We start from the raw sequence: 56,477 nt of genomic DNA, 5'->3' as shown, positions 1-56,477 counted from the left end.
CAATGGAGCGGTCAAATGCTTCCAGCTCGCGCCCGCGCACCGCTTCCATGATCTGGTCGCGGCTGAGCACCCGGCCGGCGCGCTCGGCCAGCGCCACCAGCAGGTCGAACTGGTAGGAGGTGAGCTCGCAGAGATTGCCGGAAATTGATACCGTGCGCGCGTCGCGATCGATTTCAAGGGAGCCGAAGCGCATCACCTTGTGGCCGCCGGCCGCAGCGGCGCCGGCGCCACTGGCCTCACCGCCGCGGCGCAGCACGGCGCGGATGCGTGCCAGCAGTTCGCGTGGCTCGAATGGCTTGGGCAGGTAATCGTCCGCGCCGATTTCCAGGCCGACGATACGGTCCATCGGGTCGCCCTTGGCCGTGAGCATCAGCACGGCGGTGTGCGCCGACTCGCCGCCCTGGCTCTTGATGCGGCGGCAGACTTCCAGGCCGTCCATGTCCGGCAGCATGAGATCCAGAATGACCAGGTCAGGGGGGCTGGCCTGCAGGGCGGCCAGGCCGCTGGCGCCATCGGCCGCATGGGTAAAGCCGTACCCGGACTGACGCAGGTATTCGCCCACCATGGCGGCCAGGCGGGAATCGTCTTCGATCATCAGGAGTTGCTGCGTCATGGTCGGGTCCTCGGTTGCGGGGGGGGTCCCTTCGGGTGGATCACGGTGAAGCTGATGCTGCGCGCGGCGCAACAAGCCTGCTTGTAGCCATCGTAAAGTTACGGTAAACCGCGACGGCGTTCTGGCAGCATACCCTTTTGCTTCCTTTTTGCGCGGGGCCGCCGGCCGCAGGAATTGCTAGGGAATCAGCAGCAATTTATGTGGATCTGGAGGTGGAAGTGGGAGTGGGAGTGGGAGTGGAGGAAGTGGGGGTGGAGCCGGAGGGGGCTGAGGGGGATTGCAGCCTTGAAGCCAGCGCGACCAGCAGCAGCACGGGCAAACCGAGCAAGGCGCTCGCCGTGAAAAAATGGCCATAGCCGAAGGCATCCACGTATTTGCCGGAGTAGCCCGCCAGGAACTTGGGCAACAGCAGCATCATCGAGCTGAACAGGGCGTATTGCGTGGCCGAATAGTTGACGTTGGTCAGGCTGGACAGGTAGGCGATGAAGGCGGCCGAGGCGATGCCGCTGGAGAGGTTGTCGGCAGAAATCACAAAAATGAGCGCATTGACGTCATGCCCGCGCGTGCCCAGCCAGGCAAACAGCAGGTTGCTGCCCGCACTCAGGATGGCGCCCAGCATCAGCACCCGCATCACGCCAAAGCGCATGGCCAGCGCGCCGCCGACAAAGGCGCCGACCAGCGTCATGATGACGCCATAGATCTTGGTGACGGCTGCTACTTCGTCCTTGGTGTAACCCATGTCCACATAAAACGGGTTGGCCATGATGCCCATGACGACGTCGCTGATGCGGTAGATGGCGATCAGCGCCAGGATGAGCACGGCATGCTTGCCATAGCGGCGCAGGAAATCGGCAAATGGCTCGATCAGCGCGCTTTTAAGCCATTCGGCAGCATTGCGCGAAGGTTTCAATACCTGCGCCACGGGTTCGGGTGACAGCAGCACGGTCGCCACGCCCAGCAGCATCGACGCGGCCATCGCCAGGTACGCGGCCTGCCAGGCGCCTTGCTGGTAAACCGCGCCACCCGTGACTTCTGCACGCGCGGCAATCCACAGCGCGCCGGCGCCGGCCCAGATCATCGCAACGCGGTAGCCGGTCTGGTAGGCGGCCGCCAGCGCGGCCTGGCGCGGCGTGTCGGCCGATTCAATGCGGTAGGCATCCAGCGCGATGTCCTGCGTGGCCGAGCCAAACGCCACGGCCAGCGCGCACCACACCACCGGCTCCAGCGCCAGCCGCGGGTCGGTCAGGGCCATGCCCACCAGCGCCGTGATGATGGTCGCCTGTGCCAGCAGCAGCCAGCTGCGCCGGCGCCCCAGCAGGCGGGTCAGCAGCGGAATAGGCAGGCGGTCAACCAGCGGCGCCCACACCCATTTGAAACCGTAAGCCAGACCGACCCAGCTCAGGTAGCCAATGGTGGTGCGGTCAATGCCGGCCTCGCGCAGCCAGAAGCTCAGCGTGCCAAACACCAGCAGCAGCGGCAGCCCCGCCGAAAAGCCCAGCAGCAGCATGCGCAGCGTGGCGGCCTCGGTGTACACCAGCCAGACATCGCGCCACGGGGTCTTTTTCGGCTCGCCGGCCGGGGGGGCCGCTGCCAGCACGGCGGGGGACAGCGGCAATTCGGAGGAGGCGGAGGAGGAGGGGGTTTTGTCTGACATGGGCATTTCAATTAGTGACTATTATTGACCCATGTGCTTTTTATGCGAGGCCCAACACGCCGCTTGGCCAGGCCGCCGGGCATTTCTGCTGGCCGCTGCGGGCGCGGCTGCTGCGGGGGTCGCGACCCCCTTGGTCGCCCAGGTTGATGTGGGAGCGTCGTCGGGCCTGCGCAAGCTGGTGCCGGCCGACGAACTCGAGGGTGCCGCCACGCAGGAATATGCCAAGCTGGTCGCCGATGCTCGCTCCAAAGGCGCCCTGGCGCCCGCCGATCATCCCCAGTTGCAACGGCTGCGCGCCATTGCCGCGCGCCTGGTGCCGCATACCGCGCAGTGGAACGACCGTGCCAGGCAATGGCGCTGGGAAGTCAACCTGATTGGCAGCAAGCAGATCAACGCGTTTTGCATGCCGAGCGGCAAGATCGCTTTCTACACCGGAATTCTCGACCAGCTCAAGCTCACCGATGATGAGGTGGCCATGGTCATGGGCCACGAAATGGCGCATGCCCTGCGCGAACATGCGCGCGCCCGCATCGCCAAAAGCCAGGGCACCGGCACCTTGCTGTCGCTGGGGGCGCAGCTGCTGGGTCTGGGTCAGCTCGGCGATGTGGCGGCCAGCATAGGCACGCAATTGCTCACGCTGCGCTTCGGCCGCGAAGACGAGACCGATGCCGACCTGGTGGGGCTGGAAATGGCTGCGCGTGGCGGCTACAACCCGCAGGCTGCGGTCAGCCTCTGGGAAAAAATGGGGCAGGCCGGCGGCGGTGCGAACGGGCCGAGCTTCCTGTCCACCCATCCTTCCGGCCCGGCGCGCATCCAGCAGCTTCAGGCCAATGTTCCCAAAGTCCAGGGCCTGTACCAGCGTGCCCGCAGTTAAGCCTGCAATCCGGGCGTTATTTGCCGGCCTGTGGCTGGCCGGCCCGTGCGGCGAAGACACCATGCCTGGTGTTCCGGGCGCGGCCTTTGCCGCCACTCACCCGCCTTTGTCATTTTCAGTGAATGTGGTGCGTTCCTCATGAGTTCACCTTCGCCCCTGCCGCTGCGCCCCGATGCGCGTCCCGCCCGTGGCGGTCTGCCGACCATTTTCAGCCGGGCCTGGCGTGATTTTCGGCCTCCCCGCCCCGGCATCAGCCTGCGCGAGTGCCTGCGACTGGTCATCGGCGCACTTGTCGGCATTTTCCTGACTGCACTGTTGTGCCGGCTGGCCGGCAATACGTCGGCGCTGCCGTGGCTGGTGGCGCCGCTCGGGGCCAGCGCGGTGCTGGTATTTGCGATGCCGGCCGGCCCGATGGCGCAGCCCTGGGCGGTGGTGGGGGGCAACACCCTGTCGGCGCTGGTGGGCATTGCCGGCGTGCATGGCGTACATCTGCTGGGCTCACCCGAGTTGGCCGCGGCGCTGGCGGTGGCGAGTGCCATTGCCGTGATGCTTGCCCTGCGTTGCCTGCATCCACCGGGTGGAGCGACCGCGCTGATGATGGTGCTGGGCGGCATTGGCGATCCGTCCTTTGCCCTGTACCCCGTCCTGCTCAACTCCGCGTTGCTGGTATTGGCGGGCATCGCCTACAACCATGCAACCGGCCGGCCCTATCCGCACAGGCAGCTTCCCGCCGCCGGGGCTTCCGGCGCGGTGGGGGCTGTGGACTCGGACCTGGATGCCGATCTGGACGCGGTGCTGGCACGCTACAACCAGGTGCTGGACGTCAGCCGGGACGATCTCAAGTCCTTGCTGGCCCAGACCCAGCTGCGCGCCTACGATCGCAAGCTGGCGGAATTGCGCTGTGCCGACATCATGTCGCGCGAGCTGGTGACCGTGCAGTTTGGCACCCCTTTGCAGGAGGCCTGGGCGCTGCTGAGGAGCCGTCGCATCAAGGCGCTGCCGGTGGTGGACCGCGCCTCTCGCATCGCCGGCATCATCACGGTGGCCGACTTCATGCGGGCCGCCGAACTCGACATCTATGAGGGGTTCGAGGACAAGTTGCGGACGCTGGTCCGCACCACCCGCAGCGTTTACGCCAGCAAGCCGGAGGTGGTGGGCCAGATCATGACGCGCAATGTCAGGGTGGCCGGTGAGCAGCGCCGTCTGCTGGACCTGATACCGCTCTTCGGCAGCACCGGCCATCACCATATCCCGATCATTGGGGAGGGCGAGCGGCTGGTGGGCATGATCACGCAGTCTGACGTGGTCGCCGCCCTGGGGCGGGCTGCCGACCCGACGGTCTGATGCCCATACCGCCATGCACAGCCGGCCTCACCGACGTCACCTGGTTCTCCGGGCGGCACCGTCGTGCAGTGCCGGACGGTGTGAGGAAAAGTGCGCCCGAGCTTCCTTTTTGGGGACGGCCGGGCTTGAGTTTTCAGTCGAGGCCCTAGAATCGCATGGCGAGGGCTGGTGACCCTTGCGGCGAAACAAAGCCACGGCCGATGGCGCTATGGCGCTGGAGCGCCTTTGCAACCTTTGCAACATTTGCCGCCTCGGACATGTTCGGGGTCCTTTTGGTGATGTGCCTCTTTTTTGGGAGTGTCCTCATGCCACTAGCGAGGTTCGCGACCCCGGTCGCCGTTCAGGACCAGCACACCACCGTGCGGGGCATGGCAGTCGCAGCCATGGTCCGGTTGCCATGACGATCCGTGAGCCGGTGTTTCCTGCGGTTTTGGCGCAGCCGCGCGCCGATGACCCCGGCCCGCCTGGGCGGGGTTGAGCCGTCCGCCCGGTTGCACAGCCATCGCGTTATCCCCAAGTTCAACTACCGGATTTCCCCATGCGCTCCACTTTCTTCGTCAAGATCAAGCTGGCCCTGGGCATCGGTCTCATTCTGGTGGCCGCGGTGGGCGCGGCCTCCTATGTCACGATCAACCGGTTGGTCGAGTCCGCCCAGGCGCGCGTCCGGACCGAAGACACCCTCGTCTTGCTGGAGCGTATCGCCTCCAGCCTCAAGTCCGCCGAATCGCTGGTGCGCCAGTATCTGCTGAGCGGCAGTGCGGCGGACCTGCAGAACCTTGAGGCAGCACGCGTTGCCTTGCGCGAAGCCATTGGCCGTGTGCGAAGCGCGAACCTGCTGCCGGATCAGCCGGCTTTGGACGAGCTGATCGCCCAGCGCAGGACAGCGGCAAACCAGGTGATTGCAGCCCGGCAAAGTGAGGGCCAGGCGGCCGCCGTGGCTATCCTCAACAGCGACGTCAACCTGCAACTCAGGCAGCGTACCGACAGCCTGCTGGACAAGGCCCGCAGCCGGGAGAACCTGGCCTGGCAGCGAGCGCAAGCCGATGCCGAGCGGAGCGCTGAGCGGGTCCAGCACTTCATCATTGCCGCGGGCCTGCTGTTTCTGGCCATGCTGGGCTGGATGGTGTACGTCGTCACCCATTACGAGGAAGTCCGCAAACGCGTGGAATCGAAACTTCGCGACAGCGAAACCATGACCCGCACCATCACCGAAGCCATGGCCGATGCGGTGATCACCACGACCGACCATGACATCGTGCTGCAGGCCAATGCAGCAGCGCTGCAGCTGTTTGGGTATGAAAAAAATGAGCTCATCGGGCGTGACGTTTCCGAACTGGTGCCCGAGCGCCTGCGTGCCCAGTACAAGAACTTCACTGCGGCGCTGCGCGCGCGACCCGAACCCTTCAGGATGGCCAACCAGGACGTACAGAGCATGCGCAAGGACGGCACTGAATTTCCGGCCAGTGTGTCGTTTGGCGACGTGCATGTGGGCGGGCAGCGTCTCTTCACGGCGCTGATCAGCGACAACACCGAGCGCAGGCGCATCACCGAGGCGTTGCACGCCAGCGAATCCCAGTTGCGCCAGATCACCAATACCGTTCCAGCCCTGATCGCCTACCTCGATCTGGGGCAGCGCTTTCGTTTTCACAACCAGACCTATGAGGAAGTCCTGGGCCTGGAATTTGAACGGATCGACGGCCATACCCTTGCCGAAGTCCTCGGCCCGCAGCTCTACGAAGGCGTGCGGGACAAGGTCGATGAGGTGCTGCGCGGTTATGCCGTGCAGTACGAGCGTGTGCATGTCACGCCGCAAGGCGCTCACAAAAACTACGCCATGCAGTATTTCCCCCGCTATGGGGAGGGGGCGGACGAAGGCAAGGTCGTTGGATTTTTCTCGCTGGGCACCGACATCACCGAACTCAAGCGCATCGACCGCATGAAGACCGAGTTCGTTTCGACGGTCAGCCATGAACTCCGTACGCCGCTGACCTCGATCCGTGGTTCATTGGGACTGATTTCCGGCGGTGTTGCCGGTGAGTTGCCTGCGGCCGTGAAGAGCCTGGTGGCCATCGCCACGAGCAACTGCGAGCGCCTGATCCGGCTGATCAGCGACATGCTGGACAGCGAAAAAATCGAGTCGGGCAAGCTGCGCCTGACTCTGCAGGCCGCGGAGCTCAAGCCACTGCTCCGGCAGGCGCTGGCAGCCAACGAGGGGTTTGCCGCCCAACACGGCGTCAGGCTGCGCTTGCGCGCCCCCGACGCGGCGCTGCAGGCACGCATTGACAGTGACCGGCTGATGCAGGTGATGACCAACCTGCTCTCCAACGCGGTCAAGTTTTCTCCGGCGGGCAGTACGGTGGAAGTGATGCTGTCACGTACCGCCCGGCAGGTGCGGGTAGAAGTCTCGGACCAGGGGCCCGGCATTCCGGAGGCGTTTCGCAGCCGCATTTTCCAGAAGTTTTCGCAGGCGGATTCGTCCGATACCCGGCAAAAGGGCGGCTCCGGCCTCGGCCTCAATATTTCCAGGGGCCTGATTGAAAGCATGGGCGGCTCCATCGGCTTCAACCGCAATGCCGGTGGTGCAGGGACCACTTTCTTTTTTGAACTGCCCGAATGGCAGGAGCCCGCCCAACCGCAGCAGTTGGTGAAGGCGCGATCTGCATCGTCCCGGCCGCGCATCCTGATTTGCGAAGACGACCCCGATGTAGCCCAACTTATCAGCATCATGCTGGGCAAGGCCGGTTTCGACGCCGACCTGGCGCACAGCGCCGAGCAGGCACTGGCCTGCCTGGCGCGCAAAGACTACGACGCCATGACGGTGGACCTGAAGCTGCCCGGCCAGAACGGCCTGGCCTTCATTGGTGAGCTGCGCCGCGAAGAAAGAACGCGCCACCTGCCTGTGGTGGTGATCTCCGCGATGGCGGGGGAGGGGGAGCTGCAGTTCAAGCGCAAACCGCTTGCGGTGTCGGACTGGCTGGAAAAACCGATCGATGAGAACCAGCTGACCCTCAGTGTCCGCCGCGCCGTGGCCGGTCTCCAGGCCCGCAAGCCGCGTATCCTGCATGTGGAAGACGATCCTGACATCCGGCATGTTACCGCTGCCATCGCCGAGAACTTTGCAAGTTTCGAATTTGCCGCCACGCTGGAGCAGGCCCGCGCCCGGCTGCGGGAGCAACGGTTTGATCTGGTGTTGCTGGACCTCACGCTCGGTTCGGACTCGGGCTGGGACCTGTTTGAGGACATCGATGCGCTCGATCCCCGGCCGCCGGTGATTCTGTTTTCGTCCAGCGACGTGGACCCGGAGGACAGCCAGATGGCCGAAGCCGTGCTGGTCAAGGCCCACACCTCCAACACCGAGCTGTTAAATACAATTCAGCGTATCCTTCAGATTCCCGGAGACCCCGGCCCCACCCGTCCCCAACCTCTGATCTGACCATGCCCACACCTCTCCAGCGCATTTTGTATGTTGAAGACGAGCCCGACATCCGTGTTGTGGCGCGGATGGCCCTGGAGGCTGTCGGAAAGTTCACGGTGATTCCCTGCGCCTCCGGGCAGGAGGCGCTGAGCGCCGCCCCCGGCGCCGCGGCCGACCTGCTGCTGCTTGACGTCATGATGCCGGGCATGGACGGCCCCAGCACGCTCAAGGCCTTGCGCGAAATGCCTGCCACGTCCAGGACGCCGGTGATCTTCATGACCGCCAAGGTGCAGGCCTCGGAAATTGCGGCGTACAAGGCGCTGGGCGCGCTCGATGTGATTCCCAAACCCTTTGATCCGATGGAGCTTTCCGCGCAGATTCAGCAGATCTGGGCCGCTCAGGGTTGAGCGCGGCGCTATTCCAATAACGCAGCCTCGAAACGCTCCAGCTCTTCATCCAGCGTCCCCCGGTTGCGGAAATTCCGGTTGGCCTTGCCGTACCAGTACTCGGCATCTTCCAGATCACCCTCCTGAATATGCAGGATGCCGTGCAGCCAGGCGCTCAGCAGCGAATCCTCATCGCCCTGGACAAGATGGTGTGCTTCGTACCAGCGACCCGCGCGCATATGAACCAGGACTTGGCGGAGCGTGTTCATCGAGAGCTTCTCCTGATGGGTTGGTTTGAACCGGCCATATGCGCTTGCTGTGGTCTCTTCAGGCCGCAGCAATGTGGCTGAACAGGCTATCAAAGCTGCCGTACAGCGCATTGCCGCGCAGCAGCCGGCTGCCATTGTCGTCCTTGACCACCAGGGCCGGTACTCCCTGCGCGCCTAAGGTTTGCATCAGGCCTTGTGCATTCTGGATACGCGCGGCGTTGGCGGCCAGTAGCTCAGCGTCGCCAGTGACCAGGCGGTCGGCGGCGGCACTCAGCCCCGTGTCACGCAACAGCTTCTCCACCACGGGCATAGCACTGGTGTCCATTGCATGCAAATATCGGGCTTCCTGCAAGACCTTCAACGTTTCCAGCTCACGTTGCGGTTCGCTCAAAGACACCGCTGTCAGGGCAAGCGTGGCGGGGGCCGAATCAAAGCGGCTGCCAGGCTTGCCCAGCACGTTCTTGCGGTAATCCTCGGTGAAACGCTGGCCGGTGAGCTTTTCAATACGCACGTCGTTGGACCACGCATAGTCTGCAAACGCCGCATCCATGGTGCGCCCGCCGCTGCCCGCAAACAGCCCGGTGGGGACCAGCTCCAGCCGGATGCCGCTTTGCCGTCCCAGGCGCTGGATCGCTGGCGACGCACCGTAGCACCAGCCACACAGGGGATCGAACAAATACGTAACAGCAATGTGTGCCCGGGTATCCATGGTGCTATTTCCTTGCCACTTTTTTACCACTTCATTTCGCCTTTGTTGACCTTGGCGCCGATGTCCAGCGACAAGGCACCATCGGTCACTTGCGGGTAGGCCTGCTTCATGGCATTGATCAGCTCGCCGCTGTTTTTGGTGGCAGCCAGGTTCTTCTCGAACGTATGCAAATAGTCCTTGGTGAAGGTAATGGCGCTGGCGTCCACCTTGGTGCCCGCCTTCATGTGGCCAGGAACCACCAGCTCGGGCTTCAAAGCCGACATTTCGTCCAGCTGAGCCACCCAGGCAGCACGTTCGGAGGCGGTTTGCGTATCCGCAGTCCACACGTGCATGTTGCCGAAGACGCCGATATTGCCCACGATGGCTTTGATCGAGGGAATCCAGGCATAGGGGCGGTGGGCCAGCACGCCCTGCGTGCCGCGGATTTCAATCTTTTGGCCTTCCAGTGTCAGGGTGTTGCCTTGCAGAACGCGGGGTACCACCGGTTTGCGCGGTGCATTGGCGCCCATCTTGGGGCTCCAGAATGCCACCTTGCCTGCCAGCTTGGGCGCCAGCTTTTCCAGCACGGCGGAGCTCGTCACCACATCGGCTTGCGGGAAGATCTCTTTCAGGAATTCCACGCCAAAGTAGTAGTCCGGGTCGGCCTGGCTCACATAGATGGTGGTGAGCTGTTTGCCGCTGTCGAGCACGTTGGCGGCAATGCGCAGCGCATCGGCGCGGGTAAAGCCGGCATCAATCACCATTGCTTCCTTTTCGCCATAGACCAGCGTGGAATTGACATTGAAGCTGTTGCCGTCCGCGTTGTAGACCTTGACGCCCAAGGGCTGGTCTGCGTGAGCGGCGCCGAAAGCGATGGCCAGGGACGCGGCGAGAACGGTAATACGGATCATGGTGAACTCCTGTGGTGTTTTAAAAAGACGCTCTGCAGCGTTGAAACGAACTGTAGTTTCAATATTCGCGCAGATAAACCCCATAATTCGCCCATTACTGTTTCGTAAATCGAGCAAATCATGGACCGTTTCACTGCCATGCAGGTGTTTGTGGAGGTGGCCGGCACGGGCAGTTTCAGCGCCGCTGCCGACAAGCTGGACATGTCGCGCGCCATGGTCACCCGCTATGTGCTTGCGCTGGAGCAGTGGCTGGGTGCGCGGCTGTTGCAGCGCACCACCCGCAGCGTCACGTTGACCGATGCGGGCGAGAGCTGCCTGCGCCGTAGCCAGCAAATGCTGGCGCTGATGGAAAACGTGGAGGAAGAAGCCAGCAGCCACGACGGTGCCCTGCGCGGGCAACTGCGCATTACCTGCAGCATGTCGTTTGCGTATGCGCAGATGGCGGCGGCAGTGGCCGACTTCCTGAAGCGCTACCCGCAGCTCAAAATTGACCTCAACGCCAGTGAGGGCGCGCTCAACCTGGTGGAGGCGCGCATCGACCTGGCTATTCGCATCAGCGCCGAGCCGGACCCCGCACTCATCGGCCGGGTGTTGGCCCCGTGCGATTCCGTGCTGGTGGCCTCACCCGGGTACCTGGCCACCTACGGGGTGCCGACCTTGCCCGCTGAGCTGGTGACCCACCGTTGCCTGAGCCATGCCAATTTCGGCAAAAGCGTGTGGAGGTTCACCCGTGGTGAAGAGCAAGCCCAAGTGAGCGTGAGCAGCCACTTCAGCGCCAACGAGGCCACGGCTTTACTCCGCGCTGCCTTGGTCGGTGGTGGCGTGGCGTTGCAACCCACGTATCTGGCCAGCCCGCACCTGGCAAATGGCAGCTTGCAGGTCGTACTTCCGGACTGGAAACTTCCCGGCATGGCGATCTATGCCCTCTATACCTCACGCAAGCATTTGCCGCCTGCGGTACGCGCGTTCCTGGACTTTTTAGCGGATCGGTTTGCCAAGGTGCCCTGGTAGCCGGCTCGTACCACGTCAGTTCCACCAAACCGGTGATCGTTTGGCCATGGAGCAATCGCACGTGGAGTCCGGGTTTAGACGACCGGTCAACGGCCTATCTCCGGGGCTGATCAAGAGGAGGACCGCCTCCGGCTCGCTCACAGGTTCAGTGCGTAGTCCACCGTGATGGGCGCGTGGTCTGAAAAGCGCTGGTCCTTGTAGATGTGCTCGGTCTTGGCCAGCACGGCCATGGCCGGCGTGGCCAGGTGGTAGTCGATACGACAAAAAACCTACAGAAACGCCAGCCAAGGCAAGACAAGCTTCACGAGAGGACCGAGTTCATGGGAGCGCCATGACTGTCGGCAGACGGCGCTGAAGCGGTCGTCCACGGTCGGGCTTCAAAGTGGTTTCCGGCCAAGCTGTCCGTCGCCGGCGTCGGCTTTCCGGCACGCTGACCGGCGTCCGGTCACGGGATGGGTTCTGTGTGTGCTAGTCAAAGCGGCTGTTCGTCTGCCCGCAGTGTAGGCAGCCCGCAGCCCGCAGCGTGCTCTCGCCGCTCGCTCAAGGGCCAGCGACAGCTTTGAGTTGGAAAGCCGTCATCAGTGATCTGCAATTTAGTGCGTCATGGAGCGGCATCAGGTTTTGCGTGCACGGCGTACTTGGCAGGAGCCCTTCTAGACTCGCGCCACAGCGGATTTTCTACGCAGGCGGACAAGTCGCCGACCGCGACCCCGTACGCCGATTTCTGACTGGCCAGGCGATTTGTTTACAAATTGTTACCTGCCAATCGGCAGGTAGTTGTTGACGCCGTGAGTGATGGCGGTTATTGTTAGTCTACCTGCCGAATGGTAGGTAAATATCTAAACCATCAATCAACCAGGAATACGACCATGACAAACAAGCTCCAACTCTTCACCTCGCCTTCGGCCTTCCCGAACCCCCAGCGTCTGCGCCTGTTCATGCACGAAAAGGGCATCGCTGACCAATTCCAGGAAACCGTCTACGACATGACGCCCGTCGGCGAACAACGCGGATGGCGGCACTTGAACATGAACCCGTGGGGCGAAACCCCCACCCTCCAACTGGCCGACGGCAGCTTCATCTCCGAGACCGCTGCCATCGTCCGGTATCTCGACCAGGCCTACCCGGGCCGGAAGATCATGGGCGAGAACGCTCTGGAGCAGGGTCTCGACAACATGTGGGACAACCGCATCTGGGTGCACATCCTGTACAGAATCGTCACGGCGTTCCATGTCCTGCACACCGGGCTCGGATTCAAGCTGGAGCTAACCAAGAACGAGGCCTGGGGCGAGCACTGCCGCAAGGAAGCGCTGGCGCACGCGGCCCTGGTCAATCGCCACCTGTCGGACGGCCGCCAATGGCTGCTGGGCGGGGATGCGCCCACCTTCGCGGACATGACGCTGGCAACAGCAATCGCGTTCTCGAAGTTCCCGGTCAACGCCACCCCGCTGGACGAGCGTTTCGAGCATCTGGATGCGTACTGGAAGCGCTGGCAGCTTCGCCCCAGCTTCCAAGCCGCCTATGCCGACGGCAACAGCGGCGTGCCGGAGCTGGATTCCCTGGCCAAGAAGTAAGCGCGGCTTCAGCCGCCTAGCCTCGGCTACATCGAACTCTTCACTGGCATTGTGATGCTTCGATGGCCGAGCCTCCTGAGCGTTGTAGGCAGTCGCAGACGCTCTGACACCCCAGGAGCGTAGCGTCATGAGACCCTTTACAGATATCAGGCGTGATGCGCATCGCCTTTGCAGCGATTTCTCCGCAGGCCGTGTGAGTCTGGATGCGCTGGAAGTCGGCGTAGCCGAACTGCTACGGCAGAGGGCTGGATGCGACTCCGTCGCTTTGTGGAGACGAGCCGGACACGGCATTGACGAGGAACTACGCAGTAAGGGCCCGTCGCATCGGGGCGTCATCGACGACGCCTCCGGTCGGCCGGCTCCCGTTCCGTCCATCGCTTTGTCGATTTATCTCGCGTGGAAGATCCGCGGGCTATCTGACCCACGACTCGCGCGACGTCGGCGAGGGCGTGATTATTCAGGCGTGGCACCTCCACTGCAGCTCCGCTGTCGCGTTTCTCCACGTTCCGACCTTCTACAACGGCGAGCTTTGCGGAGTAGTCTGCTTCTCGGATCACTCCAAACATCTCGCCTGGCCTGGCCCGCTACGTCAGAACACTCAGGAACTCATCTCGTTGGTGATGATCTACCTTTCCCCCCAAAAGCCGTAACCCGAAGAACCGACATCCTGCCCCGTCAGACTGGATGTGAGCGTCATGGGAGCGGAACCATGTAGTTCGCTGCGAAGGACTTGGCGAAACGATTGTGAGGCCCTGTCTCGAATATCAGGCGTCGCGGACGAAGTCCTTTCGAAGAGGCGTGCCTCGAGACATGTTGCATCGTCCAGCGCTCCAGCGCGAGCCTGTGCGAGCCTGTGCGAATGTTCAGGCCTACGGCTCAAGCTGGCAAAAGGCCTGCCGAACGATAAGTCGTGATCAGTGCGTCGAAAAGCGAGATATTCGAGCGACTTCTTGCAATGAGCTGAGCACCGGCGATGGCCGCAAAAATGGCACGCGCCCGAGGTTCACTTTCGTCGAGGCTCACTAAGCCCGCAGCAACTAGCATCTTGCTCAACCACGTCACGTTGACGTCGGCAAAGGCCTGCATTTCCTTGTTCACCAAGTCAGGCAGGTCTGCGGTTTCGGCGCCCATGAAACTGCCAAGGCACAGCCGGTTGTCGCTCGCGAGCGACCTTCGGAAAATGTCGGGAAACTGACGCAAGCACTCAAGTGGGTCCGAGTTCTCGGCCGAAATTGCGTCCAGGGCAACTGCCCCGTCTTCCCAATATCGCCTAGCGACCGCTGCGCCGAGCTCGGCCTTGCTCGGAAAATGATAGTAAATGCTTGCGGCCTTGATGCCCACGTCTTGTGCCAGATCGCGGAAGTTCAAGCCGGCGTAGCCGTGCGTCTGCGCGGTCTTCTTGGCGGCAGCCAAAATGGCTTCCCGGGCGTTCGAGCTCACTTCAATGCCTTTCGTGTCAACAGACAGCTTCGACTACAAACAAACTGTTTTTAGGGTCTACGCACATTATATCGCCACGTCTACCTTTTGGCAGGTAGTCAATCATGCTGTGCAGCCGCTGAAGCTAGTTGCGTCGTTCTTAACGGAAGCGCTCCCACTCCTCGATGCTTGGAGCGAGTGCAGCTTTGGGCACCTTGCTGTCACTCAGGCCGGATGCGCCGATGGCGGCAATGGGTCGATTTCTGCCATCTGCGCGCCCGCAGTTGAACGCCAGCGCCGACTGACAGCGGGCGTTCACGCGCTTAGCGTAACGTCAGAGCTCAAAGTCGTAGTCGATGGTCAGCGGCGCGTGGTCGGAAAAGCGCTGGTCCAAATAGATGTGCTCTCGTCTGGCGAACGCGGCAAGGCTCGGAGTCGCCAAGTGGTAGTCGAGCCGCCAGCCCACGTTCTTGGCATAGGCCTGGCCGCGGTTGCTCCACCAGGTGTAGGCCGCGTCGGTGGTGGTGGGCTGCAGCTTGCGGTAGACATCGACCATGCCGCCGCCTCGAAGCGATGGCCCGGTGCGCTCGATCAGTTCTTCCGCCGCTTCGTTGGCCAGCTCGGCGTCCTTCAGCAGCTCCGTCATCCAGGCGCGTTCTTCGGGCAGGAAGCCGCTGTTCTTGCGGTTGCCCTTGAAGTTTTTCAAATCGATTTCCTGGTGCGCGATGTTGACGTCGCCGCACAGCACAAAGTCGCGCGTTTCCTTCAGCGCCAGCAGGCGCGGGTAAAACTCGGCCAGAAAGCGGAATTTAGCGGCTTGCCGTTCCTCGCCCGATGAGCCACTGGGGAAATAGCAACTGATGATGGACAGTTTGGGCGCATGCTTGCGGCCCGGCTGATCAAAGCGCAGCTCCACATAGCGGCCTTCGGCGTCGAATTCGGACGAGCCATAGCCCACAATCACATCGCTGGGCTCGTGGCGCGTATACACCGCCACCCCCGAATAGCCTTTCTTTTCGGCAAAATGAAAATGTCCCTTCAAGTCGGCCAGTGCTTCGAAGCGACCGCTCACATCCGCAGCTTGCGCCTTCAACTCCTGCACGCAAATACAATCCGGTAGGGACTGTGCAATCCAGTCCTCCAGTCCTTTGCTGGTGGCGGAACGGATACCGTTGAGGTTGAGGCTGGTTAATTTGAACAAGGACATCTCCAATGAGTACGGCAGGGCAAACAGACAAGGCGCAGGCAACTTCCGCAGACACCACACTGGCACAGGAATTCGTGCAGTTTGCGCTGGAATCGGGGGTGCTGCGGTTCGGCGAATTCAAAACCAAGGCCGGGCGCCTGAGCCCCTATTTTTTCAACGCGGGCCTGTTTGACGACGGCGCCAAGCTGGGCCGCCTGGCGCAATTTTATGCGCGCCACCTGCTGGCCGAGGCCGAGCGCAGCGGGCTGGAGTTTGACATGATTTTCGGTCCCGCGTACAAGGGCATTCCGCTGGCCGCCGCCGTTGCCGTCGAGCTGGCGCGGCAGGGCCGCAATGTGCCGTTTGCCTACAACCGCAAGGAGGCCAAGGACCACGGCGAAGGCGGCACGCTGGTCGGGGCCCCCGTCAAGGGGCGCGTGCTGATCATTGATGACGTGATGTCGGCCGGCACGGCGGCGCGCGAATCGATTGCCATCATCCAGGCCGCCGGCGCCACGCCCCATGCGATGGTCCTCGCGCTGGACCGGCAGGAAAAAGCCACCGAGAATGGCGTGGATGTCAACCACAGCGCAGTGCAATATGTAACGAATCAGCTGGGTTTGCAGGTTTGCGCGATTGCGCGCCTGACCGACTTGCTGCAGTATCTCTCCAGGCAAGGCGACGTGTCGACGCCAGGGGTCTCTGGCGCGTTGTCCTTAAAAGCCCACTATCAGGCTGTGCTGGCTTATCGGGAGCGCTATGGCGTGGAATGAGGAGTCGAATTGCTTTTGCAAACAGCGTTGACGGCGGGGCTGGTGCTGGCCACCTGCCTGTGCGGTGAGGCCGCGGCCCAGAGCATCTACACCTGTGTCGATGCAAAAGGCCGCAAGATCACGGCGGACCGTCCGATTGCCGAGTGCATGGACCGCACGCAGCAGGAGTTGACGCGTTCCGGCCGGCTTAGGCGCGAGGTCGGGCCGTCGCTCACGGCACAGGAGCGGGCAGCGCAGGAAGAAAAAGAGAAGCTGGCGGCAGAGGCGCGTGCGCGCGAAGTCGAAGAAAAGCGCCGGGACCGGGCATTGCTGCTGCGTTACCCGGCCCGCCCGGTGCACGACCAGGAGCGCACGATGGCGCTGGCCCAGATCGACGAAGTCATCAAGGCCGCCAGCAAAAGAACGGTGGAACTTGCCGAGCAGCGCAAGGCCATCAACGACGAATTCGAGTTTTACGCGAAAGACCCGTCCAGGGCACCTGGTTCACTGAAGCGCCGGCTTGAAGAAAACGACAGCAGCGCCGCCGTGCAAAAGAGATTCATTGCTGACCAGGAGCAGGAGAAAAAACGCGTCAACCTGCGTTTTGACGAAGAACTGGTCAAGCTCAAACAGCTCTGGGCATTGGCAGGCGTGGCACCTGCCAACGCGGCTTCAGGCGCCGCCGGCACTGCGGGCCACCCCAAGGCCGCCGCCAAAAACTGACTTTCTGACGTTCAATGGCAGGCTGACGATGCGCAGGCCGCATGGCGGCCCCGCCGGCGTCACGCCAGTTTTTTCCGCAGCAGCTCGTTGACCTGTGCCGGGTTGGCCTTGCCCTTGGTGGCCTTCATGGCCTGGCCGACCAGGGCATTGAAGGCCTTGGCATTGCCGGCTTTGACCTCTTCGACGTTTTTGGCGTTGGCCGCCAGCACGTCGTCAATGATTTTTTCCAGCTCGCCGGTGTCGCTCATTGGCTTGAGGCCTTCTAATTCGATGAAGCCCCTCGTTTGTCTATCCATCTCTTCAAAGGAGCCGGCTATTAGCGTGCGCTTGCCGGTCCAAAACAAATCAAACAAGTGCTTAGCACTGCTAGCGAGGAGCGTTCCGCTTTCAATATGTTTGATCAGAACCGCCAATTGCAAAGCAGTGACAGGCGCTGAGGCAATATCAATACCTTCGGCATTTAACCGGCGCGAAACTTCACCCATGATCCAGTTGCTCACCAACTTGGGTTGGTCGCACGCTTTGGTGGCGATCTCGAAATAGGCCGCCGTTGCCTTGCTTTGCGTCAGAGCTGTGGCGTCGTATTCAGGCAGGCCGTAATCCTTGACGAAGCGTGCAGCCATCACGCGCGGCAATTCGCTCATCTCGGCGCGCGTGCGCTCCACCCAGTCCCGGCCAATCACCAGCGGCGGCAAATCCGGGTCGGGGAAGTAGCGGTAGTCGGCCGCATCTTCCTTGGTGCGCATGGCCCGTGTCTCGCCGGTGTCCGGGTCAAACAGCACGGTGGCTTGCTGGATCGCGTGGCCGTCTTCCAGCTGCCCGATCTGCCAGCGCACTTCGTAGTCAATCGCCTGCTGCATGAACTTGAAGCTGTTCAGGTTCTTGATCTCGCGGCGCGTGCCCAGCTCGGCGCCGGGCTTGCGCACCGACACATTGGCATCGCAGCGGAAGCTGCCTTCCTGCATGTTGCCGTCGCAAATGCCGATCCAGGTCACAATCTTGTGCAGCTCTTTGGCATACGCCACGGCTTCGGCCGACGAGCGCATGTCGGGTTCGGTCACGATCTCCAGCAGCGGCGTGCCGGCGCGGTTCAGATCAATGCCGCTCATGCCGATGAAGTCTTCGTGCAGTGACTTGCCGGCGTCTTCTTCCAGATGGGCGCGCACCAGTCGCACCGATTTCTTTTCACCGTCCAGGAAGAACTCGACGACACCTCCCTGCACCACGGGAATCTCGAACTGGCTGATTTGGTAGCCCTTGGGCAGGTCGGGGTAGAAGTAGTTTTTGCGTGCGAACACGCTCTGCTCGGCAATGTGCGCATTGACGGCCAGACCGAACTCGATGGCGCGCTGCACTGCGCCCTTGTTCATCACCGGCAGCGCGCCGGGCAGCGCGAAGTCCACGGCCGAGGCCTGCGTATTGGGCTCAGCGCCAAACGCGGTGGAGGCGCGGCTGAAGATTTTCGACTGCGTGGTCAGCTGGGTGTGGGTTTCAAAGCCGATCACGACTTCGTAGCCCTGCACCAGCGAGGATGCGGGGGTGCTTGCGATGTTGCTCATGCCGACAATCCTGCCTTGTCTTCCGGTTTCATTTGATGCCAGTCGGTGGCCAGCTGGAAATGGTGGGCGGCGCCCAGCAGCTGGGTTTCCTGGAAATAATTGCCGATCAGCTGCAGGCCCACCGGCATGCCGTGTGCGCCCAGACCCGCCGGAATGCTCATGCCGGGCAGGCCGGCCAGGCTGGACGACAGCGTGTAGATGTCGGCCAGGTAATTGGCCACCGGGTCGTCGGATTTTTCACCGATCTTCCAGGCCACGGTGGGCGACACCGGGCCGGCGATCACGTCGCATTGCGTGAAGGCTTTCTGGAAATCCTGCGCAATCAGGCGGCGGATTTTTTGCGCCTTCAGGTAATAGGCATCGTAGTAGCCGTGCGACAGCACATAGGTGCCGATCATGATGCGGCGCGTCACCTCGTCGCCAAAGCCTTCGGAGCGCGACTTTTTGTACATGTCGGTGAGGTCGCTGTAGCTGGCCGCCCGGTGCCCGTACCGCACGCCGTCATAGCGGCTCAGGTTGCTGCTGGCTTCCGCCGGCGCGATCACGTAGTACACCGGAATGGACAACTCGGTGAGCGGCAGGCTGACGTCGACCAGCGTGGCCCCCAGTTTTTCAAATTCCGCCAGCGCAGCACGAACTGCCTTCAGCACATCGGCGGAGCAGCCCGCGCCGAAAAACTGGACGGGCAGGCCGATTCTCAGGCCCTTTAATGGCTCAGGCACTGTCTCCCGGTTGCCTGTAGCTATTAATTCGGTAGCGTAGTTGGTGACGGGGAGGTCCAGCGAGGTCGAATCGCGGTCGGGGTCGGGGCCGGCCATGGCCGAGAGCAGCAGGGCGCAATCGAGTGCGCTGCGCGCCATCGGGCCGGCCTGGTCCAGGCTGGAGGCAAAAGCCACCATGCCATAGCGTGAGCAGCGGCCATAGGTGGGCTTGATGCCGGTGATGCCGGTGAGCGAGGCGGGCTGGCGGATGGAGCCACCGGTGTCGGTGCCGGTGGCCGCCGGTACCAGCCGCGCCGCCACGGCGGCGGCTGAGCCGCCCGAGGAGCCGCCGGGCACGCGCGCCGTGTCCCAGGGGTTATGCACCGGTTGATAGGCGCTGTTGTCGTTGCCCGAGCCCATGGCGAACTCGTCGCAGTTGAGCTTGCCCAGCGTGACCATGCCCGCGCCGCCGGAGGCGACGCCGAGCCGGCTGACCACGGTGGCATCAAACGGGCTGCGGTAGCCGGCCAGCATCTTTGAGCCGGCCGTTGTCGGGAAATCACGGGTGACGAACACGTCCTTGTGCGCCAGCGGAACGCCCAGCAAGGGCGTGCGCTCACCGGCGGCCAGCCGTGCGTCGGCGGCCCGGGCCTGCGCCAGCGACACGTCCGGGTTGGTGGCGAGGAAGGTACCCAGGCTCTCATGCTGCTGGATGCGGGCAAGGAAATGTTGTGCCACCTCGACGCTGGAGACCTCGCGGGCGGCCAGTTTGGCGGCGAGTTCGGCGACGCCGAGGTCGTGCAAATCGGGGTTGCGGTCGCTGGCGCTCATTCGATCACCTTGGGCACGAGGAACAGGCCGCGTTCCACGGCGGGGGCGCTGGCCTGGCTGGCCTCGCGCTGGTTGGGCTCGCTGGCGATGTCGTCGCGCAGGCGCAGCGCCACCTCACCGATCACCGCCGCAGGGTGGGCCAGTGGTGCCACGCCGTGGGTATTGACGGCGGCCATTTGCTCCACCAGCGCGAAAAAGCCGTTGAGCTGGCTCAGGGTGTGTTCGGTTTCTTCGGGACGCAACTCCAGGCGCGCCAGGTTGGCGACGCGTGCGATGTCTTGGGATGTCAGTGCCATGAGGTGGTGGGTAGGTGCAGGGAAAGGAACAAAAAGACGCAGGTGGAAACGAGGTGTAAAGCTGAAAAAACGCCGCAGCGGCGCCATTGATTCACAGGGGATGCGTTATTATCCCGCCTTTGGTGTGAAATCATGGCTGGATGCACTCCGTAGGCGCTTTTTGAGTGCTGGAGACAAGCTTTCGGACAGCTTTGGCCCCACTTCTCATACTTGGTTCATCATAAAAAAGCGATCGGGCAACCCAGTTTGCTCATGCACCAACCGGATTCCTGCATATGTTTGAAGCATTCCGTCGGTATTTTTCTACCGACCTGGCGATTGACCTCGGTACCGCCAACACCCTGATTTTTGTACGCGACCGCGGCATTGTGCTTGATGAGCCTTCCGTGGTGGCGATTCGCCATGAAGGCGGCCCCCAGGGCAAAAAAACCATCCAGGCTGTCGGCCACGAGGCCAAGGCCATGCTGGGCAAGGTGCCCGGCAACATCGAAGCCATCCGCCCGATGAAGGACGGCGTGATTGCCGACTTCACGGTGACCGAGCAGATGCTCAAGCAGTTCATCAAGATGGTGCACCCACGCAGCCTGCTCAAGCCCAGCCCGCGCATCATCATCTGCGTGCCCTGCGGTTCGACCCAGGTCGAGCGCCGCGCCATTCGTGAAAGCGCCCTGGGCGCCGGCGCCAGCGACGTCTACCTGATTGAGGAACCCATGGCCGCCGCGATTGGCGCGGGCCTGCCGGTTTCCGAGGCCAGCGGCTCCATGGTGGTCGACATCGGCGGCGGCACCACCGAAGTCGGCGTGATCTCGCTGGGCGGCATGGTCTACAAGGGCAGCGTGCGCGTCGGCGGCGACCGTTTCGACGAGGCCATCATCAACTACATCCGCCGCAACTACGGCATGCTGATTGGCGAGCCCACCGCCGAGGCCATCAAGAAAAGCATCGGCTCGGCCTTTCCTGGCTCCGAGGTCAAGGAGATGGAAGTCAAGGGCCGCAACCTGTCCGAAGGCGTGCCGCGCAGCTTCACCATTTCGAGCAACGAAATCCTGGAAGCCCTGACCGATCCGCTCAACAACATCGTCAGCGCTGTCAAAAACGCGCTGGAACAGACACCGCCCGAACTGGGCGCGGACATCGCCGAGCGCGGCATGATGCTGACCGGCGGTGGCGCCCTGCTGCGCGACCTGGACCGCCTGCTGGCCGAAGAAACCGGTCTGCCGGTGCTGGTGGCGGAAGATCCGCTCACTTGCGTGGTGCGTGGTTGCGGCATTGCGCTGGAGCGCATGGATCGCCTGGGTTCCATCTTCACCTCGGAATAAAGCCCGACCCGACCGCCGTCCTTCACCAGCCCGCCTTCGCCCATACGCACATCGCATGAAGCAGGGCCAGCCTGACAGCGCACCATGCCCTTAGGAACCCTAGACAGATCCCCGCCGCCCTTTTTCAAGCAGGGGCCATCGGCGCTGTCCAAGCTGATGTTCTTCAGCGCGTTGTCGCTGTTCCTGATGGTGGCGGACACGCGCTTTCGCATCACCCAGCCGGTGCGCGCGGCGCTCGCTACCGCACTCTACCCGGTGCAGTGGCTGGCACTGCAGCCGGTGCGCGCGGTCAAGAGCGGCAGCGACTATTTCACCAGCCTGAACCAGGCCCAGTCCAGCAGCGAGGACGCCCGCAAAAAACTTGCCCTGCAATCGCTGCGTGCCGGCCAGGTGGAGCAGCTGACGCAGGAGAACAGCCGGTTGCGCAAACTGCTGGGCCTGCGTGAGCAGCTCGCCACCCAGGTTGTGGCCGCCGAGGTGCTGTACGACGCGGCGGATCCTTACACCCGCAAGGTCATCATCGACAAGGGCATGGCGCAGGGCGTAGACCTCGGTTCGCCCGTGGTCGATGAGTCCGGCGTGCTGGGTCAGGTCACCCGCGTGCACCCGCTGGTGAGCGAAGTCACACTCGTGGTGGACCGCGACCTGGCCATTCCCGTGCTCAATGTGCGGACGGGCGCGCGCAGCGTGGCCTATGGCGACCCTGTCCTGGGGGGCAGCGGTCTGGAACTGCGCTTCATGGGCAGCAACTCCGACGTGCAACAGGGCGACATGCTGACCACCAGCGGGGTCGACGGCGTCTACCCGCCGGGCCTGCCGGTAGCGACCATCACCCGGATTGAGCGGCGCGCCGAATCGGCTTTCGCCAAGATTTACTGCACGCCGCAGGCGCTGGTGGCCGGTGCGCGGCATGTCATGGTGGTCAAGCCCGTCTCGGGCCAGATAGTGCCGCGGCCCGAGGCCGATGCAGCGCAAGTCGCCGGCAAAAAGAAGGGAGCCGCCAAATGATCATGCGCTCCGGCCAGCAGCTGCTGCTGCCCGCCAACCCGGTATTCATCTGGTTCAGCCTGATCGCGGCCTTGCTGCTGGACATGCTGCCGCTGGGGCGCGTGCCCTGGATGCCCGACTTCATGGCGCTGGTGCTGGTCTTCTGGAACGTGCACCAGCCGCTGCGCGTGGGCATCGGCCTGGCATTCATGTTTGGCCTGGCCATGGACGTGCACCAGTCTTCCCTGCTGGGGCAGCATGCGCTGTCCTACACCGCGCTGAGCTTTTTTGCGGCCATGATTCACCGCCGCCTGCTGTGGTTCTCCGTGCCGTCGCAGGCCGTGCAGGTGTTGCCGCTGTTTGCGGTGGCCCACGGCGTGGAACTGATCATCCGCATGATCGGCGGCGGCATTTTCCCGGGCTGGATCATGCTGCTGGCACCGCTCGCCGAAGCCCTGCTCTGGCCCGTCGTCAGCATCTTGCTGCTGGTGCCGCAACGCCGCGCCCCGAACCCGGACGAGAACCGGCCGTTGTGATGCCCCCACGGTCGCTCACTTCGTGTAGCTCCCTGCCCCCCGAGGGGGCCGCCCCGCCTGCGGCCCGGCAAAGCCGGTTCCGCGGCTCGGACTGGCTTTGGGTCGGCTTGCTTCGCATTGCCTTTTGGGCGGGCCGGGGGCGAGCATTCCGCGTGCGCCATAGGGGGAATCGTTCGGCTTGCGGGCACTCTGCCGCGGTCGTAGAGTTGCGTTGCCATGACTGAACTGCGCAACGTCGAAGCCGACCTGTTCCGCTTTCGCGCGCGCGTGCTGATTGCGAGCCTGGCCGTGCTTTGCGCCTTTGCGCTGCTGGCGGCGCGGCTGGTTTACCTGCAGGTGTTCCGCCACACCGACCTGAGCGAGCAGGCCGAAAGCAACCGCACGGCCATCGTGCCCATCGTGCCCAACCGTGGGCTGATCCTGGACCGCAACGGCGTCGTGCTGGCCAGCAACTACTCGGCCTATACGCTGGAGATCACGCCTTCCAAGGTGGAGAACCTGGAGGAAACCATTGCGGCGCTGGAAAAGGTGGTGGACATCCAGCTGCGCGACAAGCGGCGCTTCAAGCGCCTGCGCGAAGAGGCCAAAAATTTTGAGTCGCTGCCCATTCGCACCCGCCTGACCGATGTGGAAGTGGCCCGGTTTGCCGCCCAGCGTTTTCGCTTTCCGGGCGTCGACATCAAGGCGCGGCTGTTCCGCAGCTACCCGTACGGCGAGCTCGGCAGCCATGTGGTGGGCTACATCGGCCGCATCAACCAGAGCGAAAAAGAGCGCATCGACGAAGGCGATGACCAGGGCAACTACCGCGGCACCGACTACATCGGCAAGCTTGGTGTGGAACAGAGTTTTGAAAAGCAGCTGCACGGCATCACGGGGGTCGAGCAGGTGGAGACCTCCGCAGGTGGGCGGGCCGTGCGCCGGCTGGCCAGCAATCCGGCCATCCCCGGCGACACGGTCATGCTGTCCATCGACATCAAGCTGCAGAAACTGGTGGAAGACATGTTCGGGGACCGGCGCGGCGCGCTGGTGGCGCTGGACCCGAAAACCGGTGACGTGCTGGCGTTTGTGAGCAAGCCGACCTTCGACCCCAACCTTTTTGTCGACGGTATCGACGCCGAGAGCTGGGAGGCCCTCAACGAATCGATTGACAAGCCGCTGCTCAACCGGGCATTGCGTGGCACCTACCCGCCGGGCTCCACGTATAAACCGTTCATGGCCTTGGCCGCTCTGCAGCTCGGCGCGCGGGCCCCCGGAACCCTGATCAACGACCCCGGTTTCTACATGTTCGGCGGCCGCCGGTTTGGCAGCCCCGAGAATGAGAAGGGCGGCATCATGGACATGCACCGGGCGATTGTGGAGTCAAGCAACGTTTACTTCTACTCGCTGGCCAACGAAATCGGCGTGGATGCGATGCACGACTTCATGAAGCCGCTGGGCTTTGGCCAGATCACCGGCATCGACATCAATGGCGAAGTGCGTGGCGTGCTGCCCAGCCAGGCCTGGAAGCGCAGCTACTTCAAAAGGCCGGAACAGCAGAAATGGTTTGCCGGCGAAACCATTTCGCTGGGCATTGGACAGGGCTACAACAGTTTCACCATGCTGCAACTGGCGCAGGCCACGGCGGTGCTGGCCAATAACGGCATCAAATACAAGCCGCGCCTGGTCATCGGCACGCAGGACCCGGTGACGCGCGTGATGCACCCGCTGCCGGTTGCGCCGCCTGAAGACCTGGGTTACAAGCCCGAGAACGTGGCGGTGATCCGCAAGGGGCTGGCCGGCGTGGTGCAGGGCGGGACTTCGGCCAGGGTATTTGCCGGCGCCGGCTACCAGAGCGGCGGCAAAACCGGCACGGCCCAGGCCGTGGGGGCCCCGAAAGGCAAGTACAACAGCGCCAAGATGGAAGAGCACCAGCGCGACCATGCGCTGTATATCGCCGTGGCCCCCGCCGAAGCTCCCCAAATCGCACTGGCGGTGATCGTGGAAAACGCCGGCTGGGGTGCCGGTGCGGCCGCGCCCATTGCACGCCGGGCCTTTGACTACCTGCTGCTGGGCCAGTACCCGAGCGAGGAGGACATGGCTGCCGTGCAAAAAGGGCTGGCCGCAGCCCCCATTGGCAAGCCGCGCCGCGCGGCCGACATCGCGGCCTTGCCGGTAGCCGGTGTGCCGGCGATGCCGGACGCACCCGGCGCGGAGGCGCCGGCGGCGGCTGCTGTCGCCAAGACCGAGGGCGTGGTGCCGGTGGCTGGCAAGCCCGCGGCGAGGCCTGCGTCGGCCCCGGGCATCCCGCCGCGCTAGTATCCGGCGGGGCTGACCGGCCCTGTTCGGCCCTGTTGCGCTCGCGAGTATGTGGGTGCTTACATGGGTGCTATTTCAGAAAAGCATCAAACGCTGTCTTCAGAATCAGCGCGCTGACCACCACAATAAAAATGCTGCGCACAAAGCCGGCGCCATGCCGGAGTGCCAGCCGGGTGCCCAGCAAACTGCCCACCACGTTGGCCACGGCCATGGTCAGGGCGAAATGCCACCAGACATGGCCTTTCCAGGCAAACAGCGCCAGCGCGGCCAGATTGGTGGCGATATTGAGCAACTTGGCGGAGGCCGCCGCATTCAGGAAGTCGTAGCCCAGCCAGCGCACAAATAAAAATACCAGGAAGCTGCCGGTGCCGGGGCCAAAAAACCCGTCGTAAAAGCCCAGCACCAGCCCGATGCAGCAGGTCGCTGCCGTTTCGGCGCGGCCGGTAAAGCGCGGTGTATGGTGGCGCCCCAGATCCTTGCGGGCCAGCGTGTAGATCAGCACCCCTACCAGCACGAGGGGCAGGGCCTTGCGCAAAAAGCCCGCCGAAATGAGGGTCACCAGCCAGGCGCCGGCCAAAGAGGCGGCAAAACCGGCCGCTGCAGCCGGCAGCAGGGCCGCCCAGCGCATATCGACCCGGCGCGCGAACTGGACGGTGGCCACCGCCGTGCCCCAGACGGAGGCCCCCTTGTTGACGCCAAACAGCGTGGCCGGCTGGGCGGTGGGAAAGATGGCGAACAGGGCGGGCACCAGAATCAGGCCGCCGCCTCCGACGATGGCATCCACAAAACCGGCCAGCAGGGATGCGCAGGTAACAATCAGCAATTCCATGACTGCCGATTGTCTCATCGCACCGAAATGGTTCGTTGCTATTTAATTGATAGCTGACGACTACAGTGGATCATGGGTCACAGGGGCTTTTGGGTAAAGCGAGTGGCAGGCGAACGGGCATAAAAAAAGCGCTGGGGTTGCCAGCGCTTTGTCAAAAAAACACCTTGTGGAATGTTTGTTTGCTTTGTAATTGCTCTTCGTGTCTCCTCGGCTCCTCGCGTTGCGAGCAGCAGGGCTCGTCAGCAAGACCCTTAATATAGCCTGCGCACTGAGACAGTGCATTAGGAGTTTCCCGAACCTTTTCGGGCGACATCGGTCTTTTCACGCCAAGACGCTTTCGCTTTAGCTGCCCAGCGTGAAGTAAAAGCGCGCACCCTGCTCGGGCGCCGATTCGGCCCAGATCCGTCCGCCGTGCCGCGTGACGATGCGGTGCGCCATCGCCAGGCCAATGCCGGCGCCTGAAAACTCCGAAGGGGAATGCAACCGCTGGAAGGCACCAAACAGCTTGTCGACATAGGCCATTTCAAAACCGGCGCCGTTGTCCGCGATGCAGTAAACCGTCTTCCCGTCGGAGTCGGGCTGGCTGCTGACGCGGATGAGGGCGCTGGCCTGCCGGGACGTGAACTTCCAGGCGTTACCGAGCAAATGCCCGAGCAGGTGCTGGAGCAGGCTGGCATCGCCGTCGGCTTCCAGCGGCGCCTCGACCTCGGTTTGAACGTGGCGCCCCGGCTCCTTGGCCTGAAGCGTGGCCAGCACGGTGGTGCAGATTGCCGCCAGGTCCACCTTTTCGGGTCGGGTCGTCGCCTGCGACAGCTGGGCCAGCGACAGCAGGCTGTCGGTGCGGTCGTTCATCTGGCTGACGCCGGCGCGTATGCGGCTCAGGTAATCCTTGCCGCGCGCTGTCAGGTGGGCCGCCATTTCCCGCTCCAGCAGGCTCGCCAGGCCATTGATGGCAATATAGGGTTGCCGCAGGTCGTGGGCCAGCGAATGCGAAAAAGCCTGCAGTTCCTGGTTGGCCGCTGTCAGCGCAGCGGTTCGCCGTTCCACCCGTTGTTCGAGTTCGGTGTTGAGCCGCATGATGTTGTCTTCGGCGACCTTTCGCTCGGTGATGTCGCGCAAGATGATGCTGCCCTGGATATCGCCGTGGCTGCTGACGTGCTGCGATGCTGAAATTTCGACCGGAAATTTCACGCCGTTGCGACGCACGCACATGAGCTCGCCCCGGTATTTTCCGGGACTGCTCCGCATGTCCTGCAGCTGCGGGCCGGCGTCGTCCACGAGGCCGGCGAGCCCGGCATGGCGCAAGTCCTGCTCGGTCATGCCAAACATGTTGCAGGCGGCCTGGTTGGCCGAGACAATGGTGCCATCGGCCTGCGTCTGGATGAAACCGTCCAGGCTGGTTTCAAAGACCAGGCGAAAACGCTCTTCGCTGATGCGCAGCGTGTCTTCCGCGGCCAGCAGGCTGCGGTAGCGACGCGCCCGGCTTTGCGCCGCCGCGATCAGGTTGGCGGGCTCGACGGGCTTGATGATGAAGTCGTCGCCGCCCTGCTTGAGCGCCTGCGACTGCTTGTCCAGGCTGGTCTCCGTGGAAAGAAAGACGATGGGGATGCGGACAAACTCCTCCTGCTGGCGAATCAGCGCGGCCAGTTCCATGCCGTTGCAGTCGGGCATGTAGATGTCGCAGGTGATGAGGTCGGGACGAAACGCCGTGAGCGGGCCCGTCACGGTGGTGGGATCGGTCACGATGGCGGTTTCCATGCCGGCCGATTGCAGCACCTCGGCATAAAAACCGGCCAGACGTTCATCGTCCTCGATGATCAGCACGCGGTAAGGCCTGGACGGCTCGTCGGAGGTGATGCGGTCCAGGAAACCGAGCAGCGAACGCACATCCAGTGGGTGGGGCAAATAGCCGACACCGCCCGCCCTTACGGCACGCAGCCGGGCCTGGAAATCCGTATTTCCCGCCATGAAGATCAACGGCACCCCCGCCGAAGCGCCGGGGCCGGGCCGGGCCAGCGCGCGCAGCACGAGTTCCTCCTCTTCGGGCAGGCTCACGTTGGCCAGGATGGCCGCTGCCGCGCTGCCGGCCGGGCTGGCGGCCAGCTTTGAGGGACTGTCAAAGACCCGGCCGCGATAGCCCGATTGACCCAGCTGGCGCACCAGGTCGTCGGCCACGTCCGGATCGGGTTCGATGATGTCGATCAGGCGGGCAGGGGGCTGCGCGTCTGGCGCGGGTTTTGATGCCTGCGAAGCCGCCGCTGGGGGCCCGGCTTGCGCCAGCGCCAGCGCGGCCAGCAGCGCTTGCAGGCCGGTGTCCAGCAGGCCGGCGTCCTCGGGTCCGGGTGCCAGCCCCGTGTCCTGGCAGCGCACCAGCGCCTGCTCCAGCGCGCCGGCGGCCGCGCTGATCTGCGGAAAACCAAAGGTGCCGCCAGAGCCGGTGAGCTTGTGCGCCCGCGCCAGCGCGTCGGTGCGTGCGTCGGTGTCGTCGTGCTGTCTGAACTGGCTGAGCGCGCCCTGCAGCTGCTGCACCTCCTGCGGCAACCTGGACAGGTAAAGCTGCCGCAGTTTCTCCAGTTCCAGCGAAAGTTGACGGTGGGGCATGGGGCATCGAGGTGTTGCGGGGGCTCAATGGGGGCTGGCGTCCATTATTGCCCGCCAACGCGGCTTATGGAACAAACCAGCGACAAACCAGCCATGCCCCCGGCCGCCCGCCCGGCGGATTCACACCCCTTCGCGTATCCATTGCGCCGCCTTCTCCGCGATCATCAGCGTGGGCGAGTTGGTATTTCCGCTGGTGATCAGCGGCATCACCCCGGCATCGACGACGCGCAGGCCACGAACGCCGCGTACCCGCAGGTGCGAGTCCACCACCGCGAGGGGGTCGTCGCTGCGGCCCATTTTGGTGGTGCCGACCGGGTGGAAGATGGTGGTGGCAATGTCGCCGGCCAGCCGCGCAAGTTCTTCGTCGGTCTGGAACTGCACGCCCGGCTTGAATTCTTCAGGCCGGTATTTGGCCAGCGCGCTCTGGCTGACAATGCGGCGCGTCACGCGCAGCGAGTCCGCTGCCACCTGGCGGTCCTCCGCCGTGCTCAGGTAATTGGGGGCGATGGCCGGGGCGTCCTCAAAATGGCCGCTCTTGATGTGCACGGTGCCGCGGCTGGTCGGGTTGAGGTTGCACACGCTCGCCGTGAAGGCATTGAAATTGTGCAACGGTTCGCCAAAGGCATCGAGCGACAGCGGCTGCACGTGGTACTCGATGTTCGGGTAGGGATGCTCGGGCGAGCTACGCGTGAAGGCGCCCAGTTGCGACGGCGCCATGCTCATCGGACCGGTCTGGCGAAACGCATATTCGAGCCCGATGCGGGCCTTGCCCCACAGCGAGTTGGCCATGGTGTTGAGCGACAGGCCCCAGCGTTTGCCGCCTTCCAGGGCCTGCACCTTGTAGACCGAGCGGATCTGCAGGTGGTCCTGCAGGTTGGCGCCGACACCGGGCAGGTCCTGCACCACGGGAATGCCGTGCTGCTGCAGCAGGGCGGCCGGGCCGATGCCCGAGAGCTGCAGAATTTGCGGCGAGCCGATGCTGCCGGCGCACAGGATGACTTCGCCCATGTGTTCCGAGTCCCGGGTGGCCAGCGCGGTGATGCGCCCCTGCCCGGTCCACACCTCGACTCCGGTACAGCGCTGGCTGCCATCGGGCTGCGGCTCGATCACCAGCTTGCACACCTGGGCGCTGGTCCAGAGTTCAAAATTGGGCCGGCCATAGCAGGCCGGCCGCAAGAAGGCCTTGGCGGTGTTCCAGCGCCAGCCGTTTTTCTGGTTGACCTCGAAGTAGCCCACGCCTTCGTTGTCGCCCCGGTTGAAGTCCGGGGTGGCCGGAATGCCGGCTTGGGTAGCAGCCTCGGCAAACGCATCCAGGATGTCCCAGCGCAGCCGCTGTTTTTCGATGCGCCATTCGCCGCCCGCATTGCGGTGGCGCAGCAGCTTCTGGTAGGGGTTGAGCTTGTCCTGCATCAGCTCGGGGGCGGTGCCGCGTGCGCCGTGCATGGCGTCCGCGCCCTTGTAGTAGTCTTCATGCAGCTTGAAATGAGGCAGGGCGTTGTCCCAGCGCCAGGCGCTGTCGCCGGTCAGTTCCGCCCACTGGTCATAGTCGCGTGCCTGGCCGCGCATGTAAATCATGCCGTTGATGCTCGAGCAGCCGCCCAGCGTCTTTCCGCGCGGGTAGCGTAGCGCCCGGCCATTCAGGCCGGCGTCCGGCTCGGTGTTGTACAGCCAGTCGGTACGCGGGTTGCCAATGCAGTGCAGATAACCCACGGGAATGTGGATCCAGTGGTAATCGTCCTTGCGGCCGGCCTCGATCAGCAGCACGCGTTTGGAGGCGTCGGCGCTCAGGCGGTTGGCCAGCAGGCAACCGGCCGTGCCGGCGCCAATGATGATGTAGTCAAAAACCTGGTTCTCGTCTTGCATGGGTGTGCTTCTGGTCTTGCGGCCCCGGTGGGGGCTGTGGGGTGACTTGTTTTGGGCGGGGTAGCGGGGGATACTGCCTGCCTTGCCTAACGCAGAACTGACCAGCTTCAGATTGTGGCAAAAGCTGGCCGGCCCCGCGGCGGGGATTACCCGCTGGCCCCGGTGGCGGCAACCCTGCTGTAGGACCAGAGCGACAGACCGTGCGCATCTGCCCGAATGGGTATTGGCAGCAGTTACCATGACAATTTTGCGCTGGACGCATATGCAAAGGTCGCCGGCCCGCGTCCCGGCTCATTCATGCTTATGGAAGAATCCACTCCCCGCATTGAACAGCAGGACACGCCCGAAGGCCGGCTGTTTGTCGTGCGCGGGGCGTGGACGGCGTCGGGCCTCACGGGCCAGCCGGTGTGGGACGCCCTGACAGCACAGTTCGACACCCTGCGTCGCCATACCGCGCCCTCTGGCGAGGCGTCAGCCGTCCGCTGGGATTTGAGCCTGGTCGACAAGCTCGACCACCTCGGTGCGCAGGTGCTGTGGAATCACTGGGGCCGCGACTGGCCGGCACAGCTGCAGGTCGAACCCAGCCAGCGCGCGGTGCTGGAGACCGTGGCCAAATTCGCGGTCGACCCGCCAAAACCACGCGGGTCCGACTGGAAGGACCTCCTGGTGGTGCTTGGCAACCGGGCGCTGGGCCTGGTCGACCACAGCAAGGGCCTGGTGCGCCTGGTGGGCCAGTTGCTGCTCGACATCATCCGGCTTGTCCGGCACCCGAGGGAGGGCCCCTGGCGTGACCTCTCGGGTCACCTGTACCACATTGGCGCCACGGCGCTGCCCATTACCGCGCTGGTGGGATTTCTGATCGGCGTCGTGCTGGCCTACCTGATTTCGCAGCAGCTGCGCCAGTTCGGAGCAGATGCCTACATCGTGAACATTCTTGGCATCTCGCTGATCCGGGAACTCGGGCCGGTATTGGCGGCCATTCTTATTGCGGGGCGCTCCGGCTCCGCCATCACCGCCCAGATTGGCGTGATGCGCGTGACCGAAGAACTCGATGCCATGCGGGTCATGGGCATCGCCCGGGGCTTCCGGCTGGTGATGCCGCGGGCGCTGGCATTGGCGGTGGTGATGCCGCTGATCAGCGTCTGGACCACGATTGCCGCCCTGCTCGGCGGCATGCTGGCCGCCGACATTTCCATGGGCGTGACGCCCTCGTACTTCATCAACTCGCTGCCGCGGGCAGTGGATGCCGCCAACCTGACGCTGGCCACTGGCAAGTCGGTCGTGTTCGGCGTGCTGATCGCCATGGTGGGATGCCATTACGGCCTGCGTGTCAAACCCAATACCGAGAGCCTGGGGCAGGGCACCACCGCCTCGGTGGTCACGTCGATCACTGTGGTGATTCTGGTGGACGCGCTGTTTGCGGTCGTGTTTAAAAGCGTGGGCATATGAAGTATTGCCCCCACGTTCGCTCACTGCGTGTAGCTCTCTGCCCCCCGAGGGGGCCGCTGCGCCTGCGGTCTGGCAAAGCCAGTCCCGCGGCCCCTGCTGGGGTGGAGAGCCCCCACGCTTGTCACTGCGTGTACTGCGCTGCCCCCCGAGGGGGCCGCTGCGCCTGCGGTCTGGCGAAGCCAGTCCCGCGGCCCCGGCTGGGGTGGAGAGCCCCCACGCTTGTCGCCCGGATGCGAGCCGCCATCACTTTTCAGGTACGGGTTTCGATATGACTGACGCTGTCGTTGAAATCAAAAAGCTGTGGACCGTTTTTGAGAACGGCGACCGCAAAGCTGTGGTGCACAAGGACCTCGATTTGACGGTCGTGCGTGGCGAGGTGCTGTCGCTGGTGGGTGGCTCCGGCACCGGCAAGACGGTGTTGCTGCGGCAGATGCTGGGACTCGAAACGCCGACGCGTGGCGAGATCACCGTGCTGGGCAAACCGGCCGCCGAACTGGGCAAGCGCGGCGCGGCGCGGCGTGTCGGCATGCTGTTCCAGCAGGGGGCGCTGTTTTCGGCCTTCACCGTGCTCGAAAACATCGCTTTCCCATTGCGCGAACTCAAAACCCTGCCGCTGGCACTGATCCGTGAAGCGGCCATGGTCAAGCTGCAGATGGTGGGCCTGAGCCCGGATACGGCCGACAAGATGCCCAGCGACCTGTCGGGCGGCATGGTCAAGCGGGTGGCGCTGGCCCGCGCCCTCATCATGGATCCACCGCTGCTGCTGCTGGACGAACCCACGGCGGGGCTGGACCCCGACAGCTCGGACAGTTTCTGCTCCTTGCTGCGCGCGCTGCACCGGGACATGGAGCTGACCGTGGTGATGGTCACGCACGACCTCGATACGCTGTTTGAACTCAGCAGCCGCATTGCCGTGCTGGCCGAGCAGCGTGTCATCGTGAACGATGTGCCGCGGGAAGTGGTGGCTTTCCCGCATCCTTTCATTCACGAATTTTTTCTTGGCGAAAGGGGCCAGCGCGCGATGGAACTGCTGCGCGAATACCCCTTCACGGTCTAGCGCAAACCAGAAAGGTCTTCAAGATGGAAAACAAAGCCCATGCCATGGCCGCCGGCGCCTTTGTGCTGGTGGTTACTGCCCTGCTGGTGTTGCTGGCAATCTGGCTCACGCGCGACAACACCCAGCGTGACCTGTATGAAATGAGTACCGGCGAAAGCGTCTCGGGCCTGCAGCCCCAGGCCGCGGTGCGTTTTCGCGGCGTACCGGTCGGCAAGGTCGAGTTGATCGGCTTTGACGACAAGGTCAAGGGCAATGTGCTGCTCCGTGTGTCCATAGACCGCAGCGCGCCCGTGACGAAATCGACGTTTGCCACGGTGGCCTCCCAAGGCGTGACGGGACTGGGGTTTATTCAGCTCGACGACGATGACTCTTCGCCGGAACGCCTGGTGCCCAACGACGAAGACCCGCCACGCATACCGCTCAAGCCGGGCGGCCTGGACAAGCTGCTCAAGCAAAGCGATGTGATCTTTGACCAGGTGGAGCAGGCCAGCACACGCCTGAACAAGCTGCTGTCCGACGAGAACCAGGCCGCCGCGACCTCTGCCATCACGCAACTCGGCGAGGCGGCCGGCAGCCTCAACCGCGTGGCCAAGGGTCTTGAGCCCACGGTGGCGACCTTGTTGGGCCTGTCACGCGACGCCACCGTCACGCTGAAATCCGTCAAGACGGCCGCAGACGACGTCAGCACGACAGCCACCCGCTTGAGCGAAAAAGGCGGAGCGCTCGACAAGCTCTCTGAAGGCGGGACGGCCCTGGCCGCGGGCGTGGAAACCTTCGGTGCCGCCACGCTGCCCAAGCTGGGTGAAGTGGCTGATGAGGCCGCGCGTGCCATGCGCCAGTTGCGCCGCACCGTGAACGCGGTGGACGACAACCCGCAGTCCCTGATTTTCGGCAATGGCCCGCAGGTGCCCGGTCCCGGCGAGGCAGGATTTTCCGTCAACGGAGAAAAAAAATGAGGCTGATTTTTTTCAAATCCCATCACAAACCCCGTCAAGATGCTATGAATTCAATAGCTGATGCCGGGCGGTTTTACTGGATGAAATATCTTTTTTGTTCGGTGGCTGTGGCCTTGGCGCTGGGCGGCTGCTCGGCCCTGCCGGACAAGCCAACGCGCGCCACCATGTATGACTTTGGGCCCGGTGCGCTGTCAACGAATCCCGGCACACGCGAGGCGCCCTTGCCGCCGCTGGCGATCGACGACATCGGAACCAGTGGCGGCGCGCTGGACAACATGGCGCTGCTCTACCGCCTGGCCTATGCGGACGCGCAACAGCTGCGCCCCTATTCCCAGGCGCGCTGGAGCATGCCGCCCGCACAATTGATACGCCAGCGCCTGCGCGAGCGGCTGAGCCAGCGCCGCGCGGTGTTCAACGCCGGCGAGAGCGCGGCCCTTAACCGTACCCAGAACGCGGTGCTTCCGCGGCTACTGCGGCTGGACCTGGAGGAGTTCAGCCACCTCTTCACCGCACCCGATGCCAGTGTCGGCCTGATTCGCCTGCGCGCCACGCTGGTGGACGTCACGCCCGCCGGCGAAAAGCTGGTGGCGCAGCGCCATGTGATCGTGCAGCGTCCCGCGCCCAGTGCGGATGCCCCCGGCGGCGTGCGGGCGCTGACGGCGGCCACCGATGCGGCGATCGAGGAGCTGGAGCAGTGGTTGCAGCAGGCGCCCGCGCGCTAAATCAGCGGCATCCATGAAGACACTTCAAGAGCAACTCGACACTGCCGGCCTGCACGTGTTTGGCTGCTGCGAGCGGCTGAGCGCCTATGGCCCCGGCCTGTTGCAGAATTCTCCGCTGCTGCAGGACTTCACCCCTGCGGAGGCCGACATCCTGGGCGCCTCCATGCTGCTGGTGCGTGCCGAGCCTGGCCAGGTGATGATCCGGGAGGGCGAGTCGGGTGACTGGATGATGCTGATCCTCAAAGGTACCGTCGACGTGACCAAGCGCGTCGAGCCGCAGGGCGATGCGGCGGACGCAGGTGCGCCGGCCTCGGTCTCGCGGGTGGCCGTGGTGCGCAGCGGCGCGGCCGTGGGTGACATGTCCATGCTCGACAACGAGCCGCGCTACGCCAGCTGCACCGCAATCGAAGCCGTAGAGGCCGGCGTGTGGGGGCGCCATGAAATTGCCCGGTTGATCCGCGACCACCCCGGCGTGGGCGCCAAGCTGCTGGTGAAAATCACCCAGCTGATGGCGCAACGCTTGCGCAACACCAGCAACCAGCTGGTCAAGCTGCTGAGAAAAAAATGACCACCCCCGTCCGGGCTCACTTCGTGTAGCCCGTTCCCCCCTCAAGGGGGCGGCGCCTGGGGCCGGCGAAGCCGGACCCGCGGCCCCCACTGGTGAAATACCCCCACTGGTCGCGCCCACAGAACTCTTCAACCCAGCATGAGCCGCGGAACCGGCTTTGCCGGGCCGCAGGCGGGCGGCCCCCTCGGGGGGCAGCGACCCACACGAAGTGGGGGAGCGTGGGGGCTTCACATTGACTTCACGCAGGCGGGCGGCACCTCATCTGGACTTCACACGCGGTTTGCACACTTCCTTTCGTTGTCAATACGAAAGGACGTCATGAAACAAAAATTCGCAGCACTGGCCCTGGTGCTGATACTGCTGGTCCTCGCGTTGCTGAAAATCAGCGACGTGGTGCAGGACCGCCAGAACCACCGGCAGATCGCCATCCAGAGCGTGGCCCAAAGCCTGGCCGGCCCGCAGACGTTGACGGGTCCGCTCATCCACATGGCCTGCACCGAGGAATGGGAGGTCAGGAATTCCGACAGGCAGGTGCACAGCGAGCGGCGCGAATTCCTGCTGGTTGCTGCGCCGGCTTCGCTCACCCTCAAGGGCAGCAGCAAGCTGGAGCCGCGCGCCCGCGGGCTGCATGCGACGCAGGTGTTCAGCCTGAAGGCCGACCTGGTGGCCGAATGGACCGACACGGAGGCGCTCAAACCTGTCGCTGAACATGCAGGCTCGCGCATGAATTGCGGCCAACCACTGCTGATGCTGGCGGTGTCCGATGCGCGCGGCATTCGCCATGCCAGCGTGAAGGTTGGCGACCAGGTGCTGGCGCTTAAGCCGGGCACGTTCTACGGCAGCTACCCGCGCGGCGTGCATGCGTCGCTGCTGCCCGCCATGGTGCGCGCCCTGCCACTGCAGGTACAGCTCGAACTGGAACTGGTGGGTACCGAAAGCATTTCGGTGGTGCCACTGGGCGGCGATACCCGGATGCAGCTCGCGTCCAACTGGCCGCACCCGAGTTTTGGCGGCCAATTTTTGCCGGTGGACCGCAAGATCACACCGGAAGGGTTCGAGGCCAACTGGCGTGTGAGCTCGCTGGCCAGCACGGCGCAGCAGGACGTCACGCAAAGGGATGCGGCCAAGCGCAAGGGTGCCTGCCCGTCTTATGGCGATGGCTCGGCCCACGGCTCCTGCGTGGAGGCCTTTAGCGTGACTTTTGTCGATCCATCCAATACCTACGCGCTCAGTGACCGGGCCACCAAATACGGTCTGCTCTTCATTGGCCTGACTTTTCTAGCGGTGGGGCTGTTCGAGTTCATGAAGTCACTGCGCGTGCATCCCATCCAGTATTTGCTGGTCGGTGCGGCGATGAGCATGTTTTTCCTGCTGCTCGTGAGCCTGTCCGAGCACATGCCGTTTGAGAGCGCCTACGCGATTGCCTCGGCCGCCTGCGTACTCCTGCTGACCTACTACGCCAGCCACATGCTGGGCCGCTGGTCGCGCGGCCTGCCCTTTGGCTTGGGCATTGCCACCCTGTACGGCATGCTGTTTGTGCTGCTACGGATGGAGCAGACGGCCCTGTTGCTGGGCGCTGTAGCCTTGTTCGCCGTGCTGGCCGCCGTCATGATGCTGACGCGCCGGGTAGATTGGTATGCGCGCTTCAAGCAGATGGAGCCCGCCAAGCCCGAACCCGCGAAGGTGGCAGGCTGATGGGCGCCGCCCGGCTAGAAATGCAGCTCGACCCGCAAGCCGGGTTGGGTGTTGCGCACCACCATGCGGCCGCCATGCAGCAGCATGATTTGCCGCACGATGGCCAGCCCGAGACCCGAGCCCTTGGTGTGGCCGTCGGGGCGCACTGTCGAGAAAAAACGTTCGCCCAGGCGGGGCAGGGCGTAGTCCGCCACGCCGGGGCCGCTGTCCTGCACGGCAATGCGGTCCGGCCCGGCCTCCAGCGTGATGGTCGAGCCTTGGGGCGCGAACGAGCGCGCGTTTTCGAGCAGGTTGCTCAGCGCCAGGCCCAGCAGGCCGGGCTCCGCATGCACGCCGGCATGTTCCGGGCTGACTACGACTTTGACGGCATGCTGGGCCCGGCCGCCGGCCGCCACCTCAAAGGGCTTGAGGACGCCGGCCCAAAGAAGGCGCTCGCGCTCTACCTGTGCATGGCGCTGCTCCAGCTTCGTCAGCTCGAGCATGCGGTCCACCAGCGCCTGCATGCGGCTGGACTGGGCCAGTACCTGCCCCGAAAACTCGCGGCGCGCGTGTTCGGGCAGATCGTCCTGCAGCAGCTCGCCTGCGCTGCGGATCGCGGCGAGCGGGCTTTTGAGCTCGTGCGTCAGGGCGCGCACGTAATCTTCTATGTACTCGTGGCCCTCGAGCTTCAGGCGCATGGCATCGATTGCCATGGCCAGCTCGCCAAGCTCACCCGGTATTTGCGGCACCGCGGGCTTGGCACCCTGTCCGACGGCGTTGGCATAGTGGCGCAGCTTGCGAATGCTCCACACCACCCACAGCGTCACCGCCACACCGATGGCCAGCGACAACACCAATAGCAGCAGGCCGCTCAGAAAAATCTTCCGCTCGGCCCGGTCGATGAAGGCCTGGATGGTGGACATCGGCTTGGCGACGGTCAGCACGCCTATGATTTTTCCGTCGCTCTGCACAGGTGCTGCCACATACATCACCGACGTGCGGTCGTCCTGCTGCACCTCGCGGGTGGCGCGCGCGCCGTATTCGCCGCGCAGGGTGCGGGCCACGTCGCGCCAGCGTGAATAGTCCTGGCCCGTCGCCACGTTTTCGGAATCAAACACCACCTTGCCGTCCGCGTCGGTGACGTACACGCGGAAATCCAGCGACTGCTTGGCCAGGCCCCAGATCTGCGCATCAATCGGTCGCCTGGCATAGCTGCGCACATGGCCGGCAAAGCGGCCGTCCGCGATGGCGCCGGCCGCCAGGTCGTCGCCGGCCAGCTCGGCCAGGATATTGGCCGTGTCCACCATCATGTCTTCCATGACTTCGCGCACGCTGGGTTTGACTTCGGCCATGAAGACGCGCAGCGTGAAGAACGCCGCCAGGCCGGTGACCAGGAAAAAACCGAACAGCAGGCGTATGCCCAGGCGCATGTCAGCTGCCTTTGGCGCGGTTGATATCCAGGCTGTAGCCCATGCCTCGGTGGGTCACGATGTAGTCGTGCTCCGGCGCCACTTCCTGCAGCTTGGCGCGCAGGGTTTTGATGTGCGTATCCACCGTGCGGTCCGTGCTGTCCGAATCCGTGCCCCAGACCGCATTGAGTAGCTCATCGCGCGAGCGAATGCGTTCGCGGTGACGCAGCAAATCGGCTAGCAGGCCGAACTCGCGGCGCGTCAGGTTGAGCGGGCGGCCGTTCAGGCTCACGCGCTGGCCCGCGGTGTCGATCTCGAAAGGATTGCCAGCCAGCGCTGGCGCGGGGGCCGGCATGCGCGCGCGCCGCAGCAGGCTGCGCACGCGCGCCAGCAGCTCGCGCGGGCTGAAGGGCTTGCTCACGTAATCGTCGGCGCCCAGCTCCAGCCCCAGCACGCGGTCGATTTCCTCACCCTGGGCGCTGAGCATCAGCACCGGCAGGTTGCCGGCGGCCCGCAGCTCGCGGCACAAATCCAGGCCGCTGCCGTCGGGCAGGCCGACGTCAAGGATCACCGCATCGGGCGGACTCCGGCTGATCTGGGTGCGTGCGTCGCCCAGCAGCAGGCTGTGGGTCACGGTGAGGCCGTCGCGTTCCAGGGTGTAAATGATGGAGCGGGCGATCGCGGGGTCGTCTTCGACCAGCAGGATACGTGCGCTGGTCATCCGCAGCAAAGCGGGATCGCCCCCGCAAAGAATGTTTTTCCGCCGGGCCGCCTCATCCGTCGATACAGGGCGACCGGAAGGTTGCGCAGGGCTCTGCTCCAGCAGGGGCCGCGGAACCGGCTTTGCCGGGCCGCAGGCGCAGCGGCCCCCTCGGGGGGCAGCGCATTACACGCAGTGAAAAGCGTGGGGGCCATTTAACTGCGCAGCACAGGGAACAACTTGCCCAGGCCGTCGGCCATGACTTCCACGGCCAGCGCGGCCAGTATCAGTCCCATCAGGCGTGTCATGACATTGATGCCGGTTTTCCCCAGCACGCGGGCAATCGGTTCGGCCAGCGAAAAGCACAACGCCGTCGCCAGGCCGATCACCACGCCGTAGCCCACCAGGGTGCCGAGCTGGAAAAACGTCTTGGCCTTTTCCGCATAGATCACCACGGTGGACATGGTGGCCGGGCCGGTGAGCAGCGGGATGGTCAGCGGCACCACGGCGATGCTGGCACCCCTGGCCGCCTTTTCCGCTCCGTCCTCCATCTCGTGGGTGTTGGGTTTGGCTTCGGCTGGCTGGGCATTGAGCATGTTCATGGAACTGATCAGCAGCAGCATGCCGCCGCCCACCTGGAAGCTTGCCAGCGAGATGCTGAAGAACTCGAGAATCTGCAGCCCCGCGAGGGCGCTGATGGCAATCACGACAAAGGCGCTGAACGATGCCGTGGCGATGGTGCGCTGCCGCTGCGACTTTGAAAAATCCTGGGTGTAGTGAATGAAAAACGGCACGATGGCCAGCGGGTTGACGATGGCCAGCAGGGTCACCAAAGGTTTGAAGTCCATCATTGCTCTTTCAAAGAGTCCATGCAATTTCCCGACGGGCCGCCCCTAGGAAAATTAGCCCCCTCGGGGGGCAGCGAAGTACGCGAAGCGACAAGCGTGGGGGCCAAATTTCCCGACGGGCCGCCCCTAGGGAAATTAGCCCCCGAGGGGCTGGAGCCTGCGGCTCCAAGCCTGCTTGAGCAGGTTTGGACAGGCGACAGAGGCGAAGCGTCTGGCGAGCCGCGGCCTGCAAGGCCTCGCGCCTTACGCAAAGCGAAATCGTGGGGGCCATGCCATCCATCAGCGGCCGCCGGCGACGTCAAGCAAGGCGCCCGTGGTGTAGCTGGCCTGGTCGCCCAGCAGCCAGACGATCGATTCAGCCACTTCCCGGGCAGTGCCGGCGCGCTGCATCGGCACCTGGGGCGCCACGTCGCGCGCGCGGTTGGGCAGCCCGCCCGAGGCGTGGATGTCGGTCTCGATGACGCCCGGGCGAACCGCGTTAACCCGGATGCCTTCAGCGGCGACTTCCTTGGCCAGCCCAAGGGTGAAGGTATCGATGGCGCCCTTGGCCGATGCATAGTCCACATACTGGCCCGGCGAGCCGAGCCGGGCGGCGGCACTGGACACATTGACGATGCTGCCACCGCTGCCGCCATAACGCGTGCTCATGCGTTTGACCGCTTCGCGGGCACAGAGAAAAGAGCCGAACACATTGATTTCAAACATGCGCTGAAGGCGTTCCAGCGTGATGCCGTCGACCCGCGTGGTCTGGTCCACGACGCCCGCGTTGTTGACCAGTGCGTTCAGGCGGCCGAGTTTGGCATCGACCGTTTCGAACATGGCCAGCACCTCGCGCTCCTTCGCCACGTCGGCCTGCACGCTGAGGGCCTGGCCCCCGGCTTCGCGGATCTGCCGGACCACCGCCTCAGCCGCCATCGAATTGCTGGCGTAGTTGACGGCAACCGCAAAACCCTGCCGGGCTGCCAGCAGGGCCGCTGCCGCGCCAATGCCGCGCGAGCCCCCGGTAATCAGAACAACTTTGGACAAGGCCTGTCTCCTGCAAAAAAGGGCAATCCCGTGTACAAACCGGGCTTGAATCAGGTCAATGTACTTTAATTGGTGCCGGATGGCGCGCACTTTCAACCGGAGACTGTTTTGAGCTCATCAGTGGACTATTACTTCTCGGCGCAGAGCCCATGGACCTACCTGGGGCATGAGCGCTTTGCGCAGATGGCCCGTGCCAGCGGCGCGGCGGTACGCGTGATGCCGGTGGACCTGGGCGGCAAGGTTTTTCCCGTTTCAGGCGGGCTGCCGCTGGGCGAGCGCGCTCCGCAGCGGCAGGCCTACCGGCTGCTGGAGCTGCGGCGCTTCTCGGACCACCTGCGCATGCCGCTGAACCTCAAGCCCCGGTACTTCCCGGTGGCCGGGGACGATGCCTCGCGCCTTATCATCGCGGTGGACCTGCACGACGGCAGCGATGCGGCCATGACAATAGGCGGCGCGATCTTCACCGCGGTGTGGGTGCGCGAGCGCAACATCGCCGATGCGCAAGTGCTGGCCGAGCTGCTCGCCGAATGCGGTTTGAATGCCGGGCGCCTGGAGCAGTCCCGCGACCCGGCCGTGCAGGCGCATTACGAGGCCAATACGCGGCGGGCCATTGACGCCGGCGTGTTCGGCGCGCCCAGCTATGTGGTTGACGGAGAGCTGTTCTGGGGTCAGGATAGGCTCGATTTTGTGGAGCGCAAGCTCAAGGCCGGCTAGGGCCACCTGGCAGCACCTGGCCCCTTGCCGTTCAACTTGCCGTTCCATTGCCTGATTTCGATTTTCAATCCCGGCATCGCCGGTTTCCAACAGAGGAGTAAGCATTTCATGGGCCAATTCATTGAACTCAAGTCTGCCGATGGTTTCGCCGTTCCGGCGTACGTGGCACAGCCCGAGGGCACACCCCGCGCCGCGGTCGTGGTGCTGCAGGAAATCTTCGGCGTCAACTCGCACATCCGGGCCGTTGCCGACCGCTTCGCGGCGCAGGGCTACCTGGCGGTGGCGCCGGCCACCTTTGCGCGCGTCAAACCCGACGTGGATCTGGGCTACACCGAGGCCGACATGACGGCCGGCTTCGAGTTGAAAACCGCCGTGGCCGCGCTGCCGGGCGCCGGGGTGCTGCCAGACATTCAGGCGGCGATTGACCATGCGGCCCAGGCCAGCGGCGGCAAGGTGGGCATCATCGGGTTTTGCTGGGGCGGGCTGCTGACCTGGCATGCCGCCTGCATGCTCAAGGGCCTGAGCGCGGCCGTCGCCTATTACGGCGGCGGCATCACGGCCGAGGACGAAATTGCGCGCCAGCCGCAGTGCCCGGTCATGGCGCACTTCGGCGACCAGGACCACTGGATCCCGATGGAAGGCATTGCCGCGTTCACCAAGGCGCACCCGGAAGTGGAAGTGCATGTGTACGCGGCCAACCATGGCTTTAATTGCGACCAGCGCGGCTCCTACAACGAGGCAGCGGCCAACCTGGCGCGCGAGCGTTCGCTGGCCTTTTTTGCCGCCAAGCTGGCCTGACGTCCATGCCGGCGGTTGCGGGTTGCCGGTCGATGGGGCCTCGGGCCCTGTTGAAGTGCATGTTCGCAGCGATTGGTTTGGTAGCGCTCAGCACGCCAATCCATGCGGCTGACTATGCCGGCCCGCTGTTTGATGCCCACCTGCACTACAACGAGGAAGCCTGGAATTGCAGGGAACGCAGCGCCGGGCCGCCCCAAGCAAGTTCAGCCCCTTTTCCTCATGAAAGGGGCAGCGCAACGCCGAAGGCACGCGAAGCGACAAGCGTGGGGGCTTCGTGTAGCGGCCCGCACGGCCCGGCCGATGTGCTGGCCCGCATGAAGCGCAACGGCGTGAAGGCCATCGTGGCCAACTCGCGGCCTAATGACGGCACCCGGGCGCTGGCCGCGCTGGAGCAGACCCGGCAGGCCGGTGTCACGGTCGTGCCCTTCATCCGCCTTTACCGCAACCGCGCCGACTACGACAACTGGTTCCGCGATGAATCGATTTACGAGATGGTGCGGTCGGAATTTGCCCGCGGTGTTTCCGGCGACCAGGCCGGGCCTTACAAGGGCATTGGCGAATTCCATTTGTATGACAGCGCCAACGCAAAGGAGACCAACGGGCCGGTGGCCAAAAAGCTCATGCAGTTTGCCGCGAAGCACCGGCTGGCGGTTCTTGCGCATGTGGACGACACGGCGATTGACCTGCTGATGGCCCATGCACCCGAAGCCCGGCTGATCTGGGCGCATACCGGCATTGGCGGCCCGCCCGTGGCGCGGGTGGATGAGCTGTTGGCCAGATACCCGCAGCTCATGGGTGAGCTGTCTTACCGCCCCGGTCTGGTCTGTGACGGCGGGAAACTGTGCGCCGAGTGGCGCGCGCTGCTGCTCAAATATCCCGGCCGCTTCATGATCGGATCGGACACCTGGATCAACCAGCGCTGGCTGTATTACGACGACTTAATGAAAGGATACAGAGTCTGGCTGGGCGACCTGCCCGCCGACGTGGCGCGCAAGATTGCCTGGGGCAATGCGGCCGAAATTTTTAGCGTCATGGAGAAATAGTGCCCGGAAAGTGCGTGATCGCAGCGGACTCTTCAACCAAGCAGGGGCCGCGGAACTGGCTTTGCCAGGCCGCAGGCGCAGCGCCCCCCCGGGGGGGGCAGCGAACCACACGCAGTGGGGGGGTGTGGGGGCCAAGACCATTCAAGCAGGGGCCGCGGGACTGGCTTCGCCAGACCGCAGGCGCAGCGGCCCCCTCGGGGGGCAGGGAGCTACACGCAGTGAGCGACCGTGGGGGCACAATGTGCAGATGATCCAGCTGTATTACTCCCCCAGTTCCGCCGCCATGGCGCCGCATATCCTGCTTGAAGAGCTGGGCGTGCCGTTTGAGAAAATCCTGGTCGACACCTCCACGGGTGCGCACCGCAGCGAGACCTATCGCCGGATCAATCCCAATGGCCTGGTGCCGGCGCTGGCCGATGGCGACCTGGTGCTCTACGAATCCGCCGCGATCTGCCTGCACCTGTGCGACACCCATCCGCAGGCCGGCTTGGCGCCGGCGCTGGGAACCGCCGAGCGCGCGCACTTTTACAAATGGCTGATGTGGCTCACCAACACCCTGCAAGCCACGCTGATCATTTATTTTTATACCGAACGCTGGATGGATGAAGGCAACAGCGCCGGCGTTGCGGAGCTGAAGTCGCATGCCGAAGCCAAGGTCGGCCTGATGCTGGACCAACTGGATGCCGAGCTGGCGCGGCTTGAAGCAAGCCATGCCAAGCCCTGGCTGCTCGGGGCGGATTTCTCGGCGGTGGACATCTACGCGATGATGCTGTGCCGCTGGACGCGCAACTTCGCCTCGTCGCCGGCCCGCAACCGTACCCATCTGGGGCCGTATCTGCAACGTGTACTGGCGCGCCCTGCCGTGATCCGGGCGTTTGCCGCCGAAGGCCTGGCCCAGCCCTGGGTCTAGCCGGTTCTCTGATCATTCAGCGCCTGCTCTGCGGGGTCGCTTTGCTGCGCCTGATCGATCTGGGCAATCAGCTTTTCGGGGTCCGTGGTTTTCTTCAGGATGCGTGTGCTAGTGGCTGGTCCTGGCCAGGTAACGTTTGCGCCAGAACACGGCCGCCACCACAGCCACAATGAGCACCATGACGGCAAGGGTCCACCAAAACCCTGACGATGAATGGATGATGGGCAGGAACTCGAAGTTCATGCCGAAAAATCCGGTGATCAGGTTCAGCGGCAGGAAGATGGCCGTCAGCGCCGTCAGGGTCCGCATGATGTCGTTGGTGCGGTGGCTTTGCGCATTGAAATGCATTTGTACTGCGGTCTCCGCGCTTTGCTCCATACGGCGGACATGGTGCACGACGCGCTCGATGTGCTCGAGCACATCGCGGGAGCGCACCTTGAGCAGTTCGCGTTCGCGCTGCGCGGCGGGCGTGGTGCCCTCGGGCCAGGTTTCAACCGAATCGATCCAGTCCTGGGTCGCCGCCCGCTGGTCTTCACAAATCTCGTCGAGCTGGTGCATCGCCAGGCGCGCCTCCATCAGCGCGCTCCAGTTGTTGAACCTGGCGTGGGGATTGAGCAGTTCGTGTTGCCAATGGTCAAGCTGCCGTGTCAGCTCGCGCCGCAAGGCGAGGTAGCCGTCCACGATGTGGTTGACGATGCGCAGCATCAGGTCTGCCGGGCTGGCCGGCAACCTGACACCGGCATCGCGTGATTCGGATGAGGTGGCATTGAGCAATTTTTGGGCGTAGGCCTCGCGCACCGCGCAGTCAGCGGGATGCACGGTCAGCAGCACACGGTCAAACACTGCAAAGCCGACCGGGCTGGTGTCGATGCGCTGCAGGATAGGCGGGCCGCCGCGCTTGCGGCTCTGGTGCAGCGGCTGCCCGGGTTGCGCCAGATCGGTTTCCGTCTGGCCGGTGGCCAGCCGGCGAAACACCAGAACGTCGTATTGCGAGGTGTAGTCGTAATGCGAAGGCAGCTGGTTGTTCAGCAGGTCGCTGACATGCAGGTCCACCAGCTGCGTGCCGCACAGGGTCTGCAGGCAGGCCTGGATTTGCGCTTGCAGCACCTCGAACTCGCGCCGCGCACAGGCGATCCAGACAAAGCCCTGCGCGGGCAGCTGGGCGGGCAGGGCATCGGTTTCGACAATGCCCTGGGTGCCGGAGGAAATATTGAAAACACGCATGGACGCTGAAACCCCTGCAGTTGAGTATCAAATTGGCCTGTAGCCCTTGCCGGCTGGCTGTACCAGGCTACTTTTTTGATCGTAACCCCGGGCGGGGGGCGGCAAGGCGGAAAGGCAGAACGGCGCTCTCAGGCCTGCCGCAACTGCCTGGCGGCGTCTATTGCGAAGTAGGTCAGCACGCCATCGGCGCCCGCGCGTTTGAAGGCCAGCAGGCTTTCCATCATCACCGCGTCGTGGTCCAGCCAGCCGTTCTGGGCGGCGGCCTTGAGCATGGCGTACTCGCCGCTGACCTGGTAGGCGAAGGTGGGCACCTGAAACTCGTCCTTCACACGCCGCACGATGTCCAGATAGGGCATGCCGGGCTTGACCATCACCATGTCGGCGCCTTCGGCAATGTCCATGGCCACCTCGCGCAGCGCCTCGTCGCTGTTGCCCGGGTCCATCTGGTAGACCTTTTTGTCGGCCTTGCCCAGGTTGCCGGCGGAGCCGACCGCGTCGCGAAAGGGGCCATAAAAGGCACTGGCGTATTTGGCGCTGTAGGCCATGATGCGGGTATGGATGAGTTTTCTGGCTTCCAGCGCCTGGCGGATCGCGCCGATCCGGCCATCCATCATGTCGCTGGGCGCCACGATGTCCACACCGGCTTCGGCCTGGGTCAGCGCCTGTCCGACCAGGATCTCGATGGTTTCATCATTCAGGATATAGCCGGTGGTCGGGTCGGGCAGGCCATCCTGCCCGTGGCTGGTGAAGGGGTCGAGCGCCACGTCTGTCATCACGCCCAGTTCGGGAAACCGCTTCTTCAGCTCGCGCACCACTCGCGGCACCAGCCCCTCGGGGTTCAAGGCTTCCCGCCCGTCGGGGGTCTTCAAGGAGCCGTCGATCACCGGAAACAGCGCCATGACCGGTATGCCCAGTTTGACGCACTCTTCGGCCACCGGCAGCAGCAAATCCAGGCTGAGCCGCTCCACGCCCGGCATCGAGGCGATGGCTTCACGGCGCTGGCTGCCGTCGGTGACGAAGACCGGATAAATCAGGTCGTGCGCGCTGAGGGCGTTTTCGCGGACCAGGTTGCGGGTGAAGCTGTCGCGGCGCAGGCGCCGGGGCCGGCCGATGGGGAAGGGGGCGAAGTTGGATGCGTGCAGGGTCATGGCCAAATTGTGCCAAAGCTTCGTCCCGGCCACGAATTATTTGCCCCGCAGGCTTTGGCGGTCCGCTTTGTTTCGGCCTGAAATTGCAGGATTCTGTCCAAACGCCCATTGCCAAGGCCTGTCCGGGGTGGTTAGAATCCACGCGTGTGGTTACCAGTTTGGAAGCTGCATCCCGCTTTTCCTCCCTGAGCGGGGCCTTTGCGTGTGACAGCAAAAAGGCTTACCAGCCCGGTTGGCCTTGTGCCAGCCGGGCATTTTTTTGCCCGCTCGGGGCGAACCCCCCATCACGCAAAGGGAAAAGCGAAAGCGGTCTCAACTGCTGGGCGGGTTTTTAAACCAGTAGGGGCCGCGGGACTGGCTTCGCCAGACCGCAGGCGCAGCGGCCCCCTCGGGGGGCAGCGCATTACGCGAAGTGAAAAGCGTGGGGGCTACAAACGTGGGGGCTACACTCCCCCGGATGCTCTGGGTCAAATCACTTCACATCGTTTTTGTTGCCAGCTGGTTTGCGGGGCTTTTTTACCTGCCGCGCATTTTTGTAAACCTGGCCATGGTGCCGCCGGCAAGCGTGGCGGAGCGCGAGCGGCTGATCCTGATGGCGCGCAAGCTGATGCGTTTCACCACCATCCTGGCGGTTCCAGCCTTGGGCTTCGGCCTGTGGCTGTACCTCGGCTACGGCATTGGCCGCGGCCCGGGCAACGGTTGGATGCACGCCAAGCTGGCCGTGGTGGTGCTGGTGATCGGCTACCACCACGCCTGCGGCCGCCTTTTGGCGAAATTCGTCGCCAACCGCAATACACGCAGCCACCAATGGTTTCGCGGGTTCAACGAAGTGCCCGTGCTGCTGCTGCTGGCCGCAGTGATACTGGTCGTCGTCAAGCCCTTCTAGCGCACAGGACGACACCGCGTGAAGCCCCCGACCCCACCAGCACACGCGGCCGAACCGGCTCCGCCGGGCGTCTCGCGTGGTCCCCTGCAAGGGGAAAAGGCACTACACGAAGCGCAGCGAAGTGAGAACGATAGGGGTGTGCCACAGCCGGCGCCCAGAACCACCGCCTGGCCGCTGGCACTGGTAGCCATCTGCCTGATTGTTTACGCAAGCCTTTATCCGTTTGCCGACTGGCGCGACCAGGGCATCTCGCCGCTGCGGTTTCTGACGGCGCCGTTGCCGCGCTACTGGACCGGTTTCGATGTCGGGGCCAACCTGCTGGGCTATGCGCCGCTGGGGTTGCTGCTGACGCTGTCGGTGTTGTCGACGTTCGGCAGCCGGCGCGCCGGGTGGTCGGTCTGCGCGGCGGTGCTGATGGCGGCGCTGCTGTCGCTGACCATGGAAACGCTGCAAAGCTACCTGCCATCGCGCATCGCTTCCAACGTGGATCTGGCCCTCAATACGCTGGGTGCCTTGCTGGGCGCCTGCTGCGCGTGGGTGCTGGAGAAAACCGGCCTGGTGGATCGCTGGAGCCGCTTCAGGGGGCGCTGGTTTGCCCAGGATGCAAGCGGCGCGCTGGTGCTGCTGCTGCTGTGGCCGCCCGCGTTGCTGTTTCCGGCGGCGGTGCCCCTGGGGCTGGGCCAGGTTTTCGAGCGGCTGGAGTCTGCGCTGGCCGAAGCCCTGATGGACTCCCCCTTCCTGGAGTGGATGCCGGTGCGGGATGTGGAGCTGCAGCCGCTGGTCCCGCTTGCCGAACTGGTGTGCGTGGCGCTCGGCGCGCTGATTCCCTGCCTGCTGGGCTATAGCATCATCCGCACGCTGTGGCAGCGCGTGGCCTTCGCGGCGGCGATGCTGGCGACCGGTGTGGCCGCCTCGGCGCTGTCGGCGGCCCTCAGCTATGGGCCCGAACATGCCTGGGCCTGGCTGGATGTGCCGGTGCAGGCGGGCGTGGCGCTCGCGGCCTTGCTGGCCGTGATGCTGCTGGCCGTGCCGCGCCGTGGCGCCGCGGCCGTTGCCCTGCTGGCGCTGGCGATCCAGTTGGGGCTGCTGAACCAGGCGCCTGCCGATCCCTATTTTGCCCAGACCCTGCAAACCTGGGAGCAGGGCCGCTTCATCCGTTTTCACGGCCTGGTTCAGTGGCTGGGCTGGCTGTGGCCCTATGCGGTCATGCTGTATGTGCTGGTGCGGCTTTCCAGCCCCGAACACCCGCGGCCGGGTGAAAAGTAAAATCGGTCCATGACTCCATCCATTTCCCCAGACGTTGTGCCGACGGCCGCAAAGGCTGACTCCTATTACGAGCGGCATATTTTCTTTTGCCTGAACCAGCGCGCCCCTGGCGAAGACTGTTGCGCCAATCACCGCGCGCAGGAAGGTTTTGACCGCTGCAAATCACAGGTGAAGGCGGCCGGACTGGCGGGGCCGGGCAAAGTGCGGGTCAACAAGGCCGGCTGCCTGGACCGCTGTGCCGGCGGCCCGGTGGCGGTGGTTTATCCCGAAGCGGTCTGGTATAGCTATGTGGATGCCGACGATATCGATGAGATCGTCGAGTCCCACCTCAAGAATGGCAAGGTGGTGGAGCGCCTGCTGACGCCCGCGCATCTGGGTCGTTGAGGTGAGGCTGGGCGGGCCGGTGCGGCGCTTCAGGTCCGGTACAGGCCGGATAGGTCGTTCCTCTTTTTGTAGCGTCTCAACTGAACAGAAAGTTTTCCCGTGAATTCCCACACCCGCAAATCAAGCATCCAGGGTCCGGCTGGCGCCCTGGAAATTGCGCTGGACGCACCCGCCGGCATTTCCCGGGGCATGGCGATCATTGCCCATCCGCACCCGCTGTTCGGCGGCACGATGGACAACAAGGTGGTGCAGACCCTGGCGCGAGCCTTCCTTCACTGCGGCTGGACGGCCGTGCGCTTCAACTTCCGGGGCGTGGGCGGCAGTGCCGGCAGCCATGACGAGGGCCGGGGCGAGCTCGACGACCTGCTGGCCGTCGTGCAACATGTGTCGCCCATGCCGGACGGCGACGGCGACGCCGGCGCGGGTGGGAGCGCGCTGGCACTGGCCGGGTTTTCCTTTGGCGCTTTTGTCACCACGCATGCCTTTGCCCGCCTCAACCCCGTTCGCGTTATTGAAAAACTCGTGCTGGTCGGCACCAGCGTCAGCCGGGCGCCGGCCGCGCCGATTGACGCGGCCGCGCACCTGAAGACGCTGGTGGTCCATGGCGAGCAGGACGACACCGTGCTGCTGCCCGCCGTGCTGGACTGGGCGCGCCCACAGGCACTTCCTGTTACGGTTGTGCCCGGAGGCGGTCATTTCTTTCATGGACAATTGCCGCTGCTGAAAAATCTGGTGATCCGCCACCTGGCTTCGCCCGCGCTCTGAGCTTTTCGGATCCTTTGCGGTTTCTCGCTCCCTTTCTCCCATTCCTCCCCCTTTTTCCCTTCCCCTTAACGAGTTTCCCGACATGTACTGTTCACTCAAGGCTCCAGGCGGCCTGCGCGGCGCCGCCGCCACCCTGCTCCTGGTTGCCTCCTTTTTCCTTCCCGCCGCGCACGCGCAAGCCCCCCAGGTGCCCGAGATTGCCGCGCGTTCGTATTTGCTGCTGGATATGACGGCCAACCAGATCCTGGCGGCCAAAGACATTGATTCCCCGATCGAGCCGGCCTCGCTGACCAAGCTCATGACCGAGTACCTGGTGTTTGATGCGCTCAAATCCAAAAAAATCGACCTCAAGCAAACCTTCGGCGTGAGCGAGCGGGCCTGGAAGATGCCGGGCTCCCGCATGTTCATCGACCCCAAAATGCAGGTGCCGGTGGAAGACCTGATCAAGGGCATGGTGGTGCAGTCGGGCAACGACGCCACGATGGCGCTCGCCGAAGGCGTGGGCGGAACGGCTGAGCACTTTGTGCGGCTCATGAACGAGCAGGCCAAGGCCCTGGGCATGAAATCCACGGCCTATAAAAACCCGGAAGGCCTGACCGAGCCGGGGCACACCACCACGGCGCGCGACCTGAGCATCCTGGCGACCCGACTGATGCGTGATTTCCCCGACTACATCGGCTATTCAGCGATCAAGAAGTACCGCTATCCCGGCACGCCTGCGGCCAATGACACCAACCGCAACACCCTGCTGTTCCGGGATCCCACCGTGGACGGCCTGAAAACCGGCCACACCGAGGCAGCGGGTTACTGCATGATCGCCACGGCCAGGCGCGACTTCCCGAATCTGGGCGCCGGCGGCGCCCCCGGTGGCCGTCGCCTGCTGGCCATCGTGCTGGGCACGTCCAGCGACAGCGCCCGCGCCAACGAGTCGCAAAAACTGCTGAACTGGGGCTACACCGCCTTTGAGGCGGTCAAGCTCTTCGACGCGGGGCAGGCAGTGGTCGCGCCTTCGGTCTGGAAAGGCAAGAGTTCTACCGTGAAGCTGGGCCGACCCGAAGCCATTGTGGTCGCCGTGGCGGCTGGCAGCGCTCCCAAGGTCAAAACCCAGGTCGCCAGGCCCGATCCTTTGGTGGCACCTTTTGTGAAGAGCCAGCAGCTGGGAGTCCTCAAGGTCATGCTGGGTGAGAACCCCACGCCGGTGGCCGAGGTGCCGCTGGTGGCGCTGGAAGCCGTGGAAGAGGCGGGCATTCTCGGGCGCGCCTGGGACTCCATCCGCCTCTGGATCAAGTAAGCCGCCGCATCTGATGCGCCAGGTCTTCGGAAAACCTAGAGTGAAGAATTCAATGTTGGTGCATACTTTTTTGAAAGTGTGCGCTAACACTATTGCTTAAGGTCGTTCGCCTTACGGTCTGAAATCCGCCGTCGGGGGCGCTGATCTCATGGCAGGCGGACGCCATCATTGCGGCGCTGGCCGCGTTTTGCTTGAGCGTTTTCACTATCCGGTTTATACTAGAAGGCTTTTCCGCTTTTGCAGCGGGAAATATTTGTGGCCGCGCATCAACCGCGGTAATTAGTTTTCAGACGTTTAGGGACGTTTTTCAATGCCAACCATCAATCAGTTAGTCCGTCAGGGGCGCGAGGTCGAAAAGATCAAGTCCAAGAGCCCTGCGATGGAGAATTCTCCGCAGCGCCGCGGTGTGTGCACCCGTGTGTACACCACGACGCCTAAAAAGCCAAACTCCGCTCTGCGTAAGGTCGCCAAGGTGCGCCTGACCAACGGGTTTGAAATCATTTCCTACATCGGCGGCGAAGGCCACAACCTGCAGGAACACAGCGTGGTGCTGGTTCGCGGCGGTCGTGTCAAGGACTTGCCTGGTGTGCGTTACCACATCGTTCGTGGCTCGCTCGACCTGCAAGGCGTGAAAGACCGCAAGCAGTCGCGTTCCAAGTACGGTGCGAAGAAGCCAAAGGCCAAATAAGCCAAACCGGCTCGGGTTTTTCTCTTCATTGAGAGCTCGCGCCAGAAGAAGTTGTCACAGAAGTCTGTGATAGTTCCTTCGAAACAGGTGTTTCACTCGCCCTGGCAGGTGTTTGAAACGAAGTGACCCAAGTGCAAATTGGTTGCGCCGGTCGAGTAAGTGAGGGTTTGATAACTCTCGCGGTGTTGCCTTAAGAGGCGGTGCCAACTGAAGCAAAGAGGTGAAAAAATGCCACGTCGTCGCGAAGTCCCTAAACGTGAAATTCTTCCTGATCCAAAATTTGGCGACGTTGATCTCGCCAAATTCATGAACGTGATCATGCAAGGCGGCAAGAAGGCCGTCGCAGAGCGCATCATTTATGGCGCGCTCGACTTTATCGAGAAAAAGAACCCCGGCAAAGACCCGCTGGAGGCTTTCCACATGGCCATCGGCAACATCAAGCCCATGGTTGAGGTGAAATCCCGCCGTGTCGGCGGCGCCAACTACCAGGTGCCGGTTGAAGTGCGTCCCGTCCGCCGTATGGCCCTGGCCATGCGTTGGCTGAAGGAAGCCGCCAAGAAGCGCGGCGAGAAGTCCATGTCCCTGCGTCTGGCCAATGAGCTGATGGAAGCGACCGAAGGCCGTGGCGGCGCCATGAAAAAGCGTGACGAAGTTCACCGCATGGCAGAAGCCAACAAGGCGTTCAGCCACTTCCGCTTCTAAGTTCCGATTGCAGTGTTTGCTGCATTGATTTGACGGGTTGCCGGGCGGTCTCAAGGTGGTCATCACCTTGATTCCTGGCGGTTCAACCCCAATTTCTGCCAGCTGGGCGCACAACGCACAGCCGGCAGATGCTTCAAAAACAATGAGAGCTGTTTTTGGCAACGAGTCTTTGTTCGTCAACCCGAACTGAAAGTAATTTATGTCCCGCGCTACCCCCATTCAAAACTACCGCAACATCGGCATTTCCGCGCACATCGACGCCGGCAAGACCACGACTACCGAGCGGATTCTTTTTTACACCGGCGTGAACCACAAGATTGGTGAAGTGCACGACGGCGCCGCCACCATGGACTGGATGGAGCAGGAACAGGAGCGTGGCATCACGATCACTTCCGCTGCCACCACCTGCTTCTGGAAGGGCATGGACACGTCCCTGCCCGAGCACCGCATCAACATCATCGACACCCCTGGCCACGTGGACTTCACCATCGAGGTGGAGCGTTCCATGCGCGTGCTCGACGGCGCCTGCATGGTGTACTGCGCCGTGGGCGGCGTTCAGCCCCAGTCTGAAACCGTCTGGCGCCAAGCCAACAAATACAAGGTTCCCCGCCTCGCGTTCGTCAACAAGATGGACCGCACCGGCGCGAACTTCTTCAAAGTCGTCGAGCAGATGAAACTGCGCCTGAAGGCCAGCCCTGTGCCCATGGTGATTCCCATTGGTGCTGAAGAAAACTTCACCGGCGTGGTCGACCTGCTGAAAATGAAGGCCATCATCTGGGACGAAGCCTCGCAAGGCATGAAGTTCACTTACAGCGAAATTCCCGCCGAGCTCGTCGAGCTGGCCAAGGAATGGCGCGAAAAAATGGTTGAGGCTGCTGCCGAGTCGTCCGAAGAACTGATGAACAAATACCTTGAAGAAGGTGATTTGAGCGAAGCTGAAATCAAGCTGGGCATCCGCACGCGTACCATTGCCAGCGAAATCCAGCCGATGTACTGCGGCTCCGCGTTCAAGAACAAGGGCGTGCAGCGCATGCTGGACGCCGTGATTGAATTCATGCCGTCGCCGATCGACATTCCTCCCGTCAAGGGCATGGACGAAGATGAAGCGCCCGTCACCCGCAAGGCTGACGACGAAGAGAAATTCTCTGCGCTTGCATTCAAGCTGATGACTGACCCGTTTGTGGGCCAGCTCACTTTCGTGCGCGTTTACTCCGGCGTCCTGAAAAAGGGCGACAGCGTTTACAACCCGATCAAGGGCAAGAAAGAGCGTATCGGCCGTATCGTGCAGATGCACGCGAACAACCGTGAAGAAGTCAGCGAAATCCGCGCCGGCGACATCGCCGCCTGCGTGGGCCTCAAAGACGTGACCACGGGCGAAACCCTGTGCGATCCCGATGCCATCGTCATGCTCGAGCGCATGGTGTTCCCTGAGCCCGTGATTACGCAGGCCGTGGAACCCAAGACCAAGGCCGACCAGGAAAAAATGGGCATCGCCCTGCAGCGCCTGGCGCAGGAAGATCCGTCTTTCCGCGTCAAGACCGACGAAGAGTCCGGCCAGACCCTGATTGCCGGCATGGGCGAGCTGCATCTGGAAATCATCGTGGACCGCATGAAGCGCGAATTCGGCGTGGAAGCCAACGTGGGCAAGCCGCAAGTGGCTTACCGCGAAACCATCCGCAAGACCGTGGAAGACGCGGAAGGCAAGTTCGTGCGCCAGTCCGGCGGCAAGGGCCAGTACGGCCACGTTGTGCTCAAGATCGAACCCAACGAAGCCGGCAAGGGCATCGAATTCATCGACGCCATCAAGGGTGGTGTGGTTCCTCGCGAATACATCCCCGCGGTGGAAAAGGGCATCAACGAAGCCGTCACGTCCGGCGTGCTGGCCGGTTATCCGGTGGTTGACGTCAAGGTCACGCTGCACTTCGGTTCGTACCACGATGTGGACTCGAACGAACTGGCCTTCAAGATGGCCGCCATCTTTGGTTTCAAGGAAGGCTGCCGCAAGGCGGGCCCGGTGATTCTGGAGCCGATGATGGCCGTGGAAGTGGAAACACCTGAAGACTACGCCGGCAACGTGATGGGCGATCTGTCTTCACGCCGCGGCATGGTGCAGGGCATGGAAGACATGGTCGGTGGCGGCAAGGCCATCAAGGCCGAAGTGCCCCTGTCCGAAATGTTCGGTTATTCGACGACGCTGCGTTCGATGTCGCAGGGCCGTGCAACGTACTCCATGGAGTTCAAGCACTACTCTGAAGCACCGCGCAACGTGTCGGAAGCCATCATGGCTGCGCGCGCCAAGTAAGCAAAAACCGGTGCCGGCCTCCTAGGGGGCCGGCATCACATTTTCTTGTCTGCGATTGTGTGCCACTTTGTACCCGTGCGAAGTGAATCAGCAACACAGTGCAGACGTTAAACCGTACACGGGCATGTTCTTTATCTGGAGAGAAAAATGGCAAAAGGCAAATTTGAGCGGACCAAGCCGCACGTCAACGTCGGCACGATTGGCCACGTGGACCATGGCAAGACGACCCTGACGGCGGCGATCACGACCGTGCTGGCATCCAAGTTCGGCGGCGAAGCCAAAGGTTACGACCAGATTGACGCGGCCCCCGAAGAAAAGGCCCGCGGCATCACCATCAACACCGCCCACGTCGAGTACGAGACGGCGAACCGCCACTACGCCCACGTCGACTGCCCCGGCCACGCCGACTACGTCAAAAACATGATCACCGGCGCGGCCCAGATGGACGGCGCCATTTTGGTGTGCTCCGCCGCTGACGGCCCCATGCCCCAGACCCGCGAGCACATCCTGCTGGCCCGCCAGGTCGGCGTGCCYTACATCATCGTGTTCCTGAACAAGTGCGACATGGTCGACGACGCCGARCTGCTCGAACTCGTCGAAATGGAAGTGCGCGAGCTGCTCGACAAGTACGAYTTCCCCGGCGACAAGACCCCCATCATCCACGGCTCCGCCAAGCTCGCCATGGAAGGCGACAAGGGTCCCCTGGGTGAAGAAGCCATCATGAAGCTGGCCGAAGCCCTGGACACCTACATCCCCCTGCCCGAGCGCGCAGTGGACGGCGCCTTCCTGATGCCCGTGGAAGACGTGTTCTCCATCTCCGGCCGCGGCACCGTCGTGACCGGCCGTGTCGAGCGCGGTGTGATCAAGGTCGGCGAAGAGATCGAGATCGTCGGTATTGCCGACACGCAAAAGACCACCTGCACCGGCGTCGAGATGTTCCGCAAGCTGCTCGACCAGGGYCAGGCCGGCGACAACGTCGGTATTTTGCTGCGCGGCACCAAGCGCGAAGACGTGCAGCGCGGCCAGGTGCTGTGCAAGCCCGGCTCGATCAAGCCRCACACGCACTTCACCGGCGAGATCTACGTGCTGAGCAAGGACGAAGGCGGCCGCCACACGCCCTTCTTCAACAACTACCGCCCCCAGTTCTACTTCCGCACGACGGACGTGACGGGCGCGATCGAGTTGCCAGAAGGCAAGGAAATGGTCATGCCAGGCGACAACGTGTCGATCACCGTCAAGCTGATCAACCCGATCGCCATGGAAGAAGGCCTGCGCTTTGCCATCCGCGAAGGCGGCAAGACCGTTGGGCGC

The 56,477-nt window shown here is 63.6% G+C and carries 50 protein-coding genes and 1 pseudogene (1 of these 51 running past the window's edge); 31 read left to right on the top strand and 20 right to left on the bottom strand.

Going from position 1 to position 56,477, the window contains the following annotated elements; genetic code table 11:
* Both AC1DS5_RS21075 and AC1DS5_RS21070 read right to left on the bottom strand, forming a co-directional pair.
* A protein-coding gene (locus AC1DS5_RS21075) for a response regulator (RefSeq protein ID WP_477720209.1) crosses the window boundary here: on the bottom strand, positions 1-613 show its 5' portion. It extends 110 nt beyond the left edge of the window; 613 of the gene's 723 nt are visible here — the first part of the coding sequence; it begins with the start codon at positions 611-613; its stop codon lies beyond the left edge, outside the window.
* 196 nt (positions 614-809) lie between these two features.
* Positions 810-2,273: an AmpG family muropeptide MFS transporter gene (locus tag AC1DS5_RS21070; RefSeq protein WP_477720208.1), complete on the bottom strand. Its 1,464-nt coding sequence runs from the start codon at positions 2,271-2,273 to the stop codon at positions 810-812.
* A 25-nt stretch (positions 2,274-2,298) separates the two neighbouring features.
* On the opposite strand from AC1DS5_RS21070, the gene AC1DS5_RS21065 reads away from it, so the two are divergent.
* The 4 genes from AC1DS5_RS21065 to AC1DS5_RS21050 all read left to right on the top strand — a co-directional run bounded on the left by AC1DS5_RS21065 (position 2,299) and on the right by AC1DS5_RS21050 (position 8,307).
* Positions 2,299-3,141, top strand: a complete 843-nt coding sequence (locus AC1DS5_RS21065) for a M48 family metallopeptidase (protein WP_477720207.1) — start codon at positions 2,299-2,301, stop codon at positions 3,139-3,141.
* A 138-nt stretch (positions 3,142-3,279) separates the two neighbouring features.
* A complete protein-coding gene (locus AC1DS5_RS21060) occupies positions 3,280-4,485 on the top strand; it encodes an HPP family protein (protein WP_477720206.1) in 1,206 nt (401 codons plus the stop codon).
* 538 nt (positions 4,486-5,023) lie between these two features.
* The gene (locus tag AC1DS5_RS21055; protein ID WP_477720205.1) at positions 5,024-7,918 is read left to right on the top strand and encodes a PAS domain S-box protein; all 2,895 of its coding nucleotides are present in this window, start codon (positions 5,024-5,026) and stop codon (positions 7,916-7,918) included.
* Positions 7,919-7,920: 2 nt separating this feature from the next.
* Entirely contained in the window at positions 7,921-8,307 is a 387-nt protein-coding gene (locus AC1DS5_RS21050) for a response regulator (protein ID WP_477720204.1), read from the top strand.
* Positions 8,308-8,315: 8 nt separating this feature from the next.
* On the opposite strand, the gene AC1DS5_RS21045 is transcribed toward AC1DS5_RS21050, so the two are convergent.
* The 3 genes from AC1DS5_RS21045 to AC1DS5_RS21035 are packed head-to-tail and all read right to left on the bottom strand — an operon-like array spanning position 8,316 to position 10,154.
* Positions 8,316-8,555, bottom strand: a complete 240-nt coding sequence (locus tag AC1DS5_RS21045; protein ID WP_477720203.1) for a hypothetical protein — start codon at positions 8,553-8,555, stop codon at positions 8,316-8,318.
* 58 nt (positions 8,556-8,613) lie between these two features.
* Positions 8,614-9,264, bottom strand: coding sequence for a DsbA family protein (locus tag AC1DS5_RS21040; RefSeq protein ID WP_477720202.1), 651 nt, complete (start codon positions 9,262-9,264; stop codon positions 8,614-8,616).
* Between the two features lie 23 nt (positions 9,265-9,287).
* Positions 9,288-10,154 (bottom strand): MBL fold metallo-hydrolase, encoded by an 867-nt coding sequence (locus AC1DS5_RS21035; protein WP_477720201.1) that lies wholly within the window; start codon positions 10,152-10,154, stop codon positions 9,288-9,290.
* A 120-nt stretch (positions 10,155-10,274) separates the two neighbouring features.
* On the opposite strand from AC1DS5_RS21035, the gene AC1DS5_RS21030 reads away from it, so the two are divergent.
* Entirely contained in the window at positions 10,275-11,165 is an 891-nt protein-coding gene (locus AC1DS5_RS21030; protein ID WP_477720200.1) for a LysR family transcriptional regulator, read from the top strand.
* Between the two features lie 137 nt (positions 11,166-11,302).
* Here AC1DS5_RS21030 and AC1DS5_RS21025 read toward each other — a convergent pair.
* Positions 11,303-11,425 (bottom strand): annotated as a pseudogene (locus AC1DS5_RS21025) (exodeoxyribonuclease III); the annotation flags it as partial.
* 609 nt (positions 11,426-12,034) lie between these two features.
* Between AC1DS5_RS21025 and AC1DS5_RS21020 the strand changes: the two are divergent.
* Positions 12,035-12,739 carry a glutathione S-transferase family protein gene (locus AC1DS5_RS21020; protein ID WP_477720199.1) on the top strand — a complete coding sequence of 235 codons (705 nt, stop codon included), beginning with the start codon at positions 12,035-12,037 and terminating at the stop codon, positions 12,737-12,739.
* Positions 12,740-13,615: 876 nt separating this feature from the next.
* On the opposite strand, the gene AC1DS5_RS21015 is transcribed toward AC1DS5_RS21020, so the two are convergent.
* Both AC1DS5_RS21015 and AC1DS5_RS21010 read right to left on the bottom strand, forming a co-directional pair.
* On the bottom strand, positions 13,616-14,185 hold the full coding sequence (locus tag AC1DS5_RS21015) for a TetR/AcrR family transcriptional regulator (protein WP_477720252.1): 570 nt from the start codon (positions 14,183-14,185) through the stop codon (positions 13,616-13,618).
* 307 nt (positions 14,186-14,492) lie between these two features.
* Positions 14,493-15,359 (bottom strand): exodeoxyribonuclease III, encoded by an 867-nt coding sequence (locus AC1DS5_RS21010; RefSeq protein WP_477720198.1) that lies wholly within the window; start codon positions 15,357-15,359, stop codon positions 14,493-14,495.
* 11 nt (positions 15,360-15,370) lie between these two features.
* On the opposite strand from AC1DS5_RS21010, the gene pyrE reads away from it, so the two are divergent.
* Together pyrE and AC1DS5_RS21000 are read left to right on the top strand one after the other, a co-directional pair.
* On the top strand, positions 15,371-16,117 hold the full coding sequence (gene pyrE / locus AC1DS5_RS21005; RefSeq protein ID WP_477720197.1) for an orotate phosphoribosyltransferase: 747 nt from the start codon (positions 15,371-15,373) through the stop codon (positions 16,115-16,117).
* 9 nt (positions 16,118-16,126) lie between these two features.
* Positions 16,127-16,819 carry a DUF4124 domain-containing protein gene (locus tag AC1DS5_RS21000; RefSeq protein ID WP_477720196.1) on the top strand — a complete coding sequence of 231 codons (693 nt, stop codon included), beginning with the start codon at positions 16,127-16,129 and terminating at the stop codon, positions 16,817-16,819.
* A 59-nt stretch (positions 16,820-16,878) separates the two neighbouring features.
* Here the strand turns inward: AC1DS5_RS21000 and gatB are convergent, their stop codons facing one another.
* The 3 genes from gatB to gatC are packed head-to-tail and all read right to left on the bottom strand — an operon-like array spanning position 16,879 to position 20,206.
* Positions 16,879-18,378, bottom strand: coding sequence for an Asp-tRNA(Asn)/Glu-tRNA(Gln) amidotransferase subunit GatB (gene gatB, locus AC1DS5_RS20995; RefSeq protein WP_477720195.1), 1,500 nt, complete (start codon positions 18,376-18,378; stop codon positions 16,879-16,881).
* Entirely contained in the window at positions 18,375-19,910 is a 1,536-nt protein-coding gene (gene gatA / locus AC1DS5_RS20990; RefSeq protein ID WP_477720194.1) for an Asp-tRNA(Asn)/Glu-tRNA(Gln) amidotransferase subunit GatA, read from the bottom strand. The genes gatB and gatA overlap by 4 nt, the downstream gene beginning before the upstream one ends.
* The gene (gene gatC / locus AC1DS5_RS20985; RefSeq protein WP_477720193.1) at positions 19,907-20,206 is read right to left on the bottom strand and encodes an Asp-tRNA(Asn)/Glu-tRNA(Gln) amidotransferase subunit GatC; all 300 of its coding nucleotides are present in this window, start codon (positions 20,204-20,206) and stop codon (positions 19,907-19,909) included. Before gatC ends, gatA begins: the two co-directional genes overlap by 4 nt.
* Before the next feature lie 275 nt (positions 20,207-20,481).
* Here gatC and AC1DS5_RS20980 point away from each other — a divergent pair, with 275 nt between their 5' ends.
* From AC1DS5_RS20980 to mrdA, 4 genes are all read left to right on the top strand, one after another.
* Positions 20,482-21,525 (top strand): rod shape-determining protein, encoded by a 1,044-nt coding sequence (locus tag AC1DS5_RS20980; protein WP_007872262.1) that lies wholly within the window; start codon positions 20,482-20,484, stop codon positions 21,523-21,525.
* Between the two features lie 84 nt (positions 21,526-21,609).
* Complete coding sequence (gene mreC, locus AC1DS5_RS20975) at positions 21,610-22,533, top strand: rod shape-determining protein MreC (protein ID WP_477720192.1); 924 nt, start codon at positions 21,610-21,612, stop codon at positions 22,531-22,533.
* Positions 22,530-23,048: a rod shape-determining protein MreD gene (gene mreD, locus AC1DS5_RS20970; protein ID WP_477720191.1), complete on the top strand. Its 519-nt coding sequence runs from the start codon at positions 22,530-22,532 to the stop codon at positions 23,046-23,048. Before mreC ends, mreD begins: the two co-directional genes overlap by 4 nt.
* Before the next feature lie 216 nt (positions 23,049-23,264).
* Positions 23,265-25,343 (top strand): penicillin-binding protein 2, encoded by a 2,079-nt coding sequence (mrdA, locus tag AC1DS5_RS20965; protein WP_477720190.1) that lies wholly within the window; start codon positions 23,265-23,267, stop codon positions 25,341-25,343.
* Positions 25,344-25,413: 70 nt separating this feature from the next.
* Here the strand turns inward: mrdA and AC1DS5_RS20960 are convergent, their stop codons facing one another.
* From AC1DS5_RS20960 to AC1DS5_RS20950, 3 genes are all read right to left on the bottom strand, one after another.
* Entirely contained in the window at positions 25,414-26,172 is a 759-nt protein-coding gene (locus tag AC1DS5_RS20960) for a TSUP family transporter (RefSeq protein WP_477720189.1), read from the bottom strand.
* Positions 26,173-26,514: 342 nt separating this feature from the next.
* Positions 26,515-28,773 carry a response regulator gene (locus tag AC1DS5_RS20955; RefSeq protein WP_477720188.1) on the bottom strand — a complete coding sequence of 753 codons (2,259 nt, stop codon included), beginning with the start codon at positions 28,771-28,773 and terminating at the stop codon, positions 26,515-26,517.
* A gap of 120 nt (positions 28,774-28,893) precedes the next feature.
* Positions 28,894-30,636, bottom strand: coding sequence for a GMC family oxidoreductase (locus AC1DS5_RS20950; RefSeq protein WP_477720187.1), 1,743 nt, complete (start codon positions 30,634-30,636; stop codon positions 28,894-28,896).
* A gap of 303 nt (positions 30,637-30,939) precedes the next feature.
* Between AC1DS5_RS20950 and AC1DS5_RS20945 the strand changes: the two genes are divergently transcribed.
* The 6 genes from AC1DS5_RS20945 (at position 30,940) to creD (ending at position 37,083) form a co-directional block, all read left to right on the top strand.
* Positions 30,940-32,085 (top strand): MlaE family ABC transporter permease, encoded by a 1,146-nt coding sequence (locus AC1DS5_RS20945; protein WP_477720186.1) that lies wholly within the window; start codon positions 30,940-30,942, stop codon positions 32,083-32,085.
* Positions 32,086-32,353: 268 nt separating this feature from the next.
* Entirely contained in the window at positions 32,354-33,142 is a 789-nt protein-coding gene (locus AC1DS5_RS20940) for an ABC transporter ATP-binding protein (protein ID WP_477720185.1), read from the top strand.
* Positions 33,143-33,165: 23 nt separating this feature from the next.
* Positions 33,166-34,098 carry an MlaD family protein gene (locus AC1DS5_RS20935; protein WP_477720184.1) on the top strand — a complete coding sequence of 311 codons (933 nt, stop codon included), beginning with the start codon at positions 33,166-33,168 and terminating at the stop codon, positions 34,096-34,098.
* A gap of 44 nt (positions 34,099-34,142) precedes the next feature.
* The gene (locus AC1DS5_RS20930) at positions 34,143-34,820 is read left to right on the top strand and encodes an ABC-type transport auxiliary lipoprotein family protein (protein ID WP_477720183.1); all 678 of its coding nucleotides are present in this window, start codon (positions 34,143-34,145) and stop codon (positions 34,818-34,820) included.
* A 13-nt stretch (positions 34,821-34,833) separates the two neighbouring features.
* A complete protein-coding gene (locus AC1DS5_RS20925) occupies positions 34,834-35,388 on the top strand; it encodes a Crp/Fnr family transcriptional regulator (RefSeq protein WP_477720182.1) in 555 nt (184 codons plus the stop codon).
* A gap of 318 nt (positions 35,389-35,706) precedes the next feature.
* A complete protein-coding gene (gene creD, locus AC1DS5_RS20920) occupies positions 35,707-37,083 on the top strand; it encodes a cell envelope integrity protein CreD (protein WP_477720181.1) in 1,377 nt (458 codons plus the stop codon).
* Between the two features lie 14 nt (positions 37,084-37,097).
* Here the strand turns inward: creD and creC are convergent, their stop codons facing one another.
* The 4 genes from creC to AC1DS5_RS20900 all read right to left on the bottom strand — a co-directional run bounded on the left by creC (position 37,098) and on the right by AC1DS5_RS20900 (position 41,045).
* Positions 37,098-38,492, bottom strand: coding sequence for a two-component system sensor histidine kinase CreC (gene creC, locus AC1DS5_RS20915; RefSeq protein WP_477720180.1), 1,395 nt, complete (start codon positions 38,490-38,492; stop codon positions 37,098-37,100).
* Between the two features lies 1 nt (position 38,493).
* On the bottom strand, positions 38,494-39,192 hold the full coding sequence (gene creB, locus AC1DS5_RS20910; protein WP_477720179.1) for a two-component system response regulator CreB: 699 nt from the start codon (positions 39,190-39,192) through the stop codon (positions 38,494-38,496).
* A 194-nt stretch (positions 39,193-39,386) separates the two neighbouring features.
* Positions 39,387-40,019: a MarC family protein gene (locus AC1DS5_RS20905; protein WP_477720251.1), complete on the bottom strand. Its 633-nt coding sequence runs from the start codon at positions 40,017-40,019 to the stop codon at positions 39,387-39,389.
* 279 nt (positions 40,020-40,298) lie between these two features.
* Complete coding sequence (locus AC1DS5_RS20900; RefSeq protein ID WP_477720178.1) at positions 40,299-41,045, bottom strand: SDR family oxidoreductase; 747 nt, start codon at positions 41,043-41,045, stop codon at positions 40,299-40,301.
* Positions 41,046-41,153: 108 nt separating this feature from the next.
* Between AC1DS5_RS20900 and AC1DS5_RS20895 the strand changes: the two genes are divergently transcribed.
* From AC1DS5_RS20895 to AC1DS5_RS20880, 4 genes are all read left to right on the top strand, one after another.
* Positions 41,154-41,759, top strand: a complete 606-nt coding sequence (locus tag AC1DS5_RS20895; RefSeq protein ID WP_477720177.1) for a DsbA family protein — start codon at positions 41,154-41,156, stop codon at positions 41,757-41,759.
* Positions 41,760-41,867: 108 nt separating this feature from the next.
* Positions 41,868-42,557, top strand: coding sequence for a dienelactone hydrolase family protein (locus AC1DS5_RS20890; RefSeq protein ID WP_477720176.1), 690 nt, complete (start codon positions 41,868-41,870; stop codon positions 42,555-42,557).
* 59 nt (positions 42,558-42,616) lie between these two features.
* On the top strand, positions 42,617-43,600 hold the full coding sequence (locus tag AC1DS5_RS20885) for an amidohydrolase family protein (RefSeq protein ID WP_477720175.1): 984 nt from the start codon (positions 42,617-42,619) through the stop codon (positions 43,598-43,600).
* A gap of 247 nt (positions 43,601-43,847) precedes the next feature.
* Positions 43,848-44,510 (top strand): glutathione S-transferase family protein, encoded by a 663-nt coding sequence (locus AC1DS5_RS20880; protein ID WP_477720174.1) that lies wholly within the window; start codon positions 43,848-43,850, stop codon positions 44,508-44,510.
* A gap of 108 nt (positions 44,511-44,618) precedes the next feature.
* Here the strand turns inward: AC1DS5_RS20880 and AC1DS5_RS20875 are convergent, their stop codons facing one another.
* Positions 44,619-45,734: a magnesium transporter CorA family protein gene (locus AC1DS5_RS20875; RefSeq protein WP_477720173.1), complete on the bottom strand. Its 1,116-nt coding sequence runs from the start codon at positions 45,732-45,734 to the stop codon at positions 44,619-44,621.
* A 128-nt stretch (positions 45,735-45,862) separates the two neighbouring features.
* On the bottom strand, positions 45,863-46,882 hold the full coding sequence (gene hemB, locus AC1DS5_RS20870) for a porphobilinogen synthase (protein ID WP_477720172.1): 1,020 nt from the start codon (positions 46,880-46,882) through the stop codon (positions 45,863-45,865).
* A 457-nt stretch (positions 46,883-47,339) separates the two neighbouring features.
* Between hemB and AC1DS5_RS20865 the strand changes: the two genes are divergently transcribed.
* The 9 genes from AC1DS5_RS20865 to tuf form a co-directional block, all read left to right on the top strand.
* Positions 47,340-47,768, top strand: coding sequence for a CopD family protein (locus tag AC1DS5_RS20865; protein WP_477720171.1), 429 nt, complete (start codon positions 47,340-47,342; stop codon positions 47,766-47,768).
* A gap of 138 nt (positions 47,769-47,906) precedes the next feature.
* Positions 47,907-49,034, top strand: coding sequence for a VanZ family protein (locus AC1DS5_RS20860; RefSeq protein WP_477720170.1), 1,128 nt, complete (start codon positions 47,907-47,909; stop codon positions 49,032-49,034).
* 9 nt (positions 49,035-49,043) lie between these two features.
* Positions 49,044-49,418, top strand: coding sequence for a (2Fe-2S) ferredoxin domain-containing protein (locus tag AC1DS5_RS20855; RefSeq protein WP_477720169.1), 375 nt, complete (start codon positions 49,044-49,046; stop codon positions 49,416-49,418).
* Positions 49,419-49,517: 99 nt separating this feature from the next.
* The gene (locus AC1DS5_RS20850; protein WP_477720168.1) at positions 49,518-50,183 is read left to right on the top strand and encodes an alpha/beta hydrolase; all 666 of its coding nucleotides are present in this window, start codon (positions 49,518-49,520) and stop codon (positions 50,181-50,183) included.
* An 82-nt stretch (positions 50,184-50,265) separates the two neighbouring features.
* Positions 50,266-51,474 (top strand): D-alanyl-D-alanine carboxypeptidase family protein, encoded by a 1,209-nt coding sequence (locus AC1DS5_RS20845; protein WP_477720167.1) that lies wholly within the window; start codon positions 50,266-50,268, stop codon positions 51,472-51,474.
* A gap of 310 nt (positions 51,475-51,784) precedes the next feature.
* Positions 51,785-52,162 (top strand): 30S ribosomal protein S12, encoded by a 378-nt coding sequence (gene rpsL / locus AC1DS5_RS20840; RefSeq protein WP_092130055.1) that lies wholly within the window; start codon positions 51,785-51,787, stop codon positions 52,160-52,162.
* Positions 52,163-52,390: 228 nt separating this feature from the next.
* Entirely contained in the window at positions 52,391-52,864 is a 474-nt protein-coding gene (rpsG, locus tag AC1DS5_RS20835; protein ID WP_011481226.1) for a 30S ribosomal protein S7, read from the top strand.
* Positions 52,865-53,063: 199 nt separating this feature from the next.
* Positions 53,064-55,166: an elongation factor G gene (gene fusA, locus AC1DS5_RS20830; protein ID WP_477720166.1), complete on the top strand. Its 2,103-nt coding sequence runs from the start codon at positions 53,064-53,066 to the stop codon at positions 55,164-55,166.
* Positions 55,167-55,313: 147 nt separating this feature from the next.
* On the top strand, positions 55,314-56,477 hold a 1,164-nt coding region (gene tuf / locus AC1DS5_RS20825; protein WP_477720165.1), incomplete at its 3' end, for an elongation factor Tu.

The sequence above is a fragment of the Polaromonas sp. P4_H1 genome, assembly GCF_056400945.1.
Note: the sequence above shows the minus strand (reverse complement) of the source record. Positions and strands in the feature narration are given on the sequence as shown.

What these genes read in the sequence shown, in the direction of transcription:
- AC1DS5_RS21070 (WP_477720208.1), bottom strand. Translation starts at nt 2,273, where the DNA reads ATGCCCATGTCAGACAAAACCCCCTCCTCCTCCGCCTCCTCCGAATTG.
- AC1DS5_RS21065 (WP_477720207.1), top strand. Translation starts at nt 2,299, where the DNA reads ATGTGCTTTTTATGCGAGGCCCAACACGCCGCTTGGCCAGGCCGCCGG.
- AC1DS5_RS21060 (WP_477720206.1), top strand. Translation starts at nt 3,280, where the DNA reads ATGAGTTCACCTTCGCCCCTGCCGCTGCGCCCCGATGCGCGTCCCGCC.
- AC1DS5_RS21055 (WP_477720205.1), top strand. Translation starts at nt 5,024, where the DNA reads ATGCGCTCCACTTTCTTCGTCAAGATCAAGCTGGCCCTGGGCATCGGT.
- AC1DS5_RS21050 (WP_477720204.1), top strand. Translation starts at nt 7,921, where the DNA reads ATGCCCACACCTCTCCAGCGCATTTTGTATGTTGAAGACGAGCCCGAC.
- AC1DS5_RS21045 (WP_477720203.1), bottom strand. Translation starts at nt 8,555, where the DNA reads ATGAACACGCTCCGCCAAGTCCTGGTTCATATGCGCGCGGGTCGCTGG.
- AC1DS5_RS21040 (WP_477720202.1), bottom strand. Translation starts at nt 9,264, where the DNA reads ATGGATACCCGGGCACACATTGCTGTTACGTATTTGTTCGATCCCCTG.
- AC1DS5_RS21035 (WP_477720201.1), bottom strand. Translation starts at nt 10,154, where the DNA reads ATGATCCGTATTACCGTTCTCGCCGCGTCCCTGGCCATCGCTTTCGGC.
- AC1DS5_RS21030 (WP_477720200.1), top strand. Translation starts at nt 10,275, where the DNA reads ATGGACCGTTTCACTGCCATGCAGGTGTTTGTGGAGGTGGCCGGCACG.
- AC1DS5_RS21020 (WP_477720199.1), top strand. Translation starts at nt 12,035, where the DNA reads ATGACAAACAAGCTCCAACTCTTCACCTCGCCTTCGGCCTTCCCGAAC.
- pyrE (WP_477720197.1), top strand. Translation starts at nt 15,371, where the DNA reads ATGAGTACGGCAGGGCAAACAGACAAGGCGCAGGCAACTTCCGCAGAC.
- gatB (WP_477720195.1), bottom strand. Translation starts at nt 18,378, where the DNA reads ATGAGCAACATCGCAAGCACCCCCGCATCCTCGCTGGTGCAGGGCTAC.
- gatA (WP_477720194.1), bottom strand. Translation starts at nt 19,910, where the DNA reads ATGAGCGCCAGCGACCGCAACCCCGATTTGCACGACCTCGGCGTCGCC.
- gatC (WP_477720193.1), bottom strand. Translation starts at nt 20,206, where the DNA reads ATGGCACTGACATCCCAAGACATCGCACGCGTCGCCAACCTGGCGCGC.
- AC1DS5_RS20980 (WP_007872262.1), top strand. Translation starts at nt 20,482, where the DNA reads ATGTTTGAAGCATTCCGTCGGTATTTTTCTACCGACCTGGCGATTGAC.
- mreC (WP_477720192.1), top strand. Translation starts at nt 21,610, where the DNA reads ATGCCCTTAGGAACCCTAGACAGATCCCCGCCGCCCTTTTTCAAGCAG.
- mreD (WP_477720191.1), top strand. Translation starts at nt 22,530, where the DNA reads ATGATCATGCGCTCCGGCCAGCAGCTGCTGCTGCCCGCCAACCCGGTA.
- mrdA (WP_477720190.1), top strand. Translation starts at nt 23,265, where the DNA reads ATGACTGAACTGCGCAACGTCGAAGCCGACCTGTTCCGCTTTCGCGCG.
- AC1DS5_RS20960 (WP_477720189.1), bottom strand. Translation starts at nt 26,172, where the DNA reads ATGGAATTGCTGATTGTTACCTGCGCATCCCTGCTGGCCGGTTTTGTG.
- AC1DS5_RS20955 (WP_477720188.1), bottom strand. Translation starts at nt 28,773, where the DNA reads ATGCCCCACCGTCAACTTTCGCTGGAACTGGAGAAACTGCGGCAGCTT.
- AC1DS5_RS20950 (WP_477720187.1), bottom strand. Translation starts at nt 30,636, where the DNA reads ATGCAAGACGAGAACCAGGTTTTTGACTACATCATCATTGGCGCCGGC.
- AC1DS5_RS20945 (WP_477720186.1), top strand. Translation starts at nt 30,940, where the DNA reads ATGGAAGAATCCACTCCCCGCATTGAACAGCAGGACACGCCCGAAGGC.
- AC1DS5_RS20940 (WP_477720185.1), top strand. Translation starts at nt 32,354, where the DNA reads ATGACTGACGCTGTCGTTGAAATCAAAAAGCTGTGGACCGTTTTTGAG.
- AC1DS5_RS20935 (WP_477720184.1), top strand. Translation starts at nt 33,166, where the DNA reads ATGGAAAACAAAGCCCATGCCATGGCCGCCGGCGCCTTTGTGCTGGTG.
- AC1DS5_RS20930 (WP_477720183.1), top strand. Translation starts at nt 34,143, where the DNA reads ATGAATTCAATAGCTGATGCCGGGCGGTTTTACTGGATGAAATATCTT.
- AC1DS5_RS20925 (WP_477720182.1), top strand. Translation starts at nt 34,834, where the DNA reads ATGAAGACACTTCAAGAGCAACTCGACACTGCCGGCCTGCACGTGTTT.
- creD (WP_477720181.1), top strand. Translation starts at nt 35,707, where the DNA reads ATGAAACAAAAATTCGCAGCACTGGCCCTGGTGCTGATACTGCTGGTC.
- creC (WP_477720180.1), bottom strand. Translation starts at nt 38,492, where the DNA reads ATGCGCCTGGGCATACGCCTGCTGTTCGGTTTTTTCCTGGTCACCGGC.
- creB (WP_477720179.1), bottom strand. Translation starts at nt 39,192, where the DNA reads ATGACCAGCGCACGTATCCTGCTGGTCGAAGACGACCCCGCGATCGCC.
- AC1DS5_RS20905 (WP_477720251.1), bottom strand. Translation starts at nt 40,019, where the DNA reads ATGGACTTCAAACCTTTGGTGACCCTGCTGGCCATCGTCAACCCGCTG.
- AC1DS5_RS20890 (WP_477720176.1), top strand. Translation starts at nt 41,868, where the DNA reads ATGGGCCAATTCATTGAACTCAAGTCTGCCGATGGTTTCGCCGTTCCG.
- AC1DS5_RS20885 (WP_477720175.1), top strand. Translation starts at nt 42,617, where the DNA reads ATGTTCGCAGCGATTGGTTTGGTAGCGCTCAGCACGCCAATCCATGCG.
- AC1DS5_RS20880 (WP_477720174.1), top strand. Translation starts at nt 43,848, where the DNA reads ATGATCCAGCTGTATTACTCCCCCAGTTCCGCCGCCATGGCGCCGCAT.
- AC1DS5_RS20875 (WP_477720173.1), bottom strand. Translation starts at nt 45,734, where the DNA reads ATGCGTGTTTTCAATATTTCCTCCGGCACCCAGGGCATTGTCGAAACC.
- hemB (WP_477720172.1), bottom strand. Translation starts at nt 46,882, where the DNA reads ATGACCCTGCACGCATCCAACTTCGCCCCCTTCCCCATCGGCCGGCCC.
- AC1DS5_RS20865 (WP_477720171.1), top strand. Translation starts at nt 47,340, where the DNA reads ATGCTCTGGGTCAAATCACTTCACATCGTTTTTGTTGCCAGCTGGTTT.
- AC1DS5_RS20855 (WP_477720169.1), top strand. Translation starts at nt 49,044, where the DNA reads ATGACTCCATCCATTTCCCCAGACGTTGTGCCGACGGCCGCAAAGGCT.
- AC1DS5_RS20845 (WP_477720167.1), top strand. Translation starts at nt 50,266, where the DNA reads ATGTACTGTTCACTCAAGGCTCCAGGCGGCCTGCGCGGCGCCGCCGCC.
- rpsL (WP_092130055.1), top strand. Translation starts at nt 51,785, where the DNA reads ATGCCAACCATCAATCAGTTAGTCCGTCAGGGGCGCGAGGTCGAAAAG.
- rpsG (WP_011481226.1), top strand. Translation starts at nt 52,391, where the DNA reads ATGCCACGTCGTCGCGAAGTCCCTAAACGTGAAATTCTTCCTGATCCA.
- fusA (WP_477720166.1), top strand. Translation starts at nt 53,064, where the DNA reads ATGTCCCGCGCTACCCCCATTCAAAACTACCGCAACATCGGCATTTCC.